Annotated in this window: 47 protein-coding genes; 32 read left to right on the top strand and 15 right to left on the bottom strand. The window is 46.8% G+C overall.

What is annotated here, in order from left to right; genetic code table 11:
• Positions 1–464 precede the first annotated feature (464 nt).
• Complete coding sequence (gene ffh / locus ABD031_RS06735) at positions 465–1,805, top strand: signal recognition particle protein (RefSeq protein ID WP_343849668.1); 1,341 nt, start codon at positions 465–467, stop codon at positions 1,803–1,805.
• 254 nt (positions 1,806–2,059) lie between these two features.
• On the opposite strand, the gene ABD031_RS06740 is transcribed toward ffh, so the two are convergent.
• Entirely contained in the window at positions 2,060–3,097 is a 1,038-nt protein-coding gene (locus tag ABD031_RS06740) for an Ig-like domain-containing domain (RefSeq protein ID WP_343849669.1), read from the bottom strand.
• A gap of 68 nt (positions 3,098–3,165) precedes the next feature.
• On the bottom strand, positions 3,166–4,284 hold the full coding sequence (locus ABD031_RS06745; RefSeq protein WP_343849671.1) for a hypothetical protein: 1,119 nt from the start codon (positions 4,282–4,284) through the stop codon (positions 3,166–3,168).
• Between the two features lie 208 nt (positions 4,285–4,492).
• On the opposite strand from ABD031_RS06745, the gene ABD031_RS06750 reads away from it, so the two are divergent.
• A complete protein-coding gene (locus ABD031_RS06750; RefSeq protein WP_425542716.1) occupies positions 4,493–5,344 on the top strand; it encodes a sugar phosphate isomerase/epimerase family protein in 852 nt (283 codons plus the stop codon).
• A 104-nt stretch (positions 5,345–5,448) separates the two neighbouring features.
• On the top strand, positions 5,449–6,540 hold the full coding sequence (locus tag ABD031_RS06755; RefSeq protein ID WP_343849673.1) for a hypothetical protein: 1,092 nt from the start codon (positions 5,449–5,451) through the stop codon (positions 6,538–6,540).
• A 386-nt stretch (positions 6,541–6,926) separates the two neighbouring features.
• On the opposite strand, the gene ABD031_RS06760 is transcribed toward ABD031_RS06755, so the two are convergent.
• Positions 6,927–7,868 (bottom strand): mechanosensitive ion channel family protein, encoded by a 942-nt coding sequence (locus ABD031_RS06760; protein ID WP_343849674.1) that lies wholly within the window; start codon positions 7,866–7,868, stop codon positions 6,927–6,929.
• Between the two features lie 289 nt (positions 7,869–8,157).
• On the opposite strand from ABD031_RS06760, the gene ABD031_RS06765 reads away from it, so the two are divergent.
• Positions 8,158–9,381 carry an alpha/beta hydrolase family protein gene (locus ABD031_RS06765; protein ID WP_343849676.1) on the top strand — a complete coding sequence of 408 codons (1,224 nt, stop codon included), beginning with the start codon at positions 8,158–8,160 and terminating at the stop codon, positions 9,379–9,381.
• 235 nt (positions 9,382–9,616) lie between these two features.
• Entirely contained in the window at positions 9,617–10,552 is a 936-nt protein-coding gene (locus ABD031_RS06770; protein WP_343849677.1) for an SH3 domain-containing protein, read from the top strand.
• A 524-nt stretch (positions 10,553–11,076) separates the two neighbouring features.
• Here ABD031_RS06770 and ABD031_RS06775 read toward each other — a convergent pair.
• Positions 11,077–11,613 carry a toll/interleukin-1 receptor domain-containing protein gene (locus ABD031_RS06775; protein WP_343849679.1) on the bottom strand — a complete coding sequence of 179 codons (537 nt, stop codon included), beginning with the start codon at positions 11,611–11,613 and terminating at the stop codon, positions 11,077–11,079.
• Between the two features lie 498 nt (positions 11,614–12,111).
• The gene (locus ABD031_RS06780; RefSeq protein WP_343849680.1) at positions 12,112–13,041 is read right to left on the bottom strand and encodes an alpha/beta hydrolase; all 930 of its coding nucleotides are present in this window, start codon (positions 13,039–13,041) and stop codon (positions 12,112–12,114) included.
• Positions 13,042–13,850: 809 nt separating this feature from the next.
• On the opposite strand from ABD031_RS06780, the gene ABD031_RS06785 reads away from it, so the two are divergent.
• Positions 13,851–14,138 (top strand): hypothetical protein, encoded by a 288-nt coding sequence (locus ABD031_RS06785; protein ID WP_343849682.1) that lies wholly within the window; start codon positions 13,851–13,853, stop codon positions 14,136–14,138.
• Between the two features lie 610 nt (positions 14,139–14,748).
• Here the strand turns inward: ABD031_RS06785 and ABD031_RS06790 are convergent.
• Positions 14,749–14,910 (bottom strand): hypothetical protein, encoded by a 162-nt coding sequence (locus ABD031_RS06790; protein WP_343849684.1) that lies wholly within the window; start codon positions 14,908–14,910, stop codon positions 14,749–14,751.
• A 155-nt stretch (positions 14,911–15,065) separates the two neighbouring features.
• Complete coding sequence (locus ABD031_RS06795) at positions 15,066–15,815, bottom strand: YoaK family protein (RefSeq protein ID WP_343849686.1); 750 nt, start codon at positions 15,813–15,815, stop codon at positions 15,066–15,068.
• A 215-nt stretch (positions 15,816–16,030) separates the two neighbouring features.
• Between ABD031_RS06795 and ABD031_RS06800 the strand changes: the two genes are divergently transcribed.
• From ABD031_RS06800 to ABD031_RS06880, 17 genes are all read left to right on the top strand, one after another.
• Positions 16,031–17,743: a hypothetical protein gene (locus tag ABD031_RS06800; protein ID WP_343849688.1), complete on the top strand. Its 1,713-nt coding sequence runs from the start codon at positions 16,031–16,033 to the stop codon at positions 17,741–17,743.
• A gap of 274 nt (positions 17,744–18,017) precedes the next feature.
• The gene (locus tag ABD031_RS06805) at positions 18,018–18,515 is read left to right on the top strand and encodes a GNAT family N-acetyltransferase (protein ID WP_343849690.1); all 498 of its coding nucleotides are present in this window, start codon (positions 18,018–18,020) and stop codon (positions 18,513–18,515) included.
• Between the two features lie 143 nt (positions 18,516–18,658).
• Positions 18,659–19,303 (top strand): dihydrofolate reductase family protein, encoded by a 645-nt coding sequence (locus ABD031_RS06810; RefSeq protein WP_343849692.1) that lies wholly within the window; start codon positions 18,659–18,661, stop codon positions 19,301–19,303.
• 137 nt (positions 19,304–19,440) lie between these two features.
• Positions 19,441–20,532 (top strand): alpha/beta fold hydrolase, encoded by a 1,092-nt coding sequence (locus tag ABD031_RS06815; protein WP_343849694.1) that lies wholly within the window; start codon positions 19,441–19,443, stop codon positions 20,530–20,532.
• Between the two features lie 56 nt (positions 20,533–20,588).
• Positions 20,589–21,065: an SGNH/GDSL hydrolase family protein gene (locus ABD031_RS06820; RefSeq protein WP_343849696.1), complete on the top strand. Its 477-nt coding sequence runs from the start codon at positions 20,589–20,591 to the stop codon at positions 21,063–21,065.
• Positions 21,066–21,321: 256 nt separating this feature from the next.
• Positions 21,322–22,170, top strand: a complete 849-nt coding sequence (locus tag ABD031_RS06825) for a sialate O-acetylesterase (RefSeq protein ID WP_343849698.1) — start codon at positions 21,322–21,324, stop codon at positions 22,168–22,170.
• A gap of 169 nt (positions 22,171–22,339) precedes the next feature.
• Positions 22,340–22,906, top strand: coding sequence for a Crp/Fnr family transcriptional regulator (locus tag ABD031_RS06830; protein ID WP_343849700.1), 567 nt, complete (start codon positions 22,340–22,342; stop codon positions 22,904–22,906).
• Between the two features lie 60 nt (positions 22,907–22,966).
• The gene (locus ABD031_RS06835; protein WP_343849702.1) at positions 22,967–23,548 is read left to right on the top strand and encodes an NAD(P)H-dependent oxidoreductase; all 582 of its coding nucleotides are present in this window, start codon (positions 22,967–22,969) and stop codon (positions 23,546–23,548) included.
• Positions 23,549–23,679: 131 nt separating this feature from the next.
• Positions 23,680–23,898 carry a DUF6500 family protein gene (locus tag ABD031_RS06840; protein WP_343849704.1) on the top strand — a complete coding sequence of 73 codons (219 nt, stop codon included), beginning with the start codon at positions 23,680–23,682 and terminating at the stop codon, positions 23,896–23,898.
• A 245-nt stretch (positions 23,899–24,143) separates the two neighbouring features.
• On the top strand, positions 24,144–24,446 hold the full coding sequence (locus ABD031_RS06845; RefSeq protein WP_343849706.1) for a DUF1330 domain-containing protein: 303 nt from the start codon (positions 24,144–24,146) through the stop codon (positions 24,444–24,446).
• A gap of 70 nt (positions 24,447–24,516) precedes the next feature.
• The gene (locus ABD031_RS06850) at positions 24,517–25,329 is read left to right on the top strand and encodes an N-acetylmuramoyl-L-alanine amidase-like domain-containing protein (RefSeq protein WP_343849708.1); all 813 of its coding nucleotides are present in this window, start codon (positions 24,517–24,519) and stop codon (positions 25,327–25,329) included.
• Between the two features lie 106 nt (positions 25,330–25,435).
• Positions 25,436–25,768, top strand: a complete 333-nt coding sequence (locus ABD031_RS06855; RefSeq protein ID WP_343849710.1) for a DUF3291 domain-containing protein — start codon at positions 25,436–25,438, stop codon at positions 25,766–25,768.
• A gap of 50 nt (positions 25,769–25,818) precedes the next feature.
• Complete coding sequence (locus ABD031_RS06860; protein ID WP_343849712.1) at positions 25,819–26,310, top strand: DinB family protein; 492 nt, start codon at positions 25,819–25,821, stop codon at positions 26,308–26,310.
• Between the two features lie 97 nt (positions 26,311–26,407).
• Positions 26,408–28,231, top strand: a complete 1,824-nt coding sequence (locus ABD031_RS06865) for a Xaa-Pro dipeptidyl-peptidase (protein WP_343849714.1) — start codon at positions 26,408–26,410, stop codon at positions 28,229–28,231.
• 403 nt (positions 28,232–28,634) lie between these two features.
• Positions 28,635–29,216, top strand: coding sequence for an RNA polymerase sigma-70 factor (locus tag ABD031_RS06870; protein WP_343849716.1), 582 nt, complete (start codon positions 28,635–28,637; stop codon positions 29,214–29,216).
• Complete coding sequence (locus ABD031_RS06875) at positions 29,213–30,184, top strand: FecR family protein (RefSeq protein WP_343849718.1); 972 nt, start codon at positions 29,213–29,215, stop codon at positions 30,182–30,184. The genes ABD031_RS06870 and ABD031_RS06875 overlap by 4 nt, the downstream gene beginning before the upstream one ends.
• A gap of 17 nt (positions 30,185–30,201) precedes the next feature.
• Positions 30,202–31,854, top strand: a complete 1,653-nt coding sequence (locus ABD031_RS06880; protein ID WP_343849719.1) for a peptidase associated/transthyretin-like domain-containing protein — start codon at positions 30,202–30,204, stop codon at positions 31,852–31,854.
• A 113-nt stretch (positions 31,855–31,967) separates the two neighbouring features.
• On the opposite strand, the gene ABD031_RS06885 is transcribed toward ABD031_RS06880, so the two are convergent.
• Positions 31,968–32,987, bottom strand: a complete 1,020-nt coding sequence (locus tag ABD031_RS06885; protein WP_343849721.1) for a PDDEXK nuclease domain-containing protein — start codon at positions 32,985–32,987, stop codon at positions 31,968–31,970.
• Positions 32,988–33,166: 179 nt separating this feature from the next.
• Between ABD031_RS06885 and ABD031_RS06890 the strand changes: the two genes are divergently transcribed.
• From ABD031_RS06890 to ABD031_RS06900, 3 genes are all read left to right on the top strand, one after another.
• Entirely contained in the window at positions 33,167–34,378 is a 1,212-nt protein-coding gene (locus ABD031_RS06890; protein ID WP_343849723.1) for an LA_2272 family surface repeat-containing protein, read from the top strand.
• Positions 34,379–35,323: 945 nt separating this feature from the next.
• The gene (locus ABD031_RS06895; protein ID WP_343849725.1) at positions 35,324–35,929 is read left to right on the top strand and encodes a hypothetical protein; all 606 of its coding nucleotides are present in this window, start codon (positions 35,324–35,326) and stop codon (positions 35,927–35,929) included.
• 125 nt (positions 35,930–36,054) lie between these two features.
• Positions 36,055–38,400 carry a TonB-dependent receptor gene (locus ABD031_RS06900; RefSeq protein ID WP_343849727.1) on the top strand — a complete coding sequence of 782 codons (2,346 nt, stop codon included), beginning with the start codon at positions 36,055–36,057 and terminating at the stop codon, positions 38,398–38,400.
• Between the two features lie 92 nt (positions 38,401–38,492).
• On the opposite strand, the gene ABD031_RS06905 is transcribed toward ABD031_RS06900, so the two are convergent.
• The 3 genes from ABD031_RS06905 to ABD031_RS06915 form a co-directional block, all read right to left on the bottom strand.
• The gene (locus tag ABD031_RS06905) at positions 38,493–39,104 is read right to left on the bottom strand and encodes a DUF4142 domain-containing protein (RefSeq protein ID WP_343849729.1); all 612 of its coding nucleotides are present in this window, start codon (positions 39,102–39,104) and stop codon (positions 38,493–38,495) included.
• 69 nt (positions 39,105–39,173) lie between these two features.
• Positions 39,174–39,737 (bottom strand): hypothetical protein, encoded by a 564-nt coding sequence (locus ABD031_RS06910; protein ID WP_343849731.1) that lies wholly within the window; start codon positions 39,735–39,737, stop codon positions 39,174–39,176.
• A gap of 312 nt (positions 39,738–40,049) precedes the next feature.
• Positions 40,050–40,637, bottom strand: coding sequence for a YciE/YciF ferroxidase family protein (locus tag ABD031_RS06915; protein WP_343849733.1), 588 nt, complete (start codon positions 40,635–40,637; stop codon positions 40,050–40,052).
• A 756-nt stretch (positions 40,638–41,393) separates the two neighbouring features.
• Between ABD031_RS06915 and ABD031_RS06920 the strand changes: the two genes are divergently transcribed.
• On the top strand, positions 41,394–42,248 hold the full coding sequence (locus ABD031_RS06920) for an oxygenase MpaB family protein (protein ID WP_343849735.1): 855 nt from the start codon (positions 41,394–41,396) through the stop codon (positions 42,246–42,248).
• A gap of 120 nt (positions 42,249–42,368) precedes the next feature.
• Here the strand turns inward: ABD031_RS06920 and ABD031_RS06925 are convergent, their stop codons facing one another.
• From ABD031_RS06925 to ABD031_RS06935, 3 genes are all read right to left on the bottom strand, one after another.
• Positions 42,369–42,722, bottom strand: a complete 354-nt coding sequence (locus tag ABD031_RS06925; RefSeq protein WP_343849737.1) for a hypothetical protein — start codon at positions 42,720–42,722, stop codon at positions 42,369–42,371.
• Between the two features lie 131 nt (positions 42,723–42,853).
• On the bottom strand, positions 42,854–44,302 hold the full coding sequence (locus ABD031_RS06930) for an aldo/keto reductase (protein ID WP_343849739.1): 1,449 nt from the start codon (positions 44,300–44,302) through the stop codon (positions 42,854–42,856).
• A 6-nt stretch (positions 44,303–44,308) separates the two neighbouring features.
• Positions 44,309–45,790: an APC family permease gene (locus ABD031_RS06935; protein ID WP_343849740.1), complete on the bottom strand. Its 1,482-nt coding sequence runs from the start codon at positions 45,788–45,790 to the stop codon at positions 44,309–44,311.
• Between the two features lie 200 nt (positions 45,791–45,990).
• Between ABD031_RS06935 and pta the strand changes: the two genes are divergently transcribed.
• The 4 genes from pta to ABD031_RS06955 all read left to right on the top strand — a co-directional run bounded on the left by pta (position 45,991) and on the right by ABD031_RS06955 (position 50,692).
• On the top strand, positions 45,991–48,081 hold the full coding sequence (gene pta, locus ABD031_RS06940) for a phosphate acetyltransferase (protein WP_343849742.1): 2,091 nt from the start codon (positions 45,991–45,993) through the stop codon (positions 48,079–48,081).
• Positions 48,082–48,404: 323 nt separating this feature from the next.
• Entirely contained in the window at positions 48,405–49,613 is a 1,209-nt protein-coding gene (locus ABD031_RS06945) for an acetate/propionate family kinase (RefSeq protein ID WP_343849743.1), read from the top strand.
• Between the two features lie 95 nt (positions 49,614–49,708).
• Positions 49,709–50,164 (top strand): DinB family protein, encoded by a 456-nt coding sequence (locus ABD031_RS06950; RefSeq protein WP_343849745.1) that lies wholly within the window; start codon positions 49,709–49,711, stop codon positions 50,162–50,164.
• 78 nt (positions 50,165–50,242) lie between these two features.
• Positions 50,243–50,692, top strand: coding sequence for a KTSC domain-containing protein (locus ABD031_RS06955; protein WP_343849747.1), 450 nt, complete (start codon positions 50,243–50,245; stop codon positions 50,690–50,692).
• 185 nt (positions 50,693–50,877) lie between these two features.
• On the opposite strand, the gene ABD031_RS06960 is transcribed toward ABD031_RS06955, so the two are convergent.
• A complete protein-coding gene (locus ABD031_RS06960) occupies positions 50,878–51,855 on the bottom strand; it encodes a GlxA family transcriptional regulator (protein ID WP_343849749.1) in 978 nt (325 codons plus the stop codon).
• 306 nt (positions 51,856–52,161) lie between these two features.
• Between ABD031_RS06960 and ABD031_RS06965 the strand changes: the two genes are divergently transcribed.
• On the top strand, positions 52,162–52,653 hold the full coding sequence (locus tag ABD031_RS06965; RefSeq protein ID WP_343849751.1) for an SRPBCC family protein: 492 nt from the start codon (positions 52,162–52,164) through the stop codon (positions 52,651–52,653).
• The last annotated feature ends 169 nt before the right edge of the window (positions 52,654–52,822 follow it).

Genomic DNA, 52,822 nt, shown 5'->3' on the forward strand with positions numbered 1-52,822 from the left:
ATTCCCTTAGTTGGCCTAGGCCAACTAAGGGAATGGGTTGATACAAAGTTTAAACCCTAGACACAGTTTAATGAACTATCCCTACCTCATCTTCCTGTGTTGATTTGTCCAGTTGTCTCTTAAAATCTTCAAAGGTCATATTTTAATCTTTTTGCACTTGCGTTCTTGGCTGTAACAAATGGACTAGTCTCTGAGCCGATTGCCATGGTTTCAAAAACAATTCCCTAAAGATATCAGACTTCCTGAAAACGAAACGGTCTTTTTTCGGGTCGTAGGTATTTTCTTGGTTTTTCCTTTCCCTCTGCATCCGACACCGGTCATCGGACACCCCTACTTCCTACTTCCAAACCTCCTACGCTTCGACTCCGCTCAGCGTGACACTTCCCACCCCCAAACTTCCCCGCTTTTATTTCTCTCCAAAACCTCAAAATCATTACTTTTGCAGCCTATAGATACAGAGCCGAATGTTTGATAATTTAAGTTTAAAGCTTGACCGGGCTTTCAAAACCCTGAAGGGAACCGGGAAAATCACTGAAATCAACGTAGCATCCACCGTAAAGGAGATCAGAAGAGCCCTGATCGATGCCGACGTCAACTATAAAGTAGCCAAGGAAGTCACCGACAAGATCAAAGAAGAGGCCATGGGCCGTGACGTTTTGATCTCTGTTTCTCCGGGACAACTCCTAGTCAAAATCACCCAAGAGGAACTGACCAAGCTCATGGGCGGTTCCAAAGTCGATATCAAGCTCAGCGGAGAACCTTCGGTAATCCTGATCTCAGGTTTGCAGGGTTCGGGTAAGACTACATTCACCGGTAAACTTGGAAGCTTGCTCAAGAGACAAGGCCGTCAGGTACTGCTTGTGGCCTGCGATATCTACCGACCGGCGGCGATTGACCAACTGAAAGTATTGGGCGAGCAGATTGGTGTGGAGGTATATGCCGAGCCTGAAAATAAGAATGCCCTGAGCATCGCAACCAACGCGATTGCCTATGCCAAGAAGACCGGTAAAAAGACGGTAGTCGTCGATACTGCGGGTCGTTTGGCAGTGGATGATCAGATGATGAAAGAGATTGAGGAGCTAAAAAGAGCCTTGAATCCTTCAGAAACCTTGTTTGTGGTCGACTCCATGACCGGTCAGGATGCGGTGAATACTGCCAAGACTTTTGACGAAAGACTGAACTTTGACGGAGTCGTCCTGACCAAACTTGACGGGGATACCCGTGGTGGTGCGGCGATTTCGATCCGCCACGTTGTGAACAAGCCCATCAAATTTATTTCCACAGGGGAGAAGATGGAGAATCTGGATGTGTTCCATCCGGATCGTATGGCACAGCGAATCCTTGGCATGGGTGACGTGATTTCCCTTGTGGAACGCGCTCAGCAGTCTTTTGACGAGGACGAGGCCAAGCGGATCAATACCAAGATTCGTCAGAACAACTTCAACTTTGACGACTTTCTTTCGCAGCTCGAGCAGGTAAAAAAGATGGGTAACATCAAAGACCTGATCGGAATGATCCCAGGCATGGGCAAAGCGATGAAAGGCATGGATATCGATGACGACAGCTTCAAGCCGATCGAAGCGATCATCCGTAGCATGACTCCAAAGGAACGTCAGCAGCCGGATATCATCGACGGGAGAAGAAGAAAGCGGATCGCAGACGGTTCGGGTCGTACGATCATCGAGGTGAATAACCTCATGAAGCAGTTTGACGATATGCGTAAGATGATGAAGCAGATGAATAAGATGGGTGGGGCCAAAGCGGCGATGAGTAGAATGATGCCTCCGGGTGGAGGAAGAAGATAAGAAAAGTAAGAGCGGAAGAAATTCCGCTTTTTTTTAGGATTTTTCACAGCGAGACGCAAAGTGGACGCAGAGACATGGAGGTTATGGCTGGGCGAGTTTCGAATGTTTGCGCGATCGAAGTCGTTTAGTTTGACACCCTTCGGGGTCGGGATGTTAACTGGTATTTTTTGTTCGATCCTCAGTTTTCACCTCACGGGTGCAACCCGTGGATTTGAAGATGTCAGATTCATACAACGACCACAAAGTGGTCCAACTCATTCTCTAATCTCAAATTCCAATTTCTTGAAATCTGATGCTTCAGCTACTTTGGAATGATTTAGGAGATCGATTTCAAAAAGTCGGTTCAGATTATTTCCAGCCAAGTCTTCCAGTCGACTTTCGATTTCGACGACATACTTGCCTTTTTTCCATGGGATTTCGGGAGTAAACTGGATACCTTTTTCTTCAAAACCAATCTCCCATTTTCCTGTGATCTTTTGATTTTCTTTGTCTTTTATCCGGAAAACTTCCTGAAGCAGGCTGAAGTCTAAGGCCTCGGAAAAGTCGAGGTTCGCCGATTCAGAAGTACCAGCTTTTGGAATATCTAAAATCCAGGTAAGTGGATTCGGTGAGGTACTATCTCGTGTCGTTACCACGAAGTCTTTGACATAGACTTGGTCTAGTTTTCCTCCCAGTTTGCCTTTCCATCGCTCAGAAATAACCACACGATAGGATTGACCGGTTTCCAGCGGAGCGCCCATTTCCCGATTGGGAATCAAGTCCCGCTTGATCCGACCGGGATCTAACCAGAGGGTCAGCATCGTCTGATTTTCATTCCAAAGTTCAGGTTGGAGATCGAGAAATACACCTTGCAGCGTGTCGTCATCGCTGTTCAAAAGTGTAACATAGGAGGCGGATTCGCCTTCTCGCATCGGGCGGGAGAACTTGATAAATAGCTTCAGCTGGTTTTCCGGAAGGGTATCCTGAGTCGGATAAATTTCAGTCACAGCCAGGTTTGCCTCATCATCGGGTAGCTCCGGAATGGCGATAGTTTCGATGACCGAACCTGCATACAGAACGGCATAGCTTTGCCCTCTGGTAAAAGGAATAAGCGGCGTAAAAAGAACACCCGTGTCAATCTCTTGGAGTTCTCCCAAGATCGGAACGCTATTTCCCTCCTGAACCAGACGGACAGTCAATTGGGCGAAATCCGGTTTTCCCAACAAGTCAGCCGGGATGACTAAACCTACCGCCCGCTCATTTTCCCATGTAATAGAAATCTCATTTCCCGACTTTTTTCCGCAGGAAACCACTAGAAAAAGACTAAAAAAAATCAGGCTATGCAGTGCGCACAACCTGATTTGAAACCGGCTACAATTCATTACTTCAGCAAATTCCCGGATTCTTCAGTAGACCATAGATCGAGAGAGCCATTGGATTTGCGCTGCAAGATGACCATCGTGTCGTCGTTCATCTTGTCCAGTTGCAAGACATTGGTCATTGGAATAGAGACAAAGTCAACGCCTTCGGTTGCATAGTTTGCTGTGACTGGCTCGGTCAGCGAACCTTGGAATTTTTCAATATCCGCGAAATCCACCCGGAACACAGGTCGGTTGGAATTGGCCATCACCAGGAAGGATTTGCCGTCTTTCTCCATGCTCACGAGATCCAGCGGTTGGTTGCCGCTTCCCATTTCGGCGATGGTTCTGCCCTTGACGTGAGTTCCGGCTTTCAATTCATCCATGGGGAAAAGCACCAAGGGGGTACAGGTGTAGCTGGCGATCAGGTAGTTCTTTCCATTTACCTCGGCTGTGGTAAAAGTCTTGATCGGAGAAGTTGTCTCATATCTGCCATGGGCTGCATGGAAAATCTCCAAGGAGGCATAATCCTGCGCATTGGTAAATGGAAAGGGGATGCTCCTGAACGTGGAGCTGAACTCCTGGTTGGAAAGGCCGCTGACCATCAACTTGCCGTCGGCATAACCCAAATCAGAGATCGAAGAAACCCGCAGCGGTCTTCCTCGACCATCTTTTGCATCTTCCGCCGGGGAGTTGTTCAGCGCTACCGCATCAAATTCTACGTCCTTTAAGGAAACAGGAACAAAGCTTTCTCCTTCGATGCTCAACAAAACGGGAGTGCCATCTCCGGACTGAACCGCCAGATATACTCTCTTGGAAATTGGGTTCACTGCGATATCCAATATGGAGAGATTATCTTCAGTCGTTCCCAGCGTCGCGGCTAACTTTTTGTCAATCCCGGCAATGTTGATCGACTGCAACTCCGAGCTACTCGCATCCTTGGTGTTCACCGCAAAGACCGAGGCACTCTTGGAGTCTCCGATAAACAGGATTCCGTCCGGGCCGAAGGCTAGTGAGGTGATCGATTTGATCTCGGGCGTGCCGACCTTTAAGTTGTAGGGTAACTCCTTGCCTGGAAAGGTGAATGCGGCTATGACCGCGAAGAGCGCACATACTCCAAAAATTACTGCTGACTTTTTCATGGTATGTTGGGTTTATGATTTATCTGTTTGTGAATAAGGAATTTATGGAAAATTGGACTTCGATCAAAGTAGAATTACTTCAGTGGAGCCAAGGCAACCGAGGAAATTTGAGCTGCGGATGCTTTTTTCTCCAGACACAATCCATCAGAAAAATTGTGGGATTGGAAAGGAAGATTAACTTGGGATTCAATTTTTTCTCAAAAAGACCATGTTCAAGAAATCTTTATTCTCTTTATGCGCTTTGCTTTTGTTGACGCAGGAGCTACATGCGCAAAAAATGCTTTTCCCCGAAATGCCGGGAATGGTATCTTATACCTACAGAAAAAGCTTTGCAAAAGACCTTCCGGCTACGCTCGATACGCTGCAGCAGATGGGGATCACGGACATGGAGTTTTCCAACCTTTTTGGACATACAGCGGCAGACATCAAGAAGGAACTCGATCAGCGAGAAATGTACTGCTCGTCATTTGGAGTGGGGTACAAAGACCTAATGGAACAGACCGCTACGGTCGCGGAAAATGCCAAAACCTTGGGAGCGAAATATGTGAGAGTAGCTTGGGTGCCGCATACCGGAGCGTTCACCGAAGAGGCAGCTCGGCAAACCATTGCTGATTTCAACGCAGTTGGCAAAATCCTCAAAGAGGAACATGGGCTGACTTTCGCCTATCACAATCACGGCTACGAATTTGAGCCCTACGGCAAGGGAACCTTGTTTGACCTGATTATGGAGGAGACAGACCCAGCGTACGTGAGCTTCGAAATGGATATCCTTTGGACGTTTTTTCCGGGAGCAGATCCGGCGGCTTTGCTGAAGAAATACGGCAATCGCTTCAAACTGATGCACATGAAAGACCTGAGAAAGGGAGTCGTTGGTAATATGTCAGGTGGAACACCGGTTGAAAATGACGTGGCACTTGGGACCGGACAGTTGGATCTGCCAGCCATCCTCAAAGCCGCCAAGAAAGCTGGCGTGGAGCATTTTTACCTGGAGGATGAAAGCGAAACTTACTACCAGCAGGTGCCGAAGAGCATAGCATATCTGCACAGTTTGAAGAAGTGAGCTTCGAAGGTCAGTGTTCAGGCATACCTTGCTCCGGAAAAAGAAGCGTCTGATTGTAAACGAAGAGCAGTAAAAAAGCCAAATCGATTTTTTACCTTTCTTACGTGAGATTCCTGTTCGTTTTCATAGGCTTGGTTTTATTTCTTTCCGAGAAAAGTTCGGCTCAAAAAGTGGTGCTGAACCTTATCCCCGGCGAAAAGCCAGCCCTTAAGACGAACTACCGTTATTCGGAGGTCATGGATCACCGAATACACAAATCCGATATCGGAGAGGTTTTCGAGCGGGCTGGGCACAGGATTCCAGTGGAGATCAAGGGAGATTTGGAAGATGCGGCGATGGAGTTTTTTCTCCAGGGCGTCAATTTCGGAGATTCCGCAGAGAAGGAAATTCAGGTCAGGATTTTTGAGTTGGAATTGAAGGAAAAACTCAACCCACAAAGTGAGCTTTACGAAGGGGAGATTGTACTGGGACTCGGCTTTTTCGTCATTGGCAGCTTCGATCCAGTGCACCTCTTGGATTATTCGGGCTCTATCCAATACCAGCGCTCGGGTTTCCGCATGGACAAGGTGGAGGAGGTTGTCAACCGGCTATTTCAAAATTCCCTTGTTTATTTTGACAACTGGATCAAAAACCAAAACCTGAGCAATCGGGCGCTGGCCAAGACCTTTCGTCTGGATATCATCGAACAAAAGCAAGAGTCCACGGATGATAAGGTGTATTATGAGCCCGAGCGGCCCTTGGTGTGGGATGATTTCAAAGCCAGGCCTCGACCCACCAGCCGCAACAATGCGACGATTTTTACCAGCTTCTCGTTGGAAGGAGTTTCTTTGATGGATTCGGGTGCCGTGGTGCAGACCTTGGAGATCAATGTATACATGCTTCCGATGCAGTCTTGGGTTAAGACTCCGAGTGACTATGGGCTAAATCATGAGCAGCGGCACTTTGATGTGGTGAGGATTGTGGCGGATCGATTGATCTATCGATTGGAAAATACGGAGCTTAATCTTGACTTTTATCAAGCACAGATCAATGAAGCATATCTAGATTCCTATCGCGAGATGAACCGGTTACAGGAGCTCTATGAAACCGGGACGAATCATGGACTGGATCAGGCCGGCCAAACGATGTGGAATGGCTGGATCGACGAAGCTTTGGATGGAAGTTGGGAGAGGATCGAGGAGCTTTTGAGGAGATAGTGGAAGTGGCATAAGTGCATAGCAGATGTTACTTTTTTGACGTCCATTTCAATAAAATTCCATCGGTGTTTGGTTAACAAGGCGAAAATTTAAATGAGAGAGCCCTTAGACCATTGCTGATCGAGGGGCTTCATATTTCTCTCTTTTACCTCTTCATTTAGCTGATTCTCTCGCCTGACGTTTTGCATGCGCAAATCAAGAATTTCAAAAAGAAGGGGAATTTAATTGCAATTAACTTGTTCGGGTCGAGCTAGTGCCTATCCCTTTTAAACGGGGTAATAGGTCACGATCTGTTGATCTGATTGCCCATCGGCTTACAGGAAACTAGGTCTTTTGGAAAGTTGCCCGCGCCCGCCTTGACTAGATTGATGCGGCGTCCGTTCTTTTTAAGCAGTTTTGCCGCGATTGACTTGGTCTTTACTATTGATCTCCAAAATTCCGGAATCCTGTACTTCTTCCTTCAAAGTAACTCCACCTTTGATTCCAAAATCTAGAGTACGTATCGGGAACGGAATCATGATATCATTTGCATCGAATGCTTTCTTAAGCGCCTTAATTGCATAATTTTTGGCACCAACATACGCTTTGTTTTCTTTGGTGTAATCCAACCAGATATTGGCTGTGAAGTTGATGGAACTGTCTCCGAATTCTACCCAGTGGATCGTGATCTCCTCTCCGCTAATTCTCCCTGGAGTCTGTTCCAGAGCGTCAAATACAATTTGTTCGACTTTTTCCAAATCATCTCCATAGCTCACACCACATTCGACTCTCAATCTGCGCTGACCTGTTTCTGTGAGGTTGGTGAAATCCTCTTCGAACAGGAAGCGGTTAGGGACATACACAATCGGACCGTCAAATGTCTTTACTTTCGTGACTCTGAGGCTTATATCAACCACATTTCCCATTATTCCGTTTTTCGCCTGTATTACATCACCGATGGAAAACGGCTGGTTAAACGTGATATATATACCGGACATAAAATTGGCTGCGGTGTCCTGGAACGCAAATCCCAAGGCCAAACCGATAATACCCAATCCTGCCAGTATGGAAGCCACTGTTCCCGAAAGGTTAAGAATTGAGAGAGCGATCATCACACTGAACACTAACACGACGATGAAAAAGATCCTACCGAGGAAACCCGTAATCGTCTTATCTACGTGATATTTTGTCATCTGCTTCTTTGCGAAATTGCTGATAATTCGCGCCGCAAAGAATCCTATAATGACGATCAAAAATGCCAAGGCAATATTGGGAAGCATTCTTACAATGGCTACTGCCCATCCTTTAAGTTTATCAAATAGTTCATTAATTAGTTCTCCTGTATTCATATGTTTTGTGGGATTGATTAAAAATGCCGGTTGAAACTCCGGAGTTTACAGACATCAGTTGATTTGGTGATTTTCAGCCAAATCTGTCTTGATTGGATTAGAAAAAATCCAACAACCATGCCACCGGCAATCCAAATGCCCGGGTGTTTCGCCATTGGGTGGGGAATTCGGACTCGCAGAAATTCTGGTAATCCAGGGTTTTTCAAGGATTTGAAGTATTTTAACGAAGACGTTTCCGATGGCTGACGTTGAATGCCTTTTGACTTGGGCTGTGTAACTCGAAATTGAAATGATTGAAACTGATTCTACGCAAACGATGATTCGATTCACTTGCCTGATGGCTATGATTTTTTTGGGAGCTCAGCAGCTTGTGCTGGCGCAGCGCCCCATCCACTACGACGAAAGCAAGGTGCCGGATCTGATCTTGCCGGATGTGTTGGTTGGTTACGATGGAAGCTTGATCAAAACGCCCGGCGATTGGGAATACCAAAGGAGGCCGGAGCTGGTTGCCAAGTTTGCGGATCAGGTTTACGGTCAAGTTCCCAAGGATTTTGATCAGATAGCCTTTGAGGTGAAAGCTCAGCCCAATCATCCCCATTCGAAGTATTCCAACCTTAAGGAGGTGGCGATTTATATTTCCCGAAAGGGAAAAACACAAATCATGCAGGTGAAGCTTTACCTACCGAAGGATGCCAACAAGCCAGTTCCGGTGTTTGTTTTGATCAGTCATCGAAATGTGGAAACGGTGACGGGAGACATAGAGAATCGATTTTTCCCCGTGGAGCAAATCGTAAGCCGGGGCTATGCAGCGGCGATCTTTGATGTGGAGTTTGTGTCTCCGGATGATCCTGATCGCTATACCGTGGGAATCTTGGACGAGCTCTATCCAGAGCAAAAGACTATGCCCAATGGAATGAAAGGCTTGTCTGCCTGGGCTTGGGGAGCGGTGCGAGTGATGGATTATTTGGAAAAAGATCCCGAAGTAGATGCTTCTCGCGCCGCAGTCATCGGTCATAGCCGCGGGGGCAAGGCAGCCCTATGGACTGGAGCAAATGACACCCGCTGGGCGATCACCATTTCTAACGAATCGGGTTGCGGAGGCGCGGCCCTGTCCAAGCGCATGATCGGAGAAACGGTCAACCGGATCAATACGGGCTTTCCGTATTGGTTCAGCGATAATTTTAAGGCCTACAACGACAAGGAAGACGAACTTCCCCTCGATCAGCATCAGTTGATAGCGAGTATTGCGCCTCGGGCGGTATATGTGGGAAGCTCAAAAGATGATACTTGGGCAGATCCAAAGGGTGAGTTTTTGTCGCTGAAAATCGGATCTCAGGTTTATTCGGAGATCTATGGGCTGGATTTAGATTTTCCGGAGGATTATAAACTCGAAGTGCAGACCATCCACCAAAAAAACGTCGGCTATCACCTGCGAGAAGGCAAACACGATCTGACCGCTTACGATTGGGGAAAGGTTCTGGATTTTGCCGATATGCAGTATGGGTTGAAGTAAAGTGATTTGCCGACTTCCAGCAGGAACGTTGGATTTTTATTCCGGTTTTTTGTAGGTGAATGAGATGGGGTTTGATGCAGGGTTGATTCCCATTTTGGAAAAGCCATTACCGTCTTTTTTGAGCTGGTCTCAGCTATTTTTAGACTGATTTAGTTGGAAGAAAGGTAACGTCTGATAGCGTGGTTTATTGGTAAATGTCTTATTTTCAGAAACTCTATTTTTAAAACGAAAAACTATGGCAACATACAAGGTTACAGCCAATTCACTTCGACTGAGGAGCACTCCAAATTCTGAGACCCACCGAAACATAATTGCGGTGCTTTCCAACGGTCAACTTGTTGAGAAAATTGCGGACTCTGTTCCGGATTGGTGGGAAGTAAGGATTCTACAATCCGGTGCGGCGGCTGCTACGGGTTTTGTTGCACATCGTTTTTTGCAGGCAGTACAATCCGCTGCAGTTCCAAGTCCACCATTGGTTTCTAATGCGTTCCTTGCGAGCCTGGTAAAGCCGGTTCATATGACGGAAAACAGGACAAGCGTCGTCCGCAATGTCATCACGGGTCGAGCCTATCCGCTCGGAGAACCCAATCGGCCGTTCCGTGACCGAAGTACAGTGCCTGCGGCTTCTGCATCCATTCATAACATTGTCAATTGGATCAATGTAGAGCAAAGCGACCGATATGCTCCCAACTCCACGAGTACTTATTGCAATATTTACGCTCACGATTATTGCTACCTCAACGGCGCTTATTTGCCTCGCGTTTGGTGGTCAAGCAGAGCGCTGATCGATCTGAGCAATAGGATCCAAGTGCCTGTACAATATGGCCAAACTGTCAATGAACTGAACGCCAATAGTCTGCTACGCTGGTTTTTGGAATGGGGGGATGATTTTGGTTGGAAGCGAGTCTTTGACCTCAATGAACTCCAAACCGAAGCCAATAGAGGAAAGGTCTGCATCATATCCGCCAGAAATGCAAATGAGAATAGGTCAGGCCATATTTGTGCCGTGGTTCCTGAAAACAATTTGCAGAAAGCTACCCGGAACGCTGACGGTAGTGTTAAAATTCCGCTCCAATCCCAAGCCGGACGCGTAAACAAGAAATATTTCAACAATAGCTTGTGGTGGCTCACCCCTACCTTTGCGGACTTCGGATATTTTGTGCATGAGTGAGTTGGGAAAATGTAGAACCTGTCTCGGCGACTCCCTTGAGCTTCTGCTGGAATGATTAGTCTACGCGTTGCAGAGATGGAATCGCTCCTTTCAAATAACGGAATTAAATTCAGCAGCTGCCGGTACTTTAATCCTCAAGCCGTGTGAGAGGTGATTTACAAACTCAGCTAGTCGAGACGAAGGATATTGAGATTTTCTGTCAAGTTGGGTAAACGGTAGATCTCGCCATAGCAACCCAGAAGTCGTGAAAGCTGTAAAGCGCCAGTAAATTCTTCGCATTGTCTATAACTATCTTTTGCTTGTGCAAGATTGTTTTGGCATAGACTATATACCAGCAACCGAAATTGGTAATCAGGAAAGTCTTTGAAATAGATGGCCTGCTCAAAAAAAGCCTCGGCTTTTTGCCAGCTCCTTTGGGAAAGAAGTACGTCGAAACCGTTCAGAACATCAGTTAAAATAGCTTTGTATTCTGCACTGAGATTAAAGTGAATTGGATAAAAGACGTTTTCCAGACTCTTGAAGTCTTAAATGTCCTTTGCCAAGATGATAGTGTTTTCTTTTGTGAAGAAATCTGTGGTTCCTCCTTCTTCTACCAATACCGGTACGAGGCATATTCTTCCACGGTTTACCAGAGCAATGGCCTGTTGATACTCGTCATAAATCCAGCTTGTCTTACCGCTGCGCGCCGTGATATAGTCGGCCGTCAAAAGGTAATATTGACAATTGGTCACATTGGCGATGAATTCTGGCACCTCTGAATAGGTGTCGGCATCTTCAGATAACTCATTCCGATCAAAGAAAACATGATAGCCGAGCGCGGTTAGGTAGTCGTATAGCTTTTGAACATAGTCTCTAGAGCCGACGCCGTTCCATTTGTAAGAAAGAAATATACCGGGTGGGCAGCCAATCCAATACGGGTTAAACAATTTTTTGAGACTTGCATTTGCCAATAAGGCAATCTTTACCGAAAGACTATCATACTGCTGAATCATTTCCGAAATGTATCCGCGATTCAATTCATTGCCTTCAAGTTTTTTCCGGATTTCGTCGAAGTTGGCCAAATGAAAATTGAACGTTTCTAATCAAATAAGTTAACTTATTTCTCATCTCGATTTAACTCTAAAACTTAAAATCAATGGTGTGACGCCAAGGCGATTTTGCTTGGCGCGATCTATTGAGCCTCTAGATTATACAGAGTATTTGATAGGGCAAATCGAAAATAATTGAGGTCCCATGGGTGTAATCTAAAACAGTTTCAGGGCCCAAAATTTCCGATTGGCGCCCCGTTGATTGCAGCAGTCAATTTAAATAGCCAGAGACTCAGGGCTGAGAATTAAGCATTTTATATTGATAACAAGGCGTTTTGTGAACTCACCGAGTCCATAACCTATTCCATACCTAGCCCAGAGGAGATTTGGAGATGCGGACGATATGAGGTTGAGGCAATCTGAAACGCTGTCCGAAAGGAAAAAAAGCAAGATTTTATCGCTCTTTATGAATACGGAAGAGCAATTAAATCCTGCTATCTGATTATCGGAACTAATTTAATCTACATCCGATCAGGAAGCTTCGAGAAACTTGTTGACTTCCAGCCAGTAGATAAACGCATCAAACCAGCGATTACTGGTACGGTTGGGATTTCCGAGTCCGAAGCCGTGACCACCGTTTTGGTAAAGATGGAATTCGACCGGCTTTCCGGCTTTGTACCAGGATTCGATGACACCAGTCTGACCAAGGAAAAGGAAGTCATCGGTGGCGATTACATTAAACATCGGCGGAGCATTTTCCGGTACTTCAACTGCGCCCATGCCACCATAGATTGGGCCGATGAAGGCGAGCTTCATCGTTTTGGAGTGAAGTGTGGAATGCATAGTGAGTCCTGCTCCTGCTGAAAAGCCGATCATACCGATTCTGGATGGATCAACACCCCATTCCTTGGCCCGATCGAGGATCATGGCGTAAGCAGCCTCGGCGTCTTCCAATTGGTTGGAAAGGTTTCGCTGTGGCGGAGGCGGGGGTGTTACGCTTTTCGAAGAATCCGAACTGGAAGTCGGTGCGGTTCGGGGTCGGTTCATCCAAGCCGTGAAATCTTCCAAAGACTCTGGAGTTGGGTTCAGGCGATATTTCAGTACAAATGCGGCGATTCCCTGCTTTGCAAGCGCCTCTGCTACTTCCCATCCTTCGTTGCCCATCGACAGCCAGCTGAAGCCACCGCCCGGTGCCACGATCACCGCAGTGCCATTTGCGGTACCCGGTTCTGGGAGAAAGGGTGTGAGTGTCGCGGTGGTAATGTTGCGCGCCATGGGATCTCCCCACTGCTTAAACCACGTTTCCGAGGCGGGTTGGTTTTCAACTCCTCCCGTGCCGAGCAAAATTGCTCTGGGTTCGGCAGGGGCTTCGAGCGGATGGATCGTCCCGTCTTGGGCAAAAGTCTGGACGGAAAAACTGAGCAATAGCAGTAGAAAGCCAGATTTAATAAGCTTTTTCATAGGAATAGGTTTTTGGGTTTGAATAGAAGGTAAGATATTGATTTTCTGGGAAAGGTCAGATGAATTAAGTTGAGAACCATCTGTGGAGTTAGGAGCTGAGATGCTTTTTATCTATCAGGTAAAAATGTTCTTTTTCTGTTGGCACTGGAGAAAGTGAAAGGAAACTGAGGGATAGAATCCTTCTGCATGATAGAAAACTCAGGATTGGAAGGCTTAATCTCAAACTCACCCTGAGAACAAGGGTCTTTTTCAACCCCAAGTTTTGATTCTGGTGATTTTCTGAGGCAGAGAAGTGATAGGACAAATTATTGGCAATGGTCCTCTAAAAAGATTTTCTGGGGGAAAGTAACTTCTTGTGTTTGATATTTCGTTACTTATCAGAAAAATAGAGCGAATTGAAAATCAGATTTTCAAGCCTAGGAATCACCCTTTTAATTTCCCTGTGCTTTTCCTTCTTGGCAACCTTCGGTTTTGAAAAGACCGAGGTAGAAACTGCTTTTTCAAATCCAAAAACAGTCATCAATGAATCCCATGGGTTATTTAGTGACTTTGGATTAACACAGAGACAATTTTCCTCCGGTCAAAATTCAGATGAGGTAGACGATTCCTCGAAAAATTTGGCAAGCGCGTTTTTTTCCGACTTCTATTTACCAAAAGGCATTTGGACGAGGATAACCTTACTTTTTCCATCCAAATTCACATTTGGCGATCTCTTCATCTTGTTTCAGAACCTTAGGATTTAGGATTTTCAGATTTCAGGCTGCCTGATTCAGGTCTATAATTGAACAATCCCTTTAAAAATCCTAACAATGAAAACTATATCAGTAAATGATATGGCTGGTTTTGATGCATCAAAATTTGCCATTAGTGAAGTGTTACTTGACAAAAGTCTAAAAGCTGAACGGGAGTTTTTGCTCAGACGAGCGATCCTTCTTCACTACTTAGAGCATGACACAGCAAAAATCAATTTCAAAGATGACCACGACGAAATCTTGGAAGTGGAGTGCTCCGTGATTGCTGTTACGGATCTGCATGTCATTCTGAAGTCAGGATTATTCCTGCCTATCCATGCCGTAGTATCGATTGAGTTGGCATGATAAAACTGAATTCCAAAAAAGCCCCATCTGACCTTGTTAGTGGGGCTTTTTAGTTTGTTTTGGAAACCAGTCGCTGTACGGACCATTCAATGTGTATCAAAGCACAAATCACAATTATTTCCATGCTGAAGTATATTATTCCTATGACGGGAAGTAGCGGGAAAAAATTAACCAGAAGGCTAAAGGTAAGAAGGCAATAACAAGAGTTAGCGATACTAATCAACCTGATGTGGACTGCGTAGTTTTTTTTCAAAATTAAAAAACAAATCAAGGAATAAGAAAAAAGGCAAGATGATACTGCTGACAATGAAATCAGAATAAAGCGAGGCATGCCAATCCAATCAAGGAAAAACTCAGCAATGAGTAGCAGGAAAACCAGGGAAACCAATGCCCCCAAGGAATCCAGGCGGAAAAGTTTCCTTGGCTCTCTTGCCAATTTTCGAATGAATTCTTTATTCATTAATAAGTTTAGAAGCTGGATTTAGGAAAGGCGCTTTGAGGGGTTGCGAACGTACTTTAAAGAGGGTCAATAGCAAAATGAAAATCAGGGAAAGTCCAAGTGTACCCAAACCGATATTCAGCCGATGAGCCAGACTTTGCTGCCATAAAACTATTTGCAAACCATGCCGCAGGAATACCCAAAATAATGGGAAATCACGACGAGCTTGATAAATTCCATCGATAACTTTAGCACGATACTGCCGACAGAAGCGCCTAAGGTTTTTCGAATCGCCACTTCTTTAGCTTTTACCTCTGCAGTATAGGTTGTCATTCCCAATAGATCCCGTCAGGAAATGGTGATGGCTAGAAAGGCAACAAGTGTGACTACTTTTCCCCGAATCCCAAAAAACACATTGTACATCTCATTCATCTAGACTTCGAAAAACTCTCACTTGAAGCAAGCAAGGCTTGGTACGGTCCAAAAATCTAACTGTCGTTTGCTGCTTTTTTTTGCAAATATTTCCTTCTTGTTATCAGGACTCGATATTTGAAATCATCGAAAAACAACCCAAAAAGCAATAACAAGACAGCAATTACCAGAGTGTTCATCCTATAATCAAGTTCTACGTAACAGAATCCACCGGCTAATCCTCCGATAAAAAATGAAGATATTATCACCAATCGAAGTTTGATGTTGGCCTTGATTTTTTCTCGATGTAGGCGATATTTTGGAAAGAAAAGCTGTGAAAGTTCAATCCCCAAGTCGGTAAAAAGTCCTGTTAGGTGTGTGGTACGAACGACGGCGTTTGAAATTTTGGTTACATAGGAATTTTGCAACCCCATCGCGAACAGGAGTAAGCAGGCCACCGTATTGGGGAATTCTAATTCAGATTGGTAGCATAGCACTACCACCGATATTAAAAAAGCGCATTCCAATAAGGTTGGTATTACATACACATTCAGACGCCTGTTTTCATGAAAGCGCTCTATCAGAAAACTGGACATGAATGAACCAAGGAAGAATGAAAGGATGTAGGCGAAATAAGTTACTCCCTTTAGGAATTCCGTATTTGCTACATCATTGATGAACAAGGCGAAATGCCCCGTTACGTTTGTAGTCAGCTGATGGATAGCCAAAAATCCGCAAACATTGACAATACCTGCGACTAAAGACAAGATAGCAGCCAGCTGAAGATTATGCATTAATGTTCTGCTTTTGCCTTGATGTCTAAACATTTCGTGGGGATTTGAGCGGCATCGCGATGGGATACCGCATCCCTGTAAATTTAACGCTTTCGTCCGGTTTTGTGACGCATGCTTTTCTTCCGAAAGCTTATCTCTTTATGAACATGAGGGTTTCAATTCTTTTGAGATAAGCTAAGGATACGCGTCTATCTGATTTGGGCATTTTAATCCATATGTTTAGCTAAACAATTTTTGCTTTACGAGATATGAAACGAAGAGAATTTGTCCATTTCGGCACGTTAGGTCTTTGTGCGGTTCCTATGTTAACTTCGATGGCTTTTCGCAGGACCGCAAAAGCCGAAAGCAAGCCCGACTGGCTGCTTCGCTTAATCAAAGTCAATGACACTCAGCTGGATCGGCTGAGCGAATATCGGGTTTCTGATGCTAATAGTCCAGCCTACGGCGGCTACCTCGATGGGGCCGAAATCCCCAATGCACATTCAACCGTCGCATATATCCGCGCGGCGGGCAGTGCCCTGGCGAGTCCTGAGAGCCACCATTACCGCTCTGAAGTAGTAGCCAAAGAACTCGAAGAGGCAATACATTATCTTCTGAAAATCCAGCATTCCGACGGTACCATCGACCTGCTTTCGACCAATTTTCACTCCACGCCCGACACGGGTTTCATAGTCAAATGGCTGGTGCCTGTGTACATCATTGTCCTACGGGAAGTCGGTGCCCGGTATTCCAGTCAGCTGGAGCTCCTAAAAACCTTTTTGCAACGAGCCGGTGAATGCCTGATCGTAGGTGGTATCCATACTCCCAACCACCGCTGGGTGGTATCGGCGGGATTGACGAAGCTGAACGAACTATGGCCCGATCCGCGCTACTTGGCCCGCATCAACGAATGGCTGGGAGAAAACATTGACATGGATCCCGACGGACAGTACGACGAGAAGAGTACCCTTATCTATTCGCCCCTCACCGATCGGGTGCTTATTACCATCGCCAATGGAGCGGACAAGCCGGAACTGTATGAGTACGTGCGAAGAAATCTGATGATGACCACCTACTATATCCATCCTAACGGTGAGGTAGCCACTGACGCTTCGGGTCGGCAGGATAAAGCCGCCATAGGAACCATGGAAGGCTATTATTACCCCTACCGTTTTATGGCCTTGCAGGATCAGAATGGTGTTTTTTCCGCTATATGTCAAAAAATCGAGGCTACTGTACTAGAAAAATCTGCTTCCCAATTACCTTATTTTTTAGAAGACACCTCTCTTTGGCGAGAGCTTCCCCAGTCGACGGCATTGCCTACAAGTTACGCAAAGGCCTTTCCGTACTCGGGTCTGGTGCGCATCCGGCGGGGGAATTTGGATGCTACCGTCATTTCCCAAAATCCCACTTTTCTAAGTTTTCATAGCGGCAATGCTGTGTTGCAGGGCCTACGCTTTTCCTCTTCCTTTTTCGGAAAAGGACAATTTCAGGGAGCCGAGATTCGGCAGGAGGACAAGGACTACGTCATGGAGCAAAAGCTCGCTGGGCCCTATTACCAACCGTACCCCAAAGATTCCATCGATCCGGATGGAGATTGGAATAAGATGCCGCAAAGCGGTCGGACAAAAAGCGAAACACAGCACCTCGTTTCGACTGTTCGAATTCGGGAAAAAGGCGTCGGAGTAGAATGCGACATCGAAATCACCGGTACCGATGGTGTTCCGGTATCGGTGGAGCTTATTTTCCGGGAAGGTGGGGAGTTCAAAAACGTCATGCCACTAGCGGCTGAAAACAATGCCTACCTCCTCAATACAGCTGAAATGGCAACTTATACACTAAAAGGCGACAAGCTGAGCTTTGGACCCGGACTGGCCGAGCACAAGGGTGTCCTCTTACGCGGAGCTTTGCCTCGCATGTCTGCGCCTACGGTCTACCTGACAGGTTTTACGCCTTTTAAACATACCATTCGAGTTTCCTGATGGTGATGAAAGCAGCGGAAAGTTTTTCGGAAGGCTCAGGGGGTACTTTATCGCTTCGTTTGTTTTTCAGCATTTCAAAGGGTCGGTGCCGTGAAAAAGATCTCGACTGCACCGAATAGAATCAAGAGTTAGAACGTTGATATTCAGGAACCAGACTTTGGTTCTGGTTGGTAGGGTTTTAGAATCTTTAGGTATGTTCCTCAAAATTTCAAAGACAACTCTCTAAAGATTTTTTGATGCAATACGACCTTTATAACCCAAGAAAATCAGCGCAATGATACACCTTAGGCAAGCCACAATCGGAGACCTCGAACTGCTGCGTTATTGGGATACAAAACAGCACGTGATTGACTGTGATCCTGATGACGATTGGAAGTGGGAGCGGGAACTCGGTCGAAACCCGATATGGCGGGAGCAATTGATTGCTGATTTGGACGGTACACCTATTGGTTTCATTCAGATTATCGGTCCATATCAGGAGGAGACACGCTATTGGGGTAATGTTGAAAGGAATAAAAGAGCGGTTGACATCTGGATTGGAGAGGTAGAAAACCTGAACAAGGGCTATGGGACAGCGATGATGAATATGGCTATTGCAAGATGCTTTGAAGATCCAAAAGTAACCGGGATACTGATTGATCCTCTGAAAACCAATGTTAACGCGCATAGATTCTATGAGAGACTTGGCTTTGAATTTTTGGAAGAGCGGGATTTTTATGGCACGATGTGTCTTGTATATGAATTAAATAGAAGACCTGCGCAGCGGAACTAGGAAGTTGTTGCTTGCACAGGTTGGCCGCCGTCACGAGAATATTGAAACTGACGCCTGCCTCGGTATTCCGCCCTTTTTTGAAAGCGTAGTTACTCATCTCCCGACGATAAAATGTAAATTTAGTGTACACCAATTTTGAAGCCATGACCAAGGTCAAAGTATTGAGTTATACCATTTCTCTAGATGGATATGGAGCTGGGCCGGAGCAAAGCCTGGAAAAGCCCATGGGGCTGGGAGCGGAGCATCTCCATGATTGGCTGCGTGAGACCAAGGTTTTTGGCAAGATGGTAGGGCAGGAGCTAGGCTCGGAGGGATTTGACAATGACTTCGTCGAAAAGGGCTTTGAAAATCTTGGCGCCTGGATCATGGGCCGCAATATGTTTGGGCCGATCCGTGGAGACTGGCCAAATGGCGAATGGAAAGGCTGGTGGGGCCCCAATCCGCCCTATCATGTCCCGGTGTTTGTGTTGACCCATTTTGAAAGAGAGCCTTTGACGATGAAGGGCGGGACGACCTTTTACTTTGTCACCCAGGGAATAGAGGCCGCGTTGGAGCAAGCCAAAAAAGCCGCGAATGGGAGGGATATCCGGATCGGAGGAGGGGCTGACACGGTCCGCCAGTTCCTGAAAGCAGGCTATATCGACGAACTGCATCTTGCCGTGTCACCGGTCTTTCTCGGTTCGGGGGAGCATTTGTTTGCCGGCATTGACATGGTGAGTCTGGGGTACAAAACCGTGCAAAGGACGGAAGGCGAACTTGCGACTCATTTGGTGATCACGAAGGGGTAGCGAGTCTGCGAGACCAAAGAATTGACCTCAAATAAGGTAAGGTTTGTTACCGAGATTAAACCCTAGCCACAGTTTGATGAACTATCCCTCCTTCCCTCTTAAATTAGTCCTTCAACAAATCCCAATCTACGACTTCAATGCACCGACGACCCTTTTCCCAGCTTACCTCACTGTTCTTCACCTTCTGTTTTTTTTGCGGCTTGACGGTCTGCGGGCAGGAGACCGGCACTCGTCGTTCAGCGGCAGCCGAACCAGCAAGTTCGCCGATTTCTGAGGAGAAATTTGTCACGATCAACGGCATCGAGCAATGGGTGACGATCAGGGGAAATCCCGGTAAACCTGTCATCTTGTTTCTTCATGGAGGGCCGGGCAGCGTGATGAGCCCGTATGCGGATAATCTCTACAAAGCCTGGGAAACCGATTTTCTGATCGTCCAGTGGGATCAGCGAGGAGCAGGCAGAACCTATGGCCGCAATGCGCCGGAGGAACTGACCCCGGAGTTTTTGCAAGCGAACCCATTGACTTTGACCCAGATGGCGGACGACGGAATTGCTCTCTCCGAGTTTTTGATTGAACATTTGGGGAAAGAAAAGATCATCCTCTTTGGCACTTCCTGGGGATCAGCTTTGGGCGTAGCCATCGCCACCAAACGCCCTGACTTGTTCTACGCCTACGTCGGACATTCACAGATCGTTAATCCATCGAGCGACGAAGGCCTCTACAAGAAAGTCCAACAACTGGCAACAGCCGCAAATGACACGACATCCCTCGACAGACTAAATGAGATCGGCGCACCTCCCTACGACCGGGCGAGGACGGTAGGACAGCTGTGGAGAATCGTGAAAAAGTACGAAAGCCAAAACTCCCAACCAGCGCCTGAGTCCTGGTTTGTGCCTTCTTCCGACTACGCAAATGCAAAAGACGATCAACACCGAAGCGATGGAGACGATTATTCGTATGTCAACTTTGTAGGGGACAAAGTCTTGGGTGTCGCGGCGATGCGGGCTTCGATCAATTTCTTGGAAACCAGCCTTGACTTCAAAATACCGGTCTATCTTATCCAAGGCGAGGAAGATATCTTGACTCCAAAGGAATCCACCCGATTGTTTTTCGAACAGTTGAAATCACCTGCGAAGGACTATGTATTGTTGCCAAATACTGCCCACGGATTCAATCAAGTAGTGATCGACTCACAGTACGCGATTTTCATGAGTATCAGAGTCGATTAGATAGGAGACCACAGACCATATCCGGGGTTAACCTTTGACGTTGGCGTTCATATAAAATGACTACAAAACGACAGACATATCAAGAAAAAGCTGAACAGCTTGCTAAAACAATCGACATTGCTGAAAAAGTCATTGTTGGCTCAAAATCATTAGACGAGAAGACCAGAACCCATTTCTTCAATTGGGGACGAGAAATTAAAAATATGGCTCTCAACCCTGAACCTCAATTTAAGAAAGTAGCCAGTCTTAAATATCTAGAGAATGACTTCTTAATTTATTGGAATGAAGCGGATGGCGAAGACATTGAAAAATTTTGGACTGAAGTATATAAGAACAAAATTGACTTTGAGAGAAAAGATACGATTCAAGCAGTATTAAAAAGAAAGAAAATTAAAGACATTCACGAGTACGACAGCGTAATTGACAATATTGTTGTCGCTGAACAAATCGGACGGATTGACAAAGAACAAGTAAAGGGGTTAAATAAAATGATTGGAGAGTTTGAGCAACGACAAACAAAAAAGGGAAAATAAAAACACGACACGCCAACATCACCTATACTGCATACGTAGCATGGCCTAAACGTTATAGTGCATTTTAGGACGACACAAGTTTTTTTATTTATCTCCGCATGGTTTGGGGACACACAAGTATATTATGACACAGACTTTTTTGAAGGACACGGAGATTTTTGTGGCTTGTATTTTGAATCTGTAGACAAGGAATAGAAATAAAAACAAGTGGACATTTATTCTAAGTTTGATTCCATCCCCCAATAACTCTACTAAAATGACTCCTAAAATCACCCTGACGGTATTCCTGCTTTTTTTATTCGTGCTTGAATCGAATGCGCAAGATCTGAGAACCGAGTTTTTTCCGAAAGCCGAACGGCGCCCAAATGAGCTTCCCGACAAGGAAAATACCTGGGTTTTCGTATTGGCAGGTCAGTCAAATATGGCGGGACGTGGGCAGGTTGAAGCGATAGATACGATACCCAATCCCCGAATTTTGACAATCAACAAAGCCGGAGACTTGCTGATAGCAAAGGAACCTCTTCACTTTTATGAGCCGATATTGACGGGTTTGGACTGTGGACTTTCCTTTGGCAAGGAGTTGCTGAATCATGTTCCCGACAGCATTTCAATTGTGCTGATTCCCACAGCAGTTGGTGGCAGCGCAATCGGTCAATGGATCAACGATTCGACTTATCGGGATGTGACGCTCCTCTCCAATTTTAGGGAGAAGCTCGAAATCGGAAAACAGTTCGGCCAAATTAAGGGGATACTTTGGCATCAAGGGGAAACAGATGCTGCGAAAGCCGAAACGATTGAAATCCATGTCGAGCAACTTCGGACCTTGTTCGGAGAATTTAGATCCGCCGCTGGCAATCCAAACCTGCCGATTTTGCTGGGCGAATTGGGCTCGTTTTCAAAGACCAAAAAAAGTTGGCGCGCAATAAATTTTAAAATAAGACGCTATGTCAAGTCCGACCCCAATGCCTATTTGATACGCACGGGAGATTTGAACCATAAGGGCGATAGCGTTCATTTTGATTCGGATGGGCAACGGGAAATGGGGAAGCGATTTGGAGAAAAATTTATCGATATCGAAGCAAAGTCCGCTCCTAGCCACCAATGATAGGTCAATCAACAAGGACGGATTAAATGCCACAGATGCACAGATTTACGCTGCATCTATAGCATTAATTCCCAGGCCTGACACTTCAAATCAACTTTAATACGATCTTGGCACTCGTTTTAAGTCATACGCTCGCTACAACTATTTTTCCTCCCCATTCCGACACCCCATGATCCAAGCCTATTTCCGTGAATTCGATGTGTTTAGCGAAGAGGAGATTGCCACTTTCATCCAGCTCTTTGAGCGAAAAACGGTAAGCAAAAACGAGTTTTTTGTCAGGGAAGGGGAGCGGTGCAGCGAGATCGCGTTAATCGTGTCGGGGATTTTTCGCTCCTTTTACTCCTCAGACAAGGGTGATGACATCACCTATTGCTTCAGATTTCCCAATGACCTGATGGCTTCCTATTCTTCGTTTATCACGGGAAATCCGAGTTTGGAGACGATGCAGGCACTTTCTCAGTCAGAGCTTTTTGTCATCAAGAAGGAGAAGATCGAAAAACTGTTTAGCCAAAATCACAGCTGGACGAAGTTTCTCAAAATCATCGCAGAGCAGCAATACCTGGAGTTGGAGAAGCGCATCTTTCAACTCCAGAAAGACAGCGCCGCCCAGCGCTACAAAGCACTGCTGGAGCACCAGCCTGAATACGTTCAATTGCTTCCTCTGCAATATCTGGCGTCGTATCTCGGCATCACCCAGCGGCATCTGAGCAGAATCCGAAGGGAAATTTCCTTTTAGACATTTGTCCGGTAGTCCCGCAGTCGGCATCTCTATTTTCGCAGCACAACAAGCGAACAGATGTCTAAGAAAATCCTCATCATCAACGGACATCCCAACCGGGATTCCTTCAACTTTGGAATTGCAAGAGCCTACAAGGCCGGAGCAGCGCAGTCCGGGGCTGAAATCAAAGAGCTTACGATTGCGGACTTGGATTTCAACCCCAACCTGCAATTTGGCTTTCAGAAGCGAACCGAACTGGAGCCGGACTTGCTCCGCGCCTGGGAGGCAATCCAGTGGGCAGAGCATTTGGTGTGGGTTCATCCCGTGTGGTGGGGAGGTTTGCCGGCGATTACGAAGGGTTTCATCGATCGGCTGTTCCTGCCCGGATTTGCGTTTCGGTATCGGGAGAAGTCGATTTTTTGGGACAAACTTCTGAAAGGTAAATCCGCACGGATCATCACGACCCTAGACCAGCCTGGCTGGATTTACAGACTCATGTTTGGTCGACCCAGTGTGAATCAGCTCAAGAAATCGACCTTGGAATTTTGTGGGGTAAGTCCCGTCAAAGTGTCCTATATAGGGATCGTGAAGACATCTGACGAAAAAATGCGTGACAGTTGGCTGGGCAAGATGGAGAAGCTGGGACGGGGGCAGCGGTAGGACAGTATTCAGTGGCAGTGATCAGTCTTGGAACCTTTGGCGTCTTACAGAACCTCGGAGATTTTCTTGAGTAAATTTCAGCAAACATTGCAATGATTCATTCCAGAAAACAATTCGATATTTTTAAACCCATGAATGAATCCATCAGTCAAAAAATCATAGCCGTCTGCGACGAGAAGATCGAAAAGAAAGGCGAAAACGTCGGTCTTTCGTTTTATGCCTTTTTCTCCAATAAAAATGACAACCCAGAACTGCTGATGGAGGTAGCGGAGTGGTGGATCATGACCCACAAGCTGGATCACTTCGAGAAGGCCGTCAAGATCCGGGAGATGGTGAAAAGTGGCTTGTGAGCAGCGCGAAGTTATATTGCCTGAATTCGAATTGATTGTGCTTAAACTCCGACATACAACGATTTATTGGAAGGGAAAAGCCGTAAGGGGTAGTAAAAGAGAATGCGATTACACCTCGACAAGCTCGGTGCCCGAGAAAAATCTGACTCCATCCAAATCCAGGATTCGGTGCTCGAGCTTGTCGAGACCAATTCATAAAAGAGGGGACTAAAAGTATTAAAAATAAAACTAAGCCGATTAAAACCATGATCTACTTAACCCAACTCATCTACATCAACGAAGGACAGGAAGCTGTATTTAATCAGTTTGAGGACGTTGCCATCCCGACCATTTTAAAATATAAGGGGCGGCTTGTGCTGCGAATCCGACCGACAGGGGACACGTTCGTCGAATCCAATATCGAGCGGCCCTATGAAGTTCATTTGGTGGAATTTGAATCCGAAGACGATTTTCGGGATTTCTTGAACGACGAGGATCGAAAGCGATTTTTGCATCTCAAGGAACAATCCATACGAGCAGTGGTGCTGATCAAAGGGACTCAGCTTTGAGCTAAAAAGACTATTTTCAACCCGACTTATCCTTCACATTTCTATGCGTCTTTTAGCGATTTTATTCTTTTTGTGTCCCATTTTTGGTTTTGGCCAAACTGTCTGTTCCCTCGAAAGCCGGGAGCGGCTCGATGCTACTTTGGCAGAGCTGTCGCAAAAGGATCTTTCCGACAAATCCGTACAAGACTTGGTAGTGGAAATCGGCAGAGGCTTCATCGGTACTCCCTACGTCGAAAAAACCCTGGAGCTGCCTGGCGAGGAAAAGCTGGTGATCAACCTGACCGGTTTGGACTGCACGACTTATTTGGAAACCGTTGTGACATTGGCGCGGATTGCGAAAGACGGGGAACTGACTTTTGCAGCTTACGAAAAGGAACTCGAAAAGCTTCGCTATCAGGGCGGCGTCCGAAAAGACTATTCTTCACGCCTGCATTATTTTTCTGATTGGATTTTTCAAAACCAGGAGAAAGGAATCCTCAAAGACATTACGCGCGAAATCGGCGGAACAAGCTATCCCAATGCCCCGACTTTCATGTCGGAAAACCCGAAGTTTTACGCACAGTTGAGCAACCCGGATTTTGTCAAAGCCATCCAAGCTGACGAAGCTGCGATTGCTAAACGAACCTACTATTTCATCCCCAAAGCTGAAATCCAACAACACGAGCAAAAGATCCAATCGGGCGATTTGATCGCCATCACGACGACGATGAAGAATATGGATATTGTCCATGTGGGATTTGCCGTGGAGCAGGGAGGAAGGATTCATTTGATGCATGCGAGTACCGGTTCGATGAAAGTGGAGATCTCCGAAAAACCGCTCAGCGACTACCTGGCCGGCAATAAATCCCAATCGGGAATTATGGTTTGCAGCTTGGTGGATTAATTCCAGTGGTTAGTCTCGGTAAGCTTCAGACCTATAATTCTCAGGGTGGCGAGCGGGATTTTTCGGGTGAATCATGTTTCACTCAACATAATGTGGCTAAAGAAAAATGAAAGTAACCATTACCTCCATCGAGCTGAAAGGCCCCTTCAAGTTTTTTGCATTGTCTGCGAAAGCCCTAAAAATTCTTAAACAATTGAAGGCAACAAACTGCAAGGGGTTTCGGAAAAAGGGCTTTTGGACGACTCATTACACGATGGCGCTTTGGGAAAACGAAGCTGACCTGAAGTCCTTTGCGCAAAGCGGGGCACACTTGGAGGCGATGAAGAAAACCAAAGAAATAGCGAAAGAAGTCCGGACCTACACCTATGAATCTCAAAAATTGCCTTCCTGGGAAGAAGCCATCAGGCTTTTGGAAAAAGGCAAGGTGTATAGTTTCTAGGCAGGCAGTTAAAAAGTTGTTTTAGAATGCAGACGCACAATTTCAAACCCATGGAAAAATTAGCGAAACGATTGGAATCCCTTGTTGAACGAGGAATTTCCTACGTCCAGCCTTCAGATCAACTTGCGCTAAGCCAAAAAACTTCACCTAATAAATGGTCGAAGAAGGAAATCCTTGGACACCTGATCGACTCAGGAATCAACAACCTCCAGCGGTTTAATGAGATCCAATTCGCTACCAAACCCTATCCGATACGACCCTATGACCAAGATCAATTGGTGCGAGCAAATTACTATCAAGAAGCTTCTGTGGACGAATTGTGTGGTTTTTGGAAGGCAATCAATCTCCGAATCCAACAAGTAATCCTCCGTCAAACTGAGCTTACGTTGGCTTACCCGATTCTCTTGGGAAGCGGTGAAACCAAAGATTTGGCCTTTTTGATCCGAGACTATGTGGATCACCTGGAGCATCACCTCAATCAGATTTTAGATCCTTTCTATCCCGCTGATCCCCACTTGCCGATTCCCCAGTTACTCGCCTAGCTTCATCGATTTTTTACTCGAGAGGCCAAGAGAAAAAGAATTTTCGTTCTAATATTAAACTTGAAATAACGACCGAACCCTATACTTCCACCTACCCATGAAGATTACAAAGCTATCTGCACTTTTAATCCTTTTTGTTTTTGGCGGTTCACTGACTTTGCTCGCCCAGGTCAAGCCGATTTTTGAAAATGGAGAAGCTCAGATCGTACCGGAACTGAAAGATACTGCCAATTGGATCAGACACGATCTTTGGGTGGAAACTGAATTTGATACCGATGGAGATGGTAAAAAGGATCGGATGCATGTCGACGTGACACGACCCAAGCAAACCGAAACCGAAGGATTGAAACTTCCTGTGATCTATGCGAGCAGTCCTTATTACGCCGGAACGGCTGGAAATGCACCGATTTTTTGGGATGTGAAACATGAATTGGGCGCTGCTGAAAAGCCCCGAAACCAAGTCGAAGTCGTTCGCCGAGGCAAGCGCCCCATCATCTCCAATGACGAAATCATGACCTGGGTTCCGCGTGGCTACATCGTCGTTCACTCTTCTTCGCCCGGCACCGGACTTTCCCAGGGTTCGCCCACTGTCGGCGGCGACAATGAGTCTTTGGCCCCCAAAGCAGTCATCGAATGGCTGACCGGAAAGGACAACGGTTACACGACACCGGACGGAAATGAGAAAGTAAAGGCCTTCTGGTCAACTGGCAAGGTCGGTATGACCGGAACTTCCTACAATGGCACGCTCCCGCTTGCCGCCGCAACCACGGGTGTGGAGGGACTGGAGGCAATCATTCCCATCGCTCCCAATACTTCCTACTATCATTATTACCGATCCAATGGCCTCGTTCGCTCACCAGGCGGATACCTGGGCGAGGACATCGATGTGCTGTATGATTTCATCCACAGCGGCGATGAGTCCAAGCGTCCCTACAACAATAAAACCGTCCGCGATACCGAAATGGCGCAAGGCATGGATCGCGCCACCGGCGACTACAACGACTTCTGGGCAGGCCGAGACTACCTCAACGACATGGGGCCGATGAAGGCGGCTTTGCTCATGTCACACGGATTCAACGACTGGAATGTGATGCCCGAGCACAGTTACCGCATCTACGAAGCAGCTCGCGCCAAAGGCATCCCATCGATGATCTACTACCACCAAAACGGACACGGTGGACCTCCGCCGCTTGCGATGATGAACCGATGGTTTACGCGCTACCTGCATGGAGTGGAAAATGGCGTCGAAAAAGATCCTAGAGCCTATATTGTCCGTGAGCAAGATGACAGATCCAAGCCAACTGCCTACGCCGATTTCCCGAATCCCCAGGCTTCCGATGTGAGTTTCTTCCTGAAAGGTGGAGCTCCCGCTGCGGGGTCGTTGGGCTTGGAGAAGTCAAATTCAGGTGTAAAGGAGACTTTGGTAGACAACTACTCCTTTTCAGGTTCATCACTTGCCCAAGCCGACTATACAGAGCATCGACTGATTTACCTCAGCCCTGTGCTCAAAGAGTCAGTCCATATCTCCGGTACTGCCAAAATCACCGTTAAGCTTGCTTCTAACAAGCCTGCGGCAAACCTTTCGGTCTGGTTGGTTTCCCTGCCATGGACCGAGGGTCGGAATGCCAAGATCACCGACAACATCATCACACGAGGTTGGGCCGATCCAAAGAATCACGCGGATATCCGCAAGGAAGAACCGATGGTGCCGGGTAAGTTTTACGAAGTGAGTTTTGACCTGCAACCGGACGATCAGATCATTCCCGCAGGACAACAGATCGGCCTGATGATCTTCTCCTCCGACTCAGAGTTTACCATCCTGCCAAAGCCGGGAACTGAGCTGACTGTCGATCTCGATGGGACGGTGCTGACTCTTCCTGTGGTGGGAGGGAAAGCGGCGGTTGAGAAGGCGGTGAAATGAGGAATGTCGGATGTCCGATGAGGGATGAGCGGTGCAACACGGATAACCTTCGCGGGAACTCAGGCCATTCCTGTCTTTGGAAGGCTGCTCATGGCCGTCCAGAAAAACGATTGAGTACCACTCCGAGGTTCTCCTCAGTTTAGGTAACTGAAAACTGAGACTGATCACTGTAACCTTTATGATATGAACATGTAGCACCGGACCGACTTCGACTCCGCTCAGTCTGAGATATCCCACAGGACATCGGTCACCTGACATCGGTCACCCGACATCCTACTTTCCCCCACTCTAGCAAGACTTTCGAAAAAATATCGAAGGCCGCATAGGGGTAAGAAGCTTTTGAGTTGTCTTATTCCAAAAAGAAACCAAAATCTTATCTTGCAGCAAAAGCAGTTACTTTTCCATGCAGGCAACGGATCCAGAGGTTTTTTCAGCAATACAATCGGGCCAAATCCCTGCCTTTGAGATGTTGTTCAAAACCTTTTACCAGCCGCTATGTCGCTATGCGACCAGCTTCCTCAAGGACCCTGACGGAGCAGAAGAGATCGTGCAGGCTGCATTCATCGGATTCTGGGAAAAGCGAGAAACCATCTCCATCGACACATCGGTCAAATCCTACCTCTACCGGGCAGTGAGAAATTCCTGTCTGAACGAGCTGAAACATGAGCAGGTGAAGCAAAAATACATTGCCGGGGAAGTGGCTATGGGAGAAAAAACGTCCGATTCGGCTGATCATCTGGCCATCCATGTGGAGCTGGAGGACAAGATCAAGGCGGCAATCCAGACCCTGCCCGAGCAGTGCAGGCTGATCTTCACGATGAGTCGATTTGAGGAGCTGAAGTATCAGGAGATCGCCGATCAGCTCAATCTGTCGGTGAAAACAGTAGAAAACCAAATGGGCAAAGCGCTGAAAATCATGCGCACCCAATTGAAAGAGTACCTGCCTTTGTTGGCGATTTTGATGAGCAATTTGTTGGATTCATGAAGTGGGAAGAGGAATATATCGAAGACCTGATCGGCAAATTCATCGTCGGTGAAGCCTCGGAGCAGGAAAGCCGGGACTTGCGGGAATGGTGTGCCCTCTCGCCTGACAACCAAAAATACCTCGACGACTCACTTTATATTTTTGAGCAAGCCCAGCTTCCAGACGAGCGGAGTTTCGACACGGAGGCAGCCTGGGAAAAGGTAAAAGAGCAGATCAGCACAAAGAAAGCCGTGCACAGGACTTTGATGCCGCTTTGGAAAGTGGCCGCAGGATTGGTTCTCTTGGCAGCGGTATCCTATCTCTTTTATTGGAACCTGGCTCCCGGGGATGAGTTTGTCTACCTGAGCGAAAACACGGTTCAAACCCAGACACTGCCCGATCAGACAGAGATCTCAATGAACAAGGCCTCTGAAATCAAGGTGGATTACAATGCCCGGAAGAAAACCGGAACCATTCAACTCAAGGGGGAAGCTACCATCAGCATCGGCAAGGAAAAAGAAGTTCAATGGACGGTAGAGGCGGAAAATCTTCTGATCCGGGATATCGGGACGGTATTTCATGTGAAAGCCTATCCTGACGGCAAGCAGGTGGAAGTCTCGGTACTGGAGGGCGCTGTGCAGTTTTACAGCAAAACCGAAGAGGGCATCCTGCTTCAGGCCGGAGAAAAAGGCATCTACGACAAGGCGTCCGGCAGCTACAACAAGACCGTCGCAGACACCAATGTGGTGGCCTTCAAAACCCGTTCTTTCCAGTTTGCCGAAGAAACGCTCCAGGCGGTAGTGGACCGAATCAGCGATGTTTATGACCGAAAAATCAACCTTTTGGGTGGTATCGAAACCTGCAAGATTACCGTTGAATTCGACAACGAAGAGCTGGAAACCATTCTGACTATCCTCTCGGAAACCATGGGACTGGAGATCAACGAAAGCGGAGACGAAATCACCCTGAGCGGTGAAGGCTGTTCTTAATCAGAGCACATTGCATAATGAATAGACTGTTACTTTTTTTCGCCGTATTTTTTTTGATGATAGGAAAAGGGCAAAGCCAAACCATTCCTGTCTTGGAGCGAAAGGTCACGATCAATGCCCAAGATGAGCGCATAGATCAGTTTCTCAAGCGGCTTTCTCAGGAGGCAGGCTGTGTATTTTCCTACAGCCCATCCGCCATCGATGTCAGTCGGGAAGTGTCCGGGGATTTTCCCGATCGATCCCTTCGGGAAATATTGGAAGTCGTATTTGAAGGGGAAGTGCAGCTCAAGCAAAAGGGCGTCTATGTGATCCTGACACCCAAGCCCAGCTCGGGCAAAGAGGTCGTGGTCAGCGGCTATGTGGTAGATGAAAGCGGAAAAGGGATCCGGGACGCGACCGTCTATGACCCCATCACGCTGAAGTCCTCTACCACGGATGAGTACGGTTATTTCCAGTTTGAAGTGAAAAATCCGGCAGCCGAAAACTTTGAGTTGATCGTCAACAAGAAGGATTTTTCCGACACATTAGTTTTGGACAATTCTGGTAATTCTTTCCAAAAAATCCTGCTCAAGACCGAAGGAGTGGGCAAGAGCATTGCCGAACCTATGAAGAACTTCTGGGTTTGGACCAAAAACTCCGTGGGCTTCACCAACCTCGAAAACGTAACAGGCGACATCCACCGGGGCTTCCAGTTTTCCGTAGTGCCCTTTGTCGGCACCAACCGGAAGATTTCTGGCAGCGTCATCAACGATTATTCCCTCAACCTTTTGGGAGGCTTTTCGGGAGGAACGACCAAGGCGGAACTCGGCGGACTTTTCAACATTACCAAAGGCGACGCAGGTGTGGTACAGATCGCAGGACTGTTTAACCAAGTCGGCGGGCAAGTTCGAGGTCTTCAACTAGCCGGCTTGGTCAATTCCGCGATGGATTCGGTCAAGGCCGCCCAGATCGGAGGATTGGTCAATTTCTCCACCGGCAATGTTCGTGGATTCCAACTCGCGGGCCTGATGAACATTAATACCAAAAACCTCCAGGGAACCCAAATCGCAGGCTTGGTCAATTACAACCATCGCGATATCTCCGGCGCACAGATTGCTGGAATCTTGAACATCGGCAGAAACGTCATCGGTTCGCAGGTAGGTCTATTAAACTACTCGGACAGCACCAGCGGAGCTCCTGTGGGTCTGATCAGTTTTGTCCGCAAAGGCTATCACAAAGTGGAGATAGGCGCTGATGAGATTTTCCCAACCAATATTGCGTTGCGTACTGGCACAAGGGCCTTTTACAATATTATTTTCGCAGGCGTTCGTCCCGAGCAGGCGGATTCCACTACCTGGGCATTTGGCTACGGGATAGGTTTCTCTCCGAGATTGGGTAGAAAAACCTTTTTGAATATTGAATTCACTTCCGAACAGATGAACAAGGGCAACGTTGTCGCAATGAATCTGATCAACCGGGCTTACCTGGGGTTTGATTGGCAGATGGTGAAGGGCTTTGGGCTCTATGCTGGGCCAAGTATCAACTGGAGAGTTTATGACAGTTCGTATACGGATCATCCTGTGACTTTTTATTACGTACAGCCCAAGATCCTTTCAGAAAAATATCTTCCGATGGACGATATCGCAAGCCAGCTTTGGCTTGGATTTAGGGCAGGAGTGAGGTTTTTTTAGAAAGTGGTTGGGTGAAAAGGTGGGAAGGTTGTAAAGTTTCCCGAAAATCGTGGACCTAAAAAACGCTGTCATTGTATCCTTTGGAGTGTCAGACCGGCTAAAAAAGGATGAGGCTACTCCGTGTCCCTATTTTCCTGTTGATCCAGTTTTTCAATTTCTTTCTGCACCGCTGCGATCAATTGTTGCTCGGTCGGTAAATACAGCTGGTATTTGCTTGCGACGATGGATTTGTTGTTTTCAGGCAAGGTGATCTTTACGACTGCATCGTTTTTGTCAGCGCAGAGTAAGATTCCAATCGTGGGGTTTTCAAAGTCCTGCTTTTCGAAGCGGTCGTAATAATTGACATACATCTGCAGCTGCCCAATATCCTGGTGTGTGATTTTGGAAGTTTTTATTTCCATCAACACAAAACACTGCAACAGGCGATTGAAAAATACAAGGTCAATGGAAAACTCATCGCCTTCGATATGGATCCGCTTTTGCCGAGCTACAAACGAGAATCCATTGCCAATTTCCAACAAGAAATCCTGCAAATGGGTAATGATAGCTGCCTTCAAATCTTTTTCGTAATAAGCGGCTTCTCTTCTTAACCCCAGAAATTCCAAAACCATGGGGTCTTTGATGATTTCTTTGGCGTCACTGGGTAATTTTTCCTCTCGGGCTACAGCTAGTACTGCCTGGACGTCGTTGCTCATCAATAACCTTTCAAAGAGTTGGCTGTTGACTTGTCTTTCCAGTTGCCTTGCTGTCCAGTTGTTTTTGGCGGCTTCAGCGATGTAGAACTCCCTTTTGTTGGCATTGTCAATGCTCAAAAGCGTTTTGAAATGGGTCCAACTGAATTGTGTCCGCACTGCGGACACAATTGGGAATGTTCGATAGAATTTACGATACCAATTGAGCTGTCGATAAGAAAACCCACTCCCAAATTGAGGCTGCAAAGAACTTGACAGGGATTTGATCAGAAAATCTCCATACCCAGCCCGCTCTTTGCCATCTTGCTCTTCTTCAAAAATCACCTTGCCAATCTGCCAATACATCAACACCCGCTCGGTATCGACAGACCGAATAGCCCGCTCTCTTGCCGAGGCAATGATGCTTTGTATTTGATGGATTAGCTCTTTTTTTAGCTCCATAATTTCCAGACCTCCTGGGTATTTGCCTACGGCTTTGGACAGCTAACAAGTTCCTTTTTTTGAAGCAAAATCCCAAACCCTGCTTTCTCCCGTGTTTCGCTTCTCGTATCATATTTTTTTGAAAACGAATAGGGGTAGAGCTGCTTTCGCTTGTCTTAAGAGCGAAACTAAACCAGATCATGAATACGATTAGCAAAATCTTCGCAGCGATCCTCCTCTTTTCCCTACATGGACTTGAAGCTCAGGCTCGACAGACCGAATCGGACAGCCTGAACAAAAATGAGAAGCCACTGGTATTGCAAAAACCGGAACCTTTCCGGTTTGATCCCTTCGGCAAAGACCTGAGCGATACCAGCTCGACCAAATTCCAGTTTTCCTTTGTGCCCTATGTAGGCACAAATGGCATGTACTCCGGCAACATGGTCAATGACTACTCCATCAACTTGCTGGGTGGCTACTCCGCAGGTACAACCAAGCTGGAGATGGCAGGGCTGTTCAACATCAACCGAAGCGACATGACCGGAGTGCAGATGGCCGGTCTTTTCAACCAAGTCGGTGGAAAAGTCGATGGCGTGCAGCTGGCCGGCCTTTTCAATTCCAATCTCGATTCCGTAAAAGGAGTGCAGCTGGCTGGATTGGCCAACTTCACTACTGGAGTGGTGGATGGTGTGCAGGTCGCGGGGCTAATAAATTTTTCTCCCAAAAAAGTCGAGGGCGTGCAAGTTGCCGGGGTGGTAAACTTCGCTGCAGCGGATCTTAAAGGCACGCAGGTAGCCGGTCTTCTCAATTTTGCTACTTACCGGGTCAAAGGTTCGCAAATCGGCGCGGTAAACTTCGCCAACAAGATCGATGGCTTCCAGCTCGGCTTGATCAACTATTCCGACAGCACGAGTGGGATTCCTGTGGGATTTTTCAGTTTTGTTAGGTCCGGATACCATACCATCGAGCTAAGTGCCAACGAGGTCTTGCCCTTGAATATGGCATTTCGTACCGGCAAGCGTGAGTTTTACAATATCTTCTTTGCAGGTATTAGACCCGAATCGAATGATCAGGTCACTTGGTCTTTTGGCTATGGTTTGGGTACCTCACCAAGGTTGACCAAGAAGCTCTTTCTCAACGTGGAGGTTAGTTCTGAGCAACTCAGCCAAGGCGGAGTCCATGCGCTCAATCTGATCAACCGAGGGTATCTCGGGGCGGAGTTCCAGGCGAGCCGGAGATTTGCCATCTTCGCCGGTCCGACGGTCAACTTCCGGGTGTACGACAGTTCCTATGCCTTCCATCCCGAGCTGTTCACCTATACCGATACCAAAATCCATAACGATGTGTACTATCCCGAAGACTTGGGAAGTCAGTTTTGGTGGGGGTTTAAGGCAGGCTTCCGGTTTCTGTAAGAAAGTTTAACCACGAGTGCAGAGATATTCGTGCCGAGCTTTTGGAGAAGGCAGACAAGGGAAAGAAATAGATCTCTGCGTCTTAGCGCCTTCGCGAGCCAGATTCTCTCGCAGAGCCGCAAAAGCCGCAAAGAATCCGTTCTCTGGGCCATATTAGCGCACTCTATCTCCACGGTAAACCACGCGCGTAGCGCAGTAAGAGAATGTTCGTGCCCAGCTTCTGGAGAAGCAGGACAAGGGAAAGAAATAAATCTCTGCGTCTTAGCGCCTTCGCGAGCCAGATTCTCTCGCAGAGCCGCAAAAGCCGCAGAGAATCCGTTCTCTGGGCCATATTAGCGCACTCTATCTCCGCGGTAAACCACGCGCGTAGCGCAGTAAGAGAAAGTTCGTGCCCAGCTTCTGGAGAAGCTGGACAAGAGAAAGAAATAGATCTCTGCATCTTAGCGCCTTCGCGAGCCAGATTCTCTCGCAGAGCCGCAGAAGCCGCAAAGAATCCGTTCTCTGGGCCCTATTAGCGCACTCTGAATCTCCGTGGTAAATCACGCGTGTGACGCAGTAAGAGAAAGTTCCTGTCCAGCTTCTGGAGAAGCCGGACAAGGGAAAGAAATAGATCTCTGCGTCTTAGAGCCTTCGCGAGCCAGATTCTCTCGCAGAGCCGCAGAAGCCGCAAAGAATCCGTTCTCTGGGCCCTATTAGCGCACTCTGAATCTCCGTGGAAAATCACGCGTGTGACGCAGTAAGAGAAAGTTCCTGTCCAGCTTCTGGAGAAGCAGACAACAATAGGGAAGCAGGACAGCATTCAAACCCGCTTGATAAAAAAATCAAAAAAACTAAAGATCGAATAGGGGTAAATTCCTGATCGATTGTCTTATAACCGAAAGCTAAACCAACTCTTTCTTTTCCCCCGGGAATCGAAAAACTTCAAGACTGCAAATCGAAAAGAAAATGAAAAAATTACTTGGCCTGTTGCTCGCAATGACGCTGATGCAGGCAGCCTACTCCCAGCAAGCAGATAGATTCAGATACCAGATGGATCTAGGGTTTGTTGCTCCAAAACACGGCGGCATCGGTGCCATGGTGCACATCGAACCCCAGATCCTGGTCATGGACAACCTCGCCGTAGGCTTGAGAATGGGCGCGACGGGCATGGCAAAGGACATCACTTACTACGAAATCCCCGATGACTATGACGGCGAGCTTTCCGCCAACCTGTCTGTGTCCGGTACAACCAACTATTATTTCAACTACGGAAAGGGCAAGGTGGCTCCCTATATCGGTGCTGGATTTGGCTACTATGCCTTGAGCAATGTGGACGTCGATGATGATGATCTCGAAGATATCGAAAACCTGGAGGCAGCATTTGCTTGGGCTCCAATGGTGCGAGTAGGCGTGGAATTACAAAAGTTCCGCATCGGCGCCGAATACAACTTCGTGCCGTCCAGCAATCTCCAGAACATTGAAGGCGATATCATCGGCCAAGCCACCAACGAGTACTTTGCCTTCACGCTCGGCTTCTTTGTCGGCGGCGGCAGATGGGGGAATAAACACTAATCCCGCCATTTCCCACACCTATTAAATGATACATCCCGAATCCTCGCGGCCGGTTGCCTCCCAACCCGTCGCCTGGTACCGGCTTGCCTTGTCCCAAGCCATAAACATTAAACTAAACCAACGCTATGAATTCGCTTAGTAAACTCCTTTTGGTGATTTTTTGCTTCGCAATCAATCCCCTCCATGCCCAAAACCTGACTCAAACGGTGCGGGGCAAAGTAGTCGATCAGGTCAGCAAAGCGCCGATCCCGGGTGCCACGGTCACAATCCTGAACACCGACCCGCTCTTGGGGGCTGCCACGGATCTGAACGGGGACTTCAAAATCCCGGGCGTGTCACTCGGCAACCATACGCTTCGGATCAGCTATGTGGGATACAAAGACCTCATCCTGCCCAATGTCCTGGTCAACTCGGGCAAGGAGGTCGTGTTGGCCATCTCCATAGAGGAAGATTTTGGCCAGCTGGATGAGGTCGTGGTGATGGGAGCGGAAAAAGAGCGTACCGTCAACGACATGGTAACGGTCAGCGGTAGGACCTTCTCGGTGGAGGAAACCCGGAAATTTGCCGCCGCGGTAAACGATCCGGGCAGGATGGCGACCTCCTTCTCCGGTGTGGTGGGCACCGACGATGGCAACAACAACATCTCTATCCGTGGCAACAGCCCCAACGGATTGCTTTGGAGGATGGAGGGCATCGACATTCCCAACCCCAACCACTTTGTGAATCCGGGCACCTCTGGAGGCGGCGTCTCTATCCTCAGTGCGCAACTGCTCACCAATTCTGACTTCCTTACGGGTGCCTTTCCTGCAGAGTATGGCAATGCGATGTCCGGGGTTTTCGATTTGAGTCTCAGAAAAGGAAACAACGAACAGAATGAATTTACCTTCCAGGCCGGATTCCTGGGTACCGACATTGCTGCCGAAGGTCCGATAGCCAAAGGCTACAAAGGATCGTATCTGATCAACTACCGCTATTCTACGCTCTCCATCCTGTCCAAGATGGGAATCCCATTGGGCGACTTTGTGACCAACTTTCAGGATCTTTCTTTCAACGTTTACCTGCCTGCCGGAAAAAACAGCAGTTTCAGCGTCTTTGGATTTGGGGGCTTGAGCGACCAAAACAGTGCCGCGGAGCGGGACTCGACCATCTGGGAAAGTGAGGGAGACCGCTATAGCTCCAACTATTTTTCCAACACGGGCGCTGCTGGGATCAAGTATTCTTACATCCTCAACAAGTCTAACTTCCTGCAGGCAACCGTCCTCGCATCCGGACACGAGATCGGCGACCAATACAGCCGCTTGGACAATGAATACGAGGATCAAGAGCGGGGCTACGAGAATTTTGGCAACTCCAAGATCACCTTCAATACCGTCCTGAACTCCAAGCTTTCGGCGAGGGCTAATTTGCGGAGTGGGGTATACTTCAACCAACTCTACTATAACCTCAAGGAGGACGGCTACAACGAAGATCAGGGGCAGATGGAAACCCACATCAACTCCAAGGGCAATTCCCAAAGCATACAGGCCTTTTTCCAACTGAACTACCGGGCATCCGAGCGTCTGACCTTCAATGTAGGGGTCCACTACCTTCAGCTTTTGCTCAACAATACCAACTCGATTGAACCCCGCTTCAGCGCCTCGTATGAGTTGGACGAAAAGCAGCGCATCAGCCTAGGCTACGGGCTTCACAGTCAGGTGCAGCCCCTTGGGACTTACTTTGCGGAGCAGGAAGAAAATGGCCAGATCATCATGCCCAACGAAGATCTTGACCTGAGCAAGTCGCATCACTTTGTCCTTGGCTATGACCGACAGCTCAATCCATATCTGCGAATGAAGATTGAGGGCTATTACCAGCACCTGTACAACATCCCGGTGAAGCCCGGTGTGGACGAGACCTATTCCATCATCAATCAGCAGTGGACCTACATGACCGATCCTCTGGTGAATGAAGGCTTTGGCAAAAACTATGGAGCGGAGTTCACTTTGGAGCAGTTTACGCACAAGAATCTCTACTTTCTGCTCTCTGGCTCGATGTACAATTCCCTGTATAAAACCCAGGAAGACAAGTGGAGAAATACGCTGTACAATGGCAACGCCAACCTGAGTCTGACAGCCGGGAAGGAATATGCGCTGAAGAAAAATCGGATACTTGGCATCAATCTGCGAAGCATCTACGGGGGCGGCCTTCGTGCGACGCCTATCGATCTGGAGGCTTCCATCGAAGACAATGAGACGGTGCATGACGAAAGCCGCGCCTTTGAGGAGCAGAATCCGGCCTACTTCCGAACTGACCTTCGCGTGAGTTTGAAATGGAACCGACCCAAATCCACGAGCACCCTGGCCCTGGACATCCAGAATGTGACCAACCGAAAAAACATCTACGGAAGCTACTTTGAGCCGATGTCGGGTGAGATCGAAACGGCCTATCAGACGCCGATGATACCGCTGATCAGCTACCGGATTGAGTTTTAGAAAAAAAAATTCCGGCATCAGCTAATGATGTCGGAATTCAATTTTATCGGTTGAAACTCAAAAATGAAAGCTCTTTACCTCAACAGGAGATATTAGTCCAGTTTGTCACATTCTTCCTTACAAGCTTTTGCATGATCGAGGTGGGTTTTTAGCCCTGGAAGCTTTTGAGTTGCCCAAGCACGGACCTCAGCATCTTCTGATTCACTGGAGGCTTTTTCAAACAGATCAATCGCGTCCTCATGATGTCTCACCATCATTGCGCTATAATCCTTGTCAAAGTCATTCCCTGTTTTTCCATTCAGTTTTTCGTAGGCGTCCTTCGAGTCGTCGGTGACAGTGGAGGGTATCGACACTGCCTTCGCTTGAGCTAGCGCCTTCACTTCGAGGAGTGACTTGGAATGATCTTGCTCCATCATCTTGCCCAGTTCCTTCACATGCGACGATGTACCTTTCTGTTGCGCTAATTTCCCCAGACTGACTTCTTCCAGCTGAATCTCGGCTACTTTCATTAAAAAGACAGTTGGGCCGTCATTATCAAGCACGACAATTTCATTTTCATCAGCGGTTAAATTCTCTATATTTTCCTGCTGCGCCATTTCCTTGGAATCTCCCGTTTTGTTTTCCGAACAGGACGAAACAAGCATTGACGTGCCTGCAATTAATAGAGAGAATAATAAAGAGTACTTTGTTGATAAGGTCATCATACAATCGAGTTAGTTAGTGTGTTGAAAATACGAGGGATCGGTTTTGATCCCTCGTGTTGTAGGACTGGCTTACCAGTGAATTTCCTCACCTCGGTTAGCCTTCCAGTTTTCTCTAAGATATTCTGCATCTTCGTCGTTTTTAGGAGTTACAGAGATAACAACATTACCCTCTTTAATTCCGGATTCATACAGCTTTGCTCGCGCTTCAGGAATTCCTGATCCTACTAAGGCACCGATGATACCACCCGCTAAACCACCGGCACCTGCTCCAGCTAGTCCAGCAGCGATTGGCCCTGCTATCAAAACGCCTAGACCAGGAATTGCGACACTCGTTCCAATTGCAGCTATGACTCCGGCAATTGCACCGATTGTGCCTCCAATTGCGGAGCCCTTACCTGCATGCTCGGCGGCTTTTGTTCCAATCTCCGTTTTTTCGGAAATGTCTCCACTGTAGTGCGTGTTTCTTGTTTCGTCAGACATTATCAGATTAATGTCGTCACTCGAATAGCCCCGATCATGGAGGGTATTGTAGGCGTTCTCTGTGCTCTCTCGATCACGAAACATTCCTGTAAGTACTCTCTTTTCCGAAGTTCGATCAATTGGTTGGTCAAATTCATTTCGTTGATTTTCCATTTTTTTGTTGATTTAGTTTATTGGTTAGTTGATGAATTTATAGTTGCTATTCGACTGGTTTTTTTGAGTTAATTGCGTCTTTTTAAAAAAGTCCGTCGACTTTTGTTTGAAGCACAATTACCCAACTCTAATATATATTGAGTACGAAAAAGCGGAATAAATTTTGGTTAAAATAGAATCCTTAGGTGCATTGTGATAAAAGAAAATAAATGATTACAAAGACTAATATTGTCCCGAAACATCCACCGCCTAATTTTTTTGCGCCGTAGCCAGCGATTAGCCCTTTAAACAGATTGTTCATGGTTGAATAGATTATGCTTTTTCTTCCGATGCATCGACATTGATTGCATCCATTGCAACCTCAGATAATTTAAGATCAGCATTTTTCTCCTCTTCGAGTGTCTTGCTTAACAGCTCTTCTACTTCGCTCAATTTCAAAGTTTCTGCGAACTGACGTAGCGTACCATAGGTAGCGATTTCGTAATGTTCGACCTTCTGAGCAGCGGCGATGATGCCTGCATCTCGCATCGCTCCTTCTTCGCAACTCTCCATAATTTCGGTACCTTCTTCAAGCAACCCTTCCATTGCGTCACATTTCTTCGCCGTTGCTTTTTTTCCCAACAAGGAAAAGACCCTTTCCAACCGAGTTACGTGCTCTTTCGTTTCCTCCAAGTGAGCGGAGATGGCTTCCGACAAGTCCTCAGAAGTTGCATTTTTCTTCATTTTTGGCAGAGATTTCACCAAGGCCTTTTCTGCCCAATAGATGTCCTTCAACTCATTCTCAAAAAGTTTCATTAATTGTGAGGATTTCATAGACGCCTTGGTAGCTCGATTTTTGTTTGTATCGGATTTTTCAAGGGTACTCGAAGTTGATGATGAAGTTTGTTTTTTAGTTTCCATGGTTTTTTAAATGGGTTAAATGGTATATTTATTAATATAATTTGCAATAATCTTTATAATGATGAAAAAGTATGTTATACAGCGAGTTTCGACGGTAATAATATCTTATTAAATATGTCTTATCAAAAAAAAAGGATAGTGTACTATTTCAATTCCATAAATTGTTTTCCTCTGTCTATGAATTCAAAGCGAGTGCCATTATAGAAATGGTCAAAACGTGCTATAAATAGAGGTGCCTTAGAATGTATTGAGGAAAATCGGGCACAGTGTGTAGCAGAATTGTAGAAATGGGATAAGAAGTCTTTACAGCTTTTCTTAGTGTTGCTTAAAAAACCTATTATTATTGAGTCAGATTATTATTGCTTGGCTAGCCACTAAAATCCATCTACCTGTTTCTTTCACCCAGATCATCACCAGGCGGAGTTTCACGGTGTGGACTGTTCTTTTTTCTTCTTATTTCGCCTGATTTTCGTTCTTTCCGCTGGAGTAGCCTTAGCTAAGATTTACCGAACTCAGAGCCCTGAGGGTGGAGGCGTCTTCGGCATTAAATGCGACAGGCATCTAAGCTATCGCTGCCTCGACTTCTTTTTTTTGCTTGCGCAAAGTTGAATTGAGAGATGAGAAAAAGTGTGAAAAGCAAGGTCTTGTTCATATGGTTTTGGGTTTGATTTTTCCTGAAACCAAGGAAAATTTCAACAAGACCTGTTTAAAGTAACCTCAACCCAGTAAATTCCCGCATCTCAACTTTTCCGTGCCATGAAACCTTTTTCAGCTCAGCTCCAATCCCTCGATCCCCAGACCGACCACGAGCAAATCTCCTTTCTGCTCAGTTGTCATGTCTTTCCCTGGGATATGGAGCGGTCGCTGGAGTTTGCACTGTTCAGAACCTTTGCGGTTCCCTCGATCTCGGCTCTGCTTGCTGATACTGGTGAGTTTGTGTCGAGGCCGAGAAAACGCTATGACGACACCGAACTTATCCTAGCCGAAATACTCGAACACGGGATAAACAGCCTACGAGGAACTCGGGCCATCCGCCGGATGAACTCGATGCACGGTCGATTTGATATCTCCAACGATGACTTTTTGTACGTACTTTCCACGTTTATTTTTGAACCGATGCGATGGGTAGAAAAGTATGGCTATCGGCCGATGACGGAAACAGAAAAGGAAGGACTTTTCAAAAATTACCTCGAGTTGGGAAGGCGGATGAATCTGAAAAATATGCCTCAGGCGCTCGCCGAATTTGAGGCTTACAATGTCCGCTTCGAAGCCGAGCATTTCCAGTATGCGAAAAGCAATCGTGTCATCGCTGACAAAACCATTGACCTGATGTTGGGCTTTTACGTCCCGAAATGGCTTTATGGATTGGGACGGCCTTTTATTTTTGCGATGCTGGACGAACCGCTTAGGAAGGCTTTGGGCATTCGTAAGGTGTCAGGATTGCGAAAATGGGTGACAAGAAAAGGACTTGGGCTTCATGCCTTTATACATAAAATCAGCTCTGAACCACAAGAGCCAGTCTTAGTGTCTCGACGCAAAAGGCCAACCTATCCGGAGGGGTATGAGATCGAGGAGTTAGGGACTTTTCCGTCTAAAGTCAGTGGTCAATGATCAGTCTCAGTTTGCATTAGGCAATCATTTCGACCATACGGAGAAATCCTATAGTGTGAAGTGGTGGAATTATGAGAGCTGTCCTGTCGTCGAGGTGACTACTGAAAATTGATTACTGCCTTACTTCTTCGTCCCTTTAAAAGTACCCGTAGCCATGCCTGCAAGATCTACTTTGCCTTCCATCTCCGTGGCAGTTGCCGTCCCGTCGTATTTGATCAGATTCCCTTGGATTGAAAACTCGAGGTGGATAACCTTTCCTTTGATCGTGCCGGTGACCGGGGCTTCGCCAAGTTGGCCGGTATAGGTCCCTGTGATTTTTTCGCCCTCTTGCTTGAGGTTGAAACCCGGAGTTCCGCTGCCGGCATCAGTTTGTACATTCATGGTCCAGGCGCCGGATACATTAGGAGTGTCTTGGGCTTGTGCCGAAAAATCGAGAAAAAATAAAAATGCAAGGAAGATGAATATTGCTTTCATGGAAATTGAATTTGGATTAATTGAGTCTTTCTCATTGAAGTTACTGGAAATTATCGGCGTTCAAAATCTCTGATATTGTAATCCCTCTTTTTCTTAAATCCACTTTTTTCTATCCTTTAAACTCCTGGCAATCAAACAAGGGCCTCGGCCTCTATTTCCACCAGATATTCCTCTCCGATCAGATCTGCTCTCACCATGGTATTAGCAGGTTGGATTCCCGCAAATCGCTGTCCATGTGCTCGGGAGATAGGTTCCCATTGGTCTGCATTGCGGATGAAAATCCGAGTCCTGACCACATCCTCCATTCTTCCTCCGAGCGATTGGATAGCACCTTCGATCTTGTCCAGTATAAAATGAGTTTGCGCACCGGGATCAGTTCCTCCCATGGCTTTCGAACCGTGTGTGGCGGTCGTGCCGGAAACCAGGATTCGATTTCCTTTACGTACCGCTCGGCTAAAACCCGCAACGTCTTCCCAGATCGTTCCGCTTAGCGCCTTTTTCCGTCCATCTGAACCCAACTCTGTGGGAAATGGCGCCGGGAATTTCTCTACATGATGGCTTAGATCGCCCGAAGCGGTGAGGAAAGGAGGCTTGCGGTATTCATCGCCACAGTCTCCTGGGATTGTTTTCAGATTCCAAAGCGCCTCTTTCAATGACAACTGATCTGATTCGTCCAGCTCCAGCGAAAACAGCGTTTCATTATCCTCGATATGTGCACTTTGCCCCAATCTCGCACCAATGATCACACCGCCCACTGCGGGCTGATTCAAGATGTGTTGGCTGGCTACGGTCGCGATTCCGACCCGATGTTTTTTGGCGATTTGATCGAGGACTTGGAGTAAGTTTTGAAAAGCTGCCCAGCCGCCCGAAGCGTCGATGAAGCGCTTGTATTTCATCTGCGACCAAGTCAAAGATTCCGAAAGGACGGGCTCAGGTTTCCCAAGCCATTTTTCTGAAAGAAATCCTCCCGCTACCGTGCCAAAAGCCAAGAGCTTAACCTCGTGTTTAAGACAAAGTTCGGTCATTTCTCCAGCTGCCCGCTGATCAAGCAGGGAAAAACAAACCTGGTTGGAAACCACTTTGATTCCCGAATTCACCACGATGCTGAGATGAGCGGTGTCAAAATTGGTCAAGCCCAGATGCTTGATCAGTCCTTCTTCTTTCAGTTCCTGAAGCCAAAAAACGCAGTCGATCCAGCTTGGATGCGAATATTGCCAAGCGTGAAACTGCATTAGGTCGATGGACTCACTTTTCATCCGAGTCAGTGCCAGTTCGACCGCAGTTCTCACCTCATTCTTGGTGATGCGGTCCGGCGAAGGCACCCATTTGGTAAAAAGCTGCGCGGCATCCTTGCCATAACTCTCCCGGAAAACTCCGGAGATTTCTTCCGAGGAACCGTAATGATCCGCCATGTCAAAGGTCGTGAACCCGGCGTCTACGTAGGCTTTCATGGCTTTTGACGCTTGAATCGGATCTGTTTTTTGACTATTTCGCTCCATGTCGGCAATCTGCCAGAGTCCGGTCAGGGCGCGGCAAATCGTTAGTCCTGGAGCAAGTTCTAGGTATTTGGAAGGGGTCATAAGTTGCTATTCTGAAGGGAGAGTAGAGAATTGAGTTTGGGTATCAACGCCTGATGTTTTGAGTTTTTTCCACTGGAAAAAGAAAAACAGGGAGGCGGTGCTCATCACGATCAACCAAACTGGTGTCGAGTGGAAATACCAGGCAGAGGCATTGGATTTCAGGTCTTTGAGGGTATGAATGATCAAAAAGGTACCGATCATCACCGTGCCTCCGATGCCGATGATGAGTTGAAGTTTTCTCGATTTGAAAATTGTGATTTGCTTCGCCAGTGTCGGATTGAGGATGGGAAAGAAGATTACCGAAACGCACATCAGCAAGAAATTCACCAGCATCGAAGTAACCATGATGTCTATTCCCAGGAAAAAATCTCCGGCGAAATGACTTCCTAAGATACCGATGGAAGCGATCATGCCACTTAGATAAATCGCCGTATGTGGGGTGTTATGATTGGGGTGAATTTTGGAAAGGGCTCTTGGGAAAATTCCGTCTTTAGCCCAGGAAAAAACCAATCTGGAAACGGAAAGAATCATCGCCGGAAGGTCATTCAAAAGCGCAATCGCCGCTCCAAGCAGGATCAAAACGCCCAATCCCGAAGGAAGCAGATAATTCAGAATCCCCGCTGCGGTGATGTCTTTGGCCATCGCTTCCTGAGCCACAAACTGCCAAGGGACGGCATGGTACACGGAGTAAGTGAAGCAGATATAAAACAGCCCTACGCTTAGAATCGCCAGTGCAATGGCTTTTGGAAGGTTTTTGGTTGGATTTTTAGCTTCGCCGCCGGCCTGTGCGATCGAGTCAAAACCGATGAAGCTGGAGAAAAGCAAGGCTGCCGCCGAGAGAAAGGTCGGCCAATGGAAGGTCGCTGAGTCGAGGATGACCGTCTTTCCATCTTTAACAGCCAAAGCAGCGAGAAAGTCTGCCTGCGAAAAGCTCAAGCCCGAGACGATCACGATCCCACCTAAGACAAACATCAATACCATCAGGGGAATCAAGATTCCCTCGTAGAACTTCGCCCCAAGCACATTCACATACACAAATGTCCAGAGGAAAGCCATCGCAAGTCCAACCCGGATCCAAGGCCGTTCCAGAAAATCTCCTAAATCCAACCAGCCCAAAGCCAGCGCCACATCTCTGAAAAAAGGAACAACCACATAGGAGATCACTCCGATGACGATCGATAGGCCAAACCATTGAGAAAAACTGGCCACAAATCCCAGATACGGATGAAGCGCCCGACTGGCATACAGGTAGGAACCCCCGGCTCTCGGCATGGCGGAGGCCAAAAGGATATAGGCCAAAGCCGCAAAAATCGCCGGAATTGCCGCCACCAGAAACGCAGGAAGCACATAGGGGCCGATTCCCGGCACGTTGCGCTGAATCATAAAGGGCACGACGTAGATAGAAGCGCCTATCATCGAGCAGATGCCGGTAGCAGTCAATCCGAGAAGTCCAAGTTGGCGGGTGAGGGGTTGAGGGGATGAATTCATGCGATTCAGAAAGCGGAAGATAGAGAAAAACAGGTTTTTGCTTGCCGGAAATTACAGGACAGGAGAAAAATGGAAATCGCATTCTTTCCAAACAAATAACGCTTTGTTATGACGGTTGTCAGGCTTTTTTCCATTGTATATTTTCTAATTTGGACAGCAGTAACTACTCATTTTTGAGCAGCTTTCTTTTTAGAATCGATATGACAAACGCCATTTACCTCACCACAACGGAACCATTTTCGGGGAAATCAATCTTTGCACTCGGCCTTATGAGCCTTTTGGCGGGCAAAACCGACAAGCTTTCGTACTTCAAGCCGATTATTTCCGGAGGAAAAAAAGAGAAAGACAGAAGGCTCGAACTGATCAAAAATCACTTTAAACTCTCGCAGAGTTACGAGGATATGTATGTGTTCTCCAGAAAGAAAGCGATCAAAGAGATCAACTCGGGCAACGAGGCTTTCTTGATCGACTCGATCATCGACAAGTTCAAGAAGCTGCAAGAAAGCTCGGATTTTGTAGTAGTGGAAGGAACCGATTTCATGGAGACGATGACCAACGTGGAATTTGACGGCAATATTGCAGTTGCAAAAAACCTGGGAATTCCGGCGGCAATCATCCTGAATTGTTCCAAAAGGTCTGTTCAGGAAATAGTCGAATTGGCATTGGCCACGATCAAGGGCTTTTTAAACAAAGATGTTCAGGTTTTGGTCTTGGTGGCCAACAAAATAGACGCGGGCAAAGAGGCCGAGGTCGCGAAGCGTCTGAAAGCCGTGATTCCCAAGGAAACACTCGTGACGACGATTCCCATGCAGATTGAGCTGAGCAACCCCACTATTGGTGAAATCCAAGAATCGCTCGGGGCGAAATTGCTTTTTGGCGAAAATCTCCTGACCAATCGAGTAGATCACTCTATCGTCGGAGCGATGCAGTTGCCTAATTTTCTGAACCGCCTGGACCAAAACACCCTGGTAGTGACTCCCGGAGATCGGGGAGATTTGATTATCGGTGCACTTCAGGCCAATGTGTCCAGGAATTTTGGAAAAGTGGCGGGGATCATCGTTACGGGAGGCATTCCGCCCGAGCCCGCTATCGTAAAGTTGGTAGAGGGATTGGAAACCATCGTTCCGATCCTACAGGTGGAAAAAGGCACTTTCCAGGTCGTTACTGAAGTCAATCAGATTCGCGCGAGAATTGCGGCGGCAGACACCGAAAAGATCTCTATTGCCGTTCGTCTTTTTGAAAAGTGGGTGGATGAAAAGGCACTTTCTGAGCGAATCATTAGCTTTCGTTCGGATACTCTGACACCTAGAATGTTCCAATACCAATTGGTAAAGCGAGCCAAGGCGAACAAGAAGCACATCGTATTGCCAGAGGGCGACGATGATCGGATCTTGGTGGCGGCCGATATGTTGATCCGTCAAAACGTAGTATCTCTGACAATCCTCGGAGCACGAGAAGCCATCGAGATTGCTGTACAACGGTTGAATCTCTCCTTGGACTTGGACAAAGTGCAGATCGAGAATCCTGAGAATTCAAATAAGTTTGAAGGCTATGCGCAGAAGCTTTTTGAATTGCGCAAAAGTAAAGGAGTGACGCTAGAGATGGCCCGGGATCTGATGCACGATGTCTCCTATTTTGGCACTATGATGGTGTACCTCGGAGAGGCGGACGGGATGGTTTCCGGGGCGGTCCACACCACCCAACATACCATCCGTCCGGCGCTTCAGTTCGTGAAGACCAAGCCGGGAGTGGCGACCGTCTCTTCTGTCTTTTTCATGTGCCTTCCGAGTCGAGTCTCAGTTTTCGGAGACTGCGCAGTCAATCCCAATCCTACTTCGGGGCAGCTTGCCGACATTGCGATCTCTTCTGCTGAGTCTGCCAAGATGTTGGGGATCGAACCCAAGGTCGCAATGCTTTCCTACTCTTCGGGTTCTTCTGGGGCCGGGGAGGACGTGGACAGAGTTCGGATTGCCACGGATTTGGTGAGGACAAGAAATCCAGAATTGAAGGTGGAGGGACCGATCCAGTACGATGCAGCGGTTGATCCGGAGGTTGGGAAAAAAAAGATGCCAGATTCGGAAGTCGCCGGGCAAGCCAGCGTTTTGATCTTCCCCGACCTGAATACCGGCAACAACACGTACAAAGCCGTGCAGCGGGAGACTGGTGCTTTGGCCATTGGTCCTATGCTTCAGGGCCTCAACAAACCCGTAAACGACCTGAGTCGTGGTTGTACCGTAGCCGACATTTTCAATACGGTCGTTATTACTGCTATCCAGGCACAGGAAAGTTGATCTACGATTTATGATTATACGCTTCATTGCCAGTAGTTCATATTTGCCCAAATGGCCTCGGCAGGCTCGGCCTCCGGATTAAGCTGGTGAGAAAGAGGGGAGAGGAAATGCGGCGGAGCCGCACTTCATCTCCCCTCCTCTAAATTAAGTCTTTACGGTCACCGAGCTTGTCGAGGTGTATGAGGAATTTAATTTGGCTAGTGGCAAGATTCTGTATCGTCATATTTACGATTAATGATCCTGATAGCTGTCGGGTCGACTTACGTAGCTTGCGCATCAAATACATGTTTATTTTCAGTCTTTCGTCTTCTGTCTTTTCAACCATGAACATCTTCGTCATCAACTCGGGCAGCAGCTCAATCAAGTATCAACTGATAGCCATGCCCGAGGCGAAAGTGATCTGTACCGGAATGGTGGATCGGATCGGGCTGGAAGGCTCGGAGGTGCAATACAAAACATTCCGAGAGGCGGGAGAGGTGAAGAAAAGTGAAGTTCGTCCGATTCCCGATCATTCCGAAGGTTTGAGACTCGTTGCAGCATTCTTGTCAGACCCAGAAGTTGGCGTGATTTCAGATCCAGGAGAGGTTCATGTTGTCGGGCATCGGGTGGTTCATGGAGGGGAGAAATTCTCACAAACTCAGCTTATTACCGAAGAGGCAAAAGCCAAGATCAAAGACCTGTTTCCTTTGGCACCTCTCCATAATCCGGCAAATTACCTGGGAATCGAGGTCGCAGAGCAAATTTTTGCACAAGCCAAACAAATTGCCGTCTTCGATACGGCATTTCATTCCACGATGCCTGCGGTAGCTTTTCGTATGGCTATTCCCAATGAATATTACGAAGAGCATGGGATTCGGGCTTATGGCTTTCATGGCACCAGCCACAAGTATGTGTCGGAGAAGGCTATTGACTTTCTCGGGAAAAAGGAATCAAAAATTATCACCATCCACCTTGGAAACGGATGTAGCATGGCTGCGGTGAAAGCTGGAAAGTGCATCGATACAAGCATGGGGCTCGGCCCGATGAACGGCCTGGTCATGGGGACACGCGCTGGGGACGTGGATCAGTCGGTGATTTTTTACCTGGTCAACCAACTTGGCTATTCGCTGGATGAGGTTAATACGGTCTTGAACAAAAAAAGCGGAATGCTTGGATTGACTGGGTTCAGTGACATGCGGGATATCAAACAGCGATACGATGAGGGGGAAAAGGAAGCAGTCTTGGCTTATCAGATGTATGCCTATCATATCCGCCGGTTTATCGGCTCATACGCTGCGATCTTGAACGGGCTCGATGCGATTGTATTCACGGCAGGGGTAGGCGAAAATGATGCCCTGACCCGTCAGCTGGTCTGTGGGGAGATGGAGTTTCTAGGTATTCAATTAGATCAGGGAAAAAATGGTGAGAGAAGCGCAGGGCTCAGGGTCATCAATACGCCAGATTCGCCGGTAAAAATCCTTGTCATTCCGACCAACGAGGAGCTGGAAATCGCAAAGCAGTGTTTTGAGCTGGTAGAGAGAAAGCAGACATAGTTTGGCTGCTGGGATTAAGAAACTTATGCCACAAATGCACAGATACATCCGGGCAGTTGTGTACAAAAAAATAGAATATCATCAAGACTAATAGCATGGAATCATTGATCAAAACCTGGAAGACCGGCCGAAGGATCTACTTGGATTATTTCGAAAAGTACAATTTGGAGCAACTGAACAAAGTGCCCGATGGGTTCAACAACAACCTGATCTGGAACATCGGTCATATCATTGTGGCGCAGCAGTCCTTGATCTATCGCTTGTCAAATCTGCCGATGCACGTATCAAATGAGCTGTATGATACCTATAAACCGGGTTCGAAACCCACTGCAATAACTTCTCAAGCGGAGGCTGAGGAGTTAAAAAAGTTTTTGATCTCGCTTGTCGATCAAACTCAAGCAGATTTGTCAAACGGGGTATTTCAGACTTTTACTGAGCGCGAAACAGCGACAGGTTTTCTGCTGAGCACTCTGGAAGATTCACTTCATTTCAACAATTATCACGAAGGTCTTCATTTAGGGTATATGATGAGCATCGGAAAGTTTCTCTAAAGAATGATGTCGGAAATTTGAAATTTGCTGTGGCCAAATTTTATTCCGTAGCTTTGCGGCGGTTTTAAAATCGAAGTGATGAAACGAGTCAATGAGTATAAGAAGCTTTTTAATGTGGAAGAGCCCCTGGATCTGAAGCAATTGAAGACAACCTATAGAAATCTGGTGAAAGAGTGGCATCCTGACAAATTTCCAGAAGGACATGAACTGGCAGAAGAGGCCCGAGTAAAAAGCACAAAAATCATCGACGCCTATCATTTTCTGGTAAGCATCGCTCCAGAAACCATCGCCGCCAATCTGGGGGAATATACCAAAACCGCGACCGAATCAGGGATTGCAGACTTCCATTACAAAAACCTATTGTTGGAGATCACTTTTCTGGACGGAAACACGTATGAGTATTTTGGGGTTTCGAAGAATACTTACACCAAATTTTTGAATGCGGACAATGCCTATCGCTTTGCCAGAAGGAATATTCTGAATTCGCACCTTTATCGTAAGTCTAAGAAAACTTTGGAAACTGCCTAAGTTTTTGAAATTTTGAAAAAACGTAAAACAGGCTTTCTGGGATCAGAGAGCCTGTTTTGTTTTTTGGAAAGATCGAAAAACCGCTCTCTGAGACTTTAACCTCAAAGTTTGATATAAAGATTTCTGATCCTCTTTTTCCAAAAAACGTCGTGGAATTGACTCTTGGAGTATTTTTAAACACATCCTTACAAAACGCCCTTATTGTATTTAGAGCGATATTCTAAAGGTGAGATGCCGGTAATTCGGCTAAAGACGTTTCTAAAGGCCTTGGGGTCATTATAGCCCACTTCAAACATCACTTCGTTAACGGTTTTTCTGGTGTTTTCGAGAGCTTTTTTTGCAGCTTCAATCTTCAGCCGTTGCGTATATTCAGCGGGAGTATTTCCGGTTGCTTTGATAAATCTCCGGTCAAAAGTCCTCCGGCTCAAAGCAAATTTTGAAGACAATTCCTCTACCAAAATCTTCTCCTCAAGATGGGATTCCAAAAACTCCTGAGCCTCTTTGATTACGTGATCTTCGTGGTGCTTTTGACCGGTGAAAATTGCAAATTCAGATTGCATATTCCTCTTCATTTCAATTTGGAAAACCTTCGAGCAATATATGGCGGTTTCTCTATTGTAGTATTTTTCGATTAGATAAATGATCAGATTGAGAAACGAATAGGCTCCGCCATTGGTGTATATTCGATTTTCATCTGTAATCAACTCATCGACCTGCAAGTTTACTTTTGGAAACATCCTCTTGAAATTGTCAGCGGCCGCCCAATGGGTAGAGCAATTTTTACCATCCAATATCCCCGCATGAGCGAGCAAAAAAGCTCCGGTGCAAATACTCGCGATTTCGGCACCTGATTCGTATTGCGCTTGAAGCCATGCGATGATTTTCTGGTTTCCCTCAATTGCCAACTCATAAGCATGATTCAAAGATGGAACTATGATCAAATCTGTCTGGACGATAGATAGCACATCCCGATGCGGATTGACTGCAAAAAGACCGTCATAAAAATCGATTTTTTCGGTGAGTCCGGCCAATTCAATTTTGAAGACTGGTTCTAATCCGGCTTTTTGAAAGCATTCATTTGCCCTGCTAAATATCTTAAAAGGGCCCACAATACTGCTCAGATTGTTTTGTCCCTGAGGCACGAGGATGGTTAAATGTTTCATTAATCGGTTTTCAGTAAAGGTATAAGCCAATCCTGTCCAAATCAACCCGTTACTATGTCTAAATCACACGTGTTTATATATTTTCTGGAGGATAGATTTGTTGAGCAATTAGAGAATTGAGACAATCAATATCAGGGATCAATGGGAAATCAATCAATCAGCAAGAGCTTTAAGTTTAGTTTTGGGACGGCAAAATCCGAAAAGGAAGTGTTCGATTTATTGACGGATATTCCAAGCTGCGGAAGTCATCACGGAGCAATGGGTGCAGGATTAGTATTCAATTAAGAATCGTTAAACCACATAGCCATGAAAAATGAAAATTATAGTACCAGCATACTGTTGGATCAAAGTCCTGAATCGGTATTTCAGGCAATTAATGATGTGAGGGGCTGGTGGTCAGAGGAAATAGATGGGCCTACCGACCAAGTGGGGGAGGAGTGGTTTTACCACTACAAGGATATTCACCTTTGCAAGATGAAAGTGTTGGAAATGGTGCCTGCTAAAAAGGTTGTATGGAAGGTGATTGATAACAGCTTTAACTTTATTGTAGACAAAGGCGAATGGGTAGGTAATAGGATCATTTTTGAGATTAGCCACGTGGGAGATCAGACCAAATTGACTTTTACTCAGGAAGGGTTGACCTCCTTTGACGAATGTTTTGAAGTTTGCAGGGACGGATGGGACAATTATGTTAATAACAGTCTCTTTAAAGTGATCACTACGGGAAAAGGAGAACCAAATCCAAAAGAGGGAAAGGGATTCAATAAAGAATTGGCGGACAGATGGGACTTGCGGTAAGGGGCGTCGAATTAAATCTGAACGAAGTCGAGGGGAAAATCCTTCTGCCGAACTGGGATAAAGGTTAAAAAAAATGGCTGAAAAACGAGAGTGTTCAATTAAGTGTGTCTGCTAAATTCACAACAAATGAAAAAAAGACAGACAATTGAGGATTTGTTAAATGATCCCA

Origin of the sequence: Algoriphagus jejuensis, from assembly GCF_039523455.1 — a bacterium.
Taxonomy (GTDB): Bacteria; Bacteroidota; Bacteroidia; order Cytophagales; family Cyclobacteriaceae; genus Algoriphagus; species Algoriphagus jejuensis.

Coding starts and splice junctions, on each gene's coding strand:
- ffh (WP_343849668.1), top strand. CDS start 465: ATGTTTGATAATTTAAGTTTAAAGCTTGACCGGGCTTTCAAAACCCTG.
- ABD031_RS06745 (WP_343849671.1), bottom strand. CDS start 4,284: ATGAAAAAGTCAGCAGTAATTTTTGGAGTATGTGCGCTCTTCGCGGTC.
- ABD031_RS06750 (WP_425542716.1), top strand. CDS start 4,493: ATGTTCAAGAAATCTTTATTCTCTTTATGCGCTTTGCTTTTGTTGACG.
- ABD031_RS06760 (WP_343849674.1), bottom strand. CDS start 7,868: ATGAATACAGGAGAACTAATTAATGAACTATTTGATAAACTTAAAGGA.
- ABD031_RS06765 (WP_343849676.1), top strand. CDS start 8,158: ATGATTGAAACTGATTCTACGCAAACGATGATTCGATTCACTTGCCTG.
- ABD031_RS06770 (WP_343849677.1), top strand. CDS start 9,617: ATGGCAACATACAAGGTTACAGCCAATTCACTTCGACTGAGGAGCACT.
- ABD031_RS06780 (WP_343849680.1), bottom strand. CDS start 13,041: ATGAAAAAGCTTATTAAATCTGGCTTTCTACTGCTATTGCTCAGTTTT.
- ABD031_RS06785 (WP_343849682.1), top strand. CDS start 13,851: ATGAAAACTATATCAGTAAATGATATGGCTGGTTTTGATGCATCAAAA.
- ABD031_RS06790 (WP_343849684.1), bottom strand. CDS start 14,910: ATGACAACCTATACTGCAGAGGTAAAAGCTAAAGAAGTGGCGATTCGA.
- ABD031_RS06795 (WP_343849686.1), bottom strand. CDS start 15,815: ATGTTTAGACATCAAGGCAAAAGCAGAACATTAATGCATAATCTTCAG.
- ABD031_RS06800 (WP_343849688.1), top strand. CDS start 16,031: ATGAAACGAAGAGAATTTGTCCATTTCGGCACGTTAGGTCTTTGTGCG.
- ABD031_RS06805 (WP_343849690.1), top strand. CDS start 18,018: ATGATACACCTTAGGCAAGCCACAATCGGAGACCTCGAACTGCTGCGT.
- ABD031_RS06810 (WP_343849692.1), top strand. CDS start 18,659: ATGACCAAGGTCAAAGTATTGAGTTATACCATTTCTCTAGATGGATAT.
- ABD031_RS06815 (WP_343849694.1), top strand. CDS start 19,441: ATGCACCGACGACCCTTTTCCCAGCTTACCTCACTGTTCTTCACCTTC.
- ABD031_RS06820 (WP_343849696.1), top strand. CDS start 20,589: ATGACTACAAAACGACAGACATATCAAGAAAAAGCTGAACAGCTTGCT.
- ABD031_RS06825 (WP_343849698.1), top strand. CDS start 21,322: ATGACTCCTAAAATCACCCTGACGGTATTCCTGCTTTTTTTATTCGTG.
- ABD031_RS06830 (WP_343849700.1), top strand. CDS start 22,340: ATGATCCAAGCCTATTTCCGTGAATTCGATGTGTTTAGCGAAGAGGAG.
- ABD031_RS06835 (WP_343849702.1), top strand. CDS start 22,967: ATGTCTAAGAAAATCCTCATCATCAACGGACATCCCAACCGGGATTCC.
- ABD031_RS06840 (WP_343849704.1), top strand. CDS start 23,680: ATGAATGAATCCATCAGTCAAAAAATCATAGCCGTCTGCGACGAGAAG.
- ABD031_RS06845 (WP_343849706.1), top strand. CDS start 24,144: ATGATCTACTTAACCCAACTCATCTACATCAACGAAGGACAGGAAGCT.
- ABD031_RS06855 (WP_343849710.1), top strand. CDS start 25,436: ATGAAAGTAACCATTACCTCCATCGAGCTGAAAGGCCCCTTCAAGTTT.
- ABD031_RS06860 (WP_343849712.1), top strand. CDS start 25,819: ATGGAAAAATTAGCGAAACGATTGGAATCCCTTGTTGAACGAGGAATT.
- ABD031_RS06865 (WP_343849714.1), top strand. CDS start 26,408: ATGAAGATTACAAAGCTATCTGCACTTTTAATCCTTTTTGTTTTTGGC.
- ABD031_RS06870 (WP_343849716.1), top strand. CDS start 28,635: ATGCAGGCAACGGATCCAGAGGTTTTTTCAGCAATACAATCGGGCCAA.
- ABD031_RS06875 (WP_343849718.1), top strand. CDS start 29,213: ATGAAGTGGGAAGAGGAATATATCGAAGACCTGATCGGCAAATTCATC.
- ABD031_RS06880 (WP_343849719.1), top strand. CDS start 30,202: ATGAATAGACTGTTACTTTTTTTCGCCGTATTTTTTTTGATGATAGGA.
- ABD031_RS06885 (WP_343849721.1), bottom strand. CDS start 32,987: ATGGAGCTAAAAAAAGAGCTAATCCATCAAATACAAAGCATCATTGCC.
- ABD031_RS06890 (WP_343849723.1), top strand. CDS start 33,167: ATGAATACGATTAGCAAAATCTTCGCAGCGATCCTCCTCTTTTCCCTA.
- ABD031_RS06895 (WP_343849725.1), top strand. CDS start 35,324: ATGAAAAAATTACTTGGCCTGTTGCTCGCAATGACGCTGATGCAGGCA.
- ABD031_RS06900 (WP_343849727.1), top strand. CDS start 36,055: ATGAATTCGCTTAGTAAACTCCTTTTGGTGATTTTTTGCTTCGCAATC.
- ABD031_RS06905 (WP_343849729.1), bottom strand. CDS start 39,104: ATGATGACCTTATCAACAAAGTACTCTTTATTATTCTCTCTATTAATT.
- ABD031_RS06910 (WP_343849731.1), bottom strand. CDS start 39,737: ATGGAAAATCAACGAAATGAATTTGACCAACCAATTGATCGAACTTCG.
- ABD031_RS06915 (WP_343849733.1), bottom strand. CDS start 40,637: ATGGAAACTAAAAAACAAACTTCATCATCAACTTCGAGTACCCTTGAA.
- ABD031_RS06920 (WP_343849735.1), top strand. CDS start 41,394: ATGAAACCTTTTTCAGCTCAGCTCCAATCCCTCGATCCCCAGACCGAC.
- ABD031_RS06925 (WP_343849737.1), bottom strand. CDS start 42,722: ATGAAAGCAATATTCATCTTCCTTGCATTTTTATTTTTTCTCGATTTT.
- ABD031_RS06930 (WP_343849739.1), bottom strand. CDS start 44,302: ATGACCCCTTCCAAATACCTAGAACTTGCTCCAGGACTAACGATTTGC.
- ABD031_RS06935 (WP_343849740.1), bottom strand. CDS start 45,790: ATGAATTCATCCCCTCAACCCCTCACCCGCCAACTTGGACTTCTCGGA.
- pta (WP_343849742.1), top strand. CDS start 45,991: ATGACAAACGCCATTTACCTCACCACAACGGAACCATTTTCGGGGAAA.
- ABD031_RS06945 (WP_343849743.1), top strand. CDS start 48,405: ATGAACATCTTCGTCATCAACTCGGGCAGCAGCTCAATCAAGTATCAA.
- ABD031_RS06950 (WP_343849745.1), top strand. CDS start 49,709: ATGGAATCATTGATCAAAACCTGGAAGACCGGCCGAAGGATCTACTTG.
- ABD031_RS06955 (WP_343849747.1), top strand. CDS start 50,243: ATGAAACGAGTCAATGAGTATAAGAAGCTTTTTAATGTGGAAGAGCCC.
- ABD031_RS06960 (WP_343849749.1), bottom strand. CDS start 51,855: ATGAAACATTTAACCATCCTCGTGCCTCAGGGACAAAACAATCTGAGC.
- ABD031_RS06965 (WP_343849751.1), top strand. CDS start 52,162: ATGAAAAATGAAAATTATAGTACCAGCATACTGTTGGATCAAAGTCCT.